Annotated in this window: 55 protein-coding genes and 1 pseudogene (2 of these 56 running past the window's edge); 29 read left to right on the top strand and 27 right to left on the bottom strand. The window is 43.3% G+C overall.

All coding sequences use genetic code 11. From position 1 onward, the window contains the following. Positions 1–1,944, top strand: partial view of a methionine--tRNA ligase gene (gene metG, locus ACAM39_RS03720; protein ID WP_369628258.1) — the 3' portion only. It extends 168 nt beyond the left edge of the window; the window shows 1,944 of its 2,112 coding nt (coding positions 169–2,112); its start codon lies beyond the left edge, outside the window; it ends in the stop codon at positions 1,942–1,944. Positions 1,945–2,102: 158 nt separating this feature from the next. On the opposite strand, the gene ACAM39_RS03715 is transcribed toward metG, so the two are convergent. Further along, the gene (locus ACAM39_RS03715) at positions 2,103–2,264 is read right to left on the bottom strand and encodes a hypothetical protein (protein ID WP_156652031.1); all 162 of its coding nucleotides are present in this window, start codon (positions 2,262–2,264) and stop codon (positions 2,103–2,105) included. A gap of 435 nt (positions 2,265–2,699) precedes the next feature. On the opposite strand from ACAM39_RS03715, the pseudogene ACAM39_RS03710 reads away from it, so the two are divergent. Beyond that, positions 2,700–2,834: pseudogene (locus tag ACAM39_RS03710) on the top strand (ABC transporter substrate-binding protein); the annotation flags it as partial. A 98-nt stretch (positions 2,835–2,932) separates the two neighbouring features. On the opposite strand, the gene ACAM39_RS03705 reads toward ACAM39_RS03710, so the two are convergent. After that, on the bottom strand, positions 2,933–3,394 hold the full coding sequence (locus ACAM39_RS03705) for a hypothetical protein (protein ID WP_369628257.1): 462 nt from the start codon (positions 3,392–3,394) through the stop codon (positions 2,933–2,935). Positions 3,395–3,945: 551 nt separating this feature from the next. On the opposite strand from ACAM39_RS03705, the gene ACAM39_RS03700 reads away from it, so the two are divergent. From ACAM39_RS03700 to ACAM39_RS03685, 4 genes are all read left to right on the top strand, one after another. After that, the gene (locus ACAM39_RS03700; RefSeq protein ID WP_472828269.1) at positions 3,946–4,938 is read left to right on the top strand and encodes an ABC transporter substrate-binding protein; all 993 of its coding nucleotides are present in this window, start codon (positions 3,946–3,948) and stop codon (positions 4,936–4,938) included. A 180-nt stretch (positions 4,939–5,118) separates the two neighbouring features. Continuing rightward, on the top strand, positions 5,119–6,024 hold the full coding sequence (locus ACAM39_RS03695) for an ABC transporter permease (RefSeq protein WP_278932373.1): 906 nt from the start codon (positions 5,119–5,121) through the stop codon (positions 6,022–6,024). Positions 6,025–6,096: 72 nt separating this feature from the next. Beyond that, on the top strand, positions 6,097–6,891 hold the full coding sequence (locus ACAM39_RS03690; RefSeq protein WP_036593505.1) for an ABC transporter ATP-binding protein: 795 nt from the start codon (positions 6,097–6,099) through the stop codon (positions 6,889–6,891). A gap of 214 nt (positions 6,892–7,105) precedes the next feature. Next, positions 7,106–7,438: a hypothetical protein gene (locus ACAM39_RS03685; RefSeq protein WP_096488671.1), complete on the top strand. Its 333-nt coding sequence runs from the start codon at positions 7,106–7,108 to the stop codon at positions 7,436–7,438. Between the two features lie 77 nt (positions 7,439–7,515). Here ACAM39_RS03685 and radA read toward each other — a convergent pair whose 3' ends face one another. The 12 genes from radA to ACAM39_RS03625 form a co-directional block, all read right to left on the bottom strand. Then, on the bottom strand, positions 7,516–8,913 hold the full coding sequence (gene radA, locus ACAM39_RS03680; RefSeq protein WP_050324120.1) for a DNA repair protein RadA: 1,398 nt from the start codon (positions 8,911–8,913) through the stop codon (positions 7,516–7,518). 186 nt (positions 8,914–9,099) lie between these two features. Further along, complete coding sequence (locus tag ACAM39_RS03675; protein ID WP_369628255.1) at positions 9,100–9,534, bottom strand: PACE efflux transporter; 435 nt, start codon at positions 9,532–9,534, stop codon at positions 9,100–9,102. A 24-nt stretch (positions 9,535–9,558) separates the two neighbouring features. Further along, complete coding sequence (gene lptB / locus ACAM39_RS03670) at positions 9,559–10,302, bottom strand: LPS export ABC transporter ATP-binding protein (RefSeq protein WP_369628254.1); 744 nt, start codon at positions 10,300–10,302, stop codon at positions 9,559–9,561. A gap of 57 nt (positions 10,303–10,359) precedes the next feature. Further along, a complete protein-coding gene (gene lptA, locus ACAM39_RS03665) occupies positions 10,360–10,869 on the bottom strand; it encodes a lipopolysaccharide transport periplasmic protein LptA (protein WP_369628566.1) in 510 nt (169 codons plus the stop codon). 173 nt (positions 10,870–11,042) lie between these two features. Then, the gene (lptC, locus tag ACAM39_RS03660) at positions 11,043–11,615 is read right to left on the bottom strand and encodes an LPS export ABC transporter periplasmic protein LptC (RefSeq protein WP_369628253.1); all 573 of its coding nucleotides are present in this window, start codon (positions 11,613–11,615) and stop codon (positions 11,043–11,045) included. Positions 11,616–11,785: 170 nt separating this feature from the next. Continuing rightward, positions 11,786–12,310, bottom strand: a complete 525-nt coding sequence (locus ACAM39_RS03655) for a KdsC family phosphatase (RefSeq protein ID WP_369628252.1) — start codon at positions 12,308–12,310, stop codon at positions 11,786–11,788. Between the two features lie 42 nt (positions 12,311–12,352). Then, a complete protein-coding gene (locus ACAM39_RS03650; RefSeq protein ID WP_369628251.1) occupies positions 12,353–13,321 on the bottom strand; it encodes a KpsF/GutQ family sugar-phosphate isomerase in 969 nt (322 codons plus the stop codon). A 364-nt stretch (positions 13,322–13,685) separates the two neighbouring features. Beyond that, positions 13,686–14,231: an RNA chaperone Hfq gene (gene hfq, locus ACAM39_RS03645; RefSeq protein ID WP_219333040.1), complete on the bottom strand. Its 546-nt coding sequence runs from the start codon at positions 14,229–14,231 to the stop codon at positions 13,686–13,688. Positions 14,232–14,389: 158 nt separating this feature from the next. Beyond that, the gene (gene miaA, locus ACAM39_RS03640) at positions 14,390–15,442 is read right to left on the bottom strand and encodes a tRNA (adenosine(37)-N6)-dimethylallyltransferase MiaA (protein ID WP_369628250.1); all 1,053 of its coding nucleotides are present in this window, start codon (positions 15,440–15,442) and stop codon (positions 14,390–14,392) included. A 3-nt stretch (positions 15,443–15,445) separates the two neighbouring features. Beyond that, positions 15,446–17,020, bottom strand: coding sequence for a DNA mismatch repair endonuclease MutL (gene mutL / locus ACAM39_RS03635; protein ID WP_369628249.1), 1,575 nt, complete (start codon positions 17,018–17,020; stop codon positions 15,446–15,448). Further along, positions 17,013–17,450: a tRNA (adenosine(37)-N6)-threonylcarbamoyltransferase complex ATPase subunit type 1 TsaE gene (gene tsaE / locus ACAM39_RS03630; protein WP_219333037.1), complete on the bottom strand. Its 438-nt coding sequence runs from the start codon at positions 17,448–17,450 to the stop codon at positions 17,013–17,015. The genes mutL and tsaE overlap by 8 nt, the downstream gene beginning before the upstream one ends. 78 nt (positions 17,451–17,528) lie before the next feature. Further along, positions 17,529–18,122, bottom strand: a complete 594-nt coding sequence (locus ACAM39_RS03625) for a 6-pyruvoyl trahydropterin synthase family protein (RefSeq protein WP_369628248.1) — start codon at positions 18,120–18,122, stop codon at positions 17,529–17,531. A gap of 325 nt (positions 18,123–18,447) precedes the next feature. Here ACAM39_RS03625 and ACAM39_RS03620 point away from each other — a divergent pair, with 325 nt between their 5' ends. From ACAM39_RS03620 to ACAM39_RS03610, 3 genes are all read left to right on the top strand, one after another. Next, positions 18,448–19,083 (top strand): response regulator, encoded by a 636-nt coding sequence (locus tag ACAM39_RS03620; protein WP_036603711.1) that lies wholly within the window; start codon positions 18,448–18,450, stop codon positions 19,081–19,083. Between the two features lie 3 nt (positions 19,084–19,086). Next, positions 19,087–20,730, top strand: coding sequence for a sensor histidine kinase (locus ACAM39_RS03615; protein WP_369628247.1), 1,644 nt, complete (start codon positions 19,087–19,089; stop codon positions 20,728–20,730). A 204-nt stretch (positions 20,731–20,934) separates the two neighbouring features. Further along, positions 20,935–22,101 carry an acyl-CoA desaturase gene (locus tag ACAM39_RS03610; protein WP_368891362.1) on the top strand — a complete coding sequence of 389 codons (1,167 nt, stop codon included), beginning with the start codon at positions 20,935–20,937 and terminating at the stop codon, positions 22,099–22,101. Between the two features lie 91 nt (positions 22,102–22,192). Here the strand turns inward: ACAM39_RS03610 and ACAM39_RS03605 are convergent, their stop codons facing one another. The 9 genes from ACAM39_RS03605 to ACAM39_RS03565 all read right to left on the bottom strand — a co-directional run bounded on the left by ACAM39_RS03605 (position 22,193) and on the right by ACAM39_RS03565 (position 30,168). Continuing rightward, the gene (locus ACAM39_RS03605; RefSeq protein ID WP_369628246.1) at positions 22,193–22,942 is read right to left on the bottom strand and encodes a histidine phosphatase family protein; all 750 of its coding nucleotides are present in this window, start codon (positions 22,940–22,942) and stop codon (positions 22,193–22,195) included. 113 nt (positions 22,943–23,055) lie between these two features. Further along, complete coding sequence (locus ACAM39_RS03600; protein WP_369628245.1) at positions 23,056–23,847, bottom strand: metallophosphoesterase; 792 nt, start codon at positions 23,845–23,847, stop codon at positions 23,056–23,058. Between the two features lie 17 nt (positions 23,848–23,864). Continuing rightward, complete coding sequence (gene pyrF / locus ACAM39_RS03595) at positions 23,865–24,602, bottom strand: orotidine-5'-phosphate decarboxylase (protein ID WP_472828226.1); 738 nt, start codon at positions 24,600–24,602, stop codon at positions 23,865–23,867. A 41-nt stretch (positions 24,603–24,643) separates the two neighbouring features. Continuing rightward, positions 24,644–25,003 (bottom strand): lipopolysaccharide assembly protein LapA domain-containing protein, encoded by a 360-nt coding sequence (locus ACAM39_RS03590; protein WP_036603687.1) that lies wholly within the window; start codon positions 25,001–25,003, stop codon positions 24,644–24,646. A gap of 162 nt (positions 25,004–25,165) precedes the next feature. Beyond that, a complete protein-coding gene (locus ACAM39_RS03585) occupies positions 25,166–25,462 on the bottom strand; it encodes an integration host factor subunit beta (RefSeq protein ID WP_036603685.1) in 297 nt (98 codons plus the stop codon). A gap of 269 nt (positions 25,463–25,731) precedes the next feature. Beyond that, positions 25,732–27,402: a 30S ribosomal protein S1 gene (gene rpsA, locus ACAM39_RS03580; protein WP_369628564.1), complete on the bottom strand. Its 1,671-nt coding sequence runs from the start codon at positions 27,400–27,402 to the stop codon at positions 25,732–25,734. Positions 27,403–27,524: 122 nt separating this feature from the next. Continuing rightward, on the bottom strand, positions 27,525–28,274 hold the full coding sequence (cmk, locus tag ACAM39_RS03575; protein WP_369628244.1) for a (d)CMP kinase: 750 nt from the start codon (positions 28,272–28,274) through the stop codon (positions 27,525–27,527). Positions 28,275–28,563: 289 nt separating this feature from the next. Beyond that, on the bottom strand, positions 28,564–28,911 hold the full coding sequence (locus ACAM39_RS03570) for a PilZ domain-containing protein (RefSeq protein ID WP_007116499.1): 348 nt from the start codon (positions 28,909–28,911) through the stop codon (positions 28,564–28,566). A 93-nt stretch (positions 28,912–29,004) separates the two neighbouring features. After that, the gene (locus ACAM39_RS03565) at positions 29,005–30,168 is read right to left on the bottom strand and encodes a DNA-directed DNA polymerase (protein ID WP_369628243.1); all 1,164 of its coding nucleotides are present in this window, start codon (positions 30,166–30,168) and stop codon (positions 29,005–29,007) included. A gap of 299 nt (positions 30,169–30,467) precedes the next feature. Between ACAM39_RS03565 and ACAM39_RS03560 the strand changes: the two genes are divergently transcribed. The 4 genes from ACAM39_RS03560 to ACAM39_RS03545 all read left to right on the top strand — a co-directional run bounded on the left by ACAM39_RS03560 (position 30,468) and on the right by ACAM39_RS03545 (position 36,502). Then, on the top strand, positions 30,468–32,855 hold the full coding sequence (locus ACAM39_RS03560) for a site-specific recombinase (protein ID WP_369628242.1): 2,388 nt from the start codon (positions 30,468–30,470) through the stop codon (positions 32,853–32,855). 52 nt (positions 32,856–32,907) lie between these two features. Then, positions 32,908–33,684: a Nif3-like dinuclear metal center hexameric protein gene (locus ACAM39_RS03555; RefSeq protein WP_472828225.1), complete on the top strand. Its 777-nt coding sequence runs from the start codon at positions 32,908–32,910 to the stop codon at positions 33,682–33,684. 697 nt (positions 33,685–34,381) lie between these two features. Then, entirely contained in the window at positions 34,382–35,848 is a 1,467-nt protein-coding gene (locus tag ACAM39_RS03550) for a transglycosylase SLT domain-containing protein (protein ID WP_369628241.1), read from the top strand. 132 nt (positions 35,849–35,980) lie between these two features. Beyond that, positions 35,981–36,502, top strand: coding sequence for a thioesterase family protein (locus ACAM39_RS03545; RefSeq protein ID WP_369628240.1), 522 nt, complete (start codon positions 35,981–35,983; stop codon positions 36,500–36,502). A gap of 7 nt (positions 36,503–36,509) precedes the next feature. On the opposite strand, the gene ACAM39_RS03540 is transcribed toward ACAM39_RS03545, so the two are convergent. Both ACAM39_RS03540 and rsmA read right to left on the bottom strand, forming a co-directional pair. Continuing rightward, a complete protein-coding gene (locus tag ACAM39_RS03540) occupies positions 36,510–37,340 on the bottom strand; it encodes a symmetrical bis(5'-nucleosyl)-tetraphosphatase (protein ID WP_203171636.1) in 831 nt (276 codons plus the stop codon). 49 nt (positions 37,341–37,389) lie between these two features. After that, positions 37,390–38,259 carry a 16S rRNA (adenine(1518)-N(6)/adenine(1519)-N(6))-dimethyltransferase RsmA gene (gene rsmA, locus ACAM39_RS03535; protein ID WP_369628239.1) on the bottom strand — a complete coding sequence of 290 codons (870 nt, stop codon included), beginning with the start codon at positions 38,257–38,259 and terminating at the stop codon, positions 37,390–37,392. Between the two features lie 341 nt (positions 38,260–38,600). Between rsmA and ychF the strand changes: the two genes are divergently transcribed. The 16 genes from ychF to ACAM39_RS03455 all read left to right on the top strand — a co-directional run bounded on the left by ychF (position 38,601) and on the right by ACAM39_RS03455 (position 55,127). Then, positions 38,601–39,692, top strand: coding sequence for a redox-regulated ATPase YchF (gene ychF / locus ACAM39_RS03530; protein WP_159769376.1), 1,092 nt, complete (start codon positions 38,601–38,603; stop codon positions 39,690–39,692). A 206-nt stretch (positions 39,693–39,898) separates the two neighbouring features. After that, entirely contained in the window at positions 39,899–40,327 is a 429-nt protein-coding gene (gene rplM, locus ACAM39_RS03525; RefSeq protein ID WP_036601896.1) for a 50S ribosomal protein L13, read from the top strand. Between the two features lie 10 nt (positions 40,328–40,337). Further along, positions 40,338–40,724, top strand: coding sequence for a 30S ribosomal protein S9 (rpsI, locus tag ACAM39_RS03520; RefSeq protein WP_036601893.1), 387 nt, complete (start codon positions 40,338–40,340; stop codon positions 40,722–40,724). Between the two features lie 250 nt (positions 40,725–40,974). Continuing rightward, the gene (gene petA, locus ACAM39_RS03515) at positions 40,975–41,559 is read left to right on the top strand and encodes a ubiquinol-cytochrome c reductase iron-sulfur subunit (RefSeq protein ID WP_065263382.1); all 585 of its coding nucleotides are present in this window, start codon (positions 40,975–40,977) and stop codon (positions 41,557–41,559) included. Between the two features lie 19 nt (positions 41,560–41,578). After that, entirely contained in the window at positions 41,579–42,796 is a 1,218-nt protein-coding gene (locus tag ACAM39_RS03510) for a cytochrome b (RefSeq protein ID WP_175405749.1), read from the top strand. Continuing rightward, positions 42,796–43,509: a cytochrome c1 gene (locus tag ACAM39_RS03505; RefSeq protein WP_369628238.1), complete on the top strand. Its 714-nt coding sequence runs from the start codon at positions 42,796–42,798 to the stop codon at positions 43,507–43,509. The genes ACAM39_RS03510 and ACAM39_RS03505 overlap by 1 nt, the downstream gene beginning before the upstream one ends. Before the next feature lie 171 nt (positions 43,510–43,680). Then, on the top strand, positions 43,681–44,292 hold the full coding sequence (locus ACAM39_RS03500) for a glutathione S-transferase N-terminal domain-containing protein (protein WP_159374404.1): 612 nt from the start codon (positions 43,681–43,683) through the stop codon (positions 44,290–44,292). Positions 44,293–44,317: 25 nt separating this feature from the next. Further along, positions 44,318–44,752 (top strand): ClpXP protease specificity-enhancing factor, encoded by a 435-nt coding sequence (locus tag ACAM39_RS03495; RefSeq protein ID WP_315264002.1) that lies wholly within the window; start codon positions 44,318–44,320, stop codon positions 44,750–44,752. A gap of 81 nt (positions 44,753–44,833) precedes the next feature. Then, positions 44,834–45,100 (top strand): DNA-directed RNA polymerase subunit omega, encoded by a 267-nt coding sequence (rpoZ, locus tag ACAM39_RS03490; RefSeq protein WP_036601878.1) that lies wholly within the window; start codon positions 44,834–44,836, stop codon positions 45,098–45,100. Positions 45,101–45,456: 356 nt separating this feature from the next. After that, positions 45,457–47,622, top strand: a complete 2,166-nt coding sequence (locus tag ACAM39_RS03485) for an HD domain-containing protein (protein ID WP_369628562.1) — start codon at positions 45,457–45,459, stop codon at positions 47,620–47,622. Between the two features lie 27 nt (positions 47,623–47,649). Then, positions 47,650–48,030: a Rid family detoxifying hydrolase gene (locus tag ACAM39_RS03480; RefSeq protein WP_219298882.1), complete on the top strand. Its 381-nt coding sequence runs from the start codon at positions 47,650–47,652 to the stop codon at positions 48,028–48,030. A gap of 151 nt (positions 48,031–48,181) precedes the next feature. Then, the gene (locus ACAM39_RS03475; RefSeq protein ID WP_369628237.1) at positions 48,182–50,422 is read left to right on the top strand and encodes a primosomal protein N'; all 2,241 of its coding nucleotides are present in this window, start codon (positions 48,182–48,184) and stop codon (positions 50,420–50,422) included. A gap of 131 nt (positions 50,423–50,553) precedes the next feature. Then, positions 50,554–51,603, top strand: coding sequence for a cation diffusion facilitator family transporter (locus ACAM39_RS03470; RefSeq protein ID WP_369628236.1), 1,050 nt, complete (start codon positions 50,554–50,556; stop codon positions 51,601–51,603). Between the two features lie 291 nt (positions 51,604–51,894). Beyond that, positions 51,895–52,650 carry a hypothetical protein gene (locus ACAM39_RS03465; protein WP_369628235.1) on the top strand — a complete coding sequence of 252 codons (756 nt, stop codon included), beginning with the start codon at positions 51,895–51,897 and terminating at the stop codon, positions 52,648–52,650. An 18-nt stretch (positions 52,651–52,668) separates the two neighbouring features. Then, the gene (locus ACAM39_RS03460; RefSeq protein WP_369628234.1) at positions 52,669–54,537 is read left to right on the top strand and encodes a monovalent cation:proton antiporter-2 (CPA2) family protein; all 1,869 of its coding nucleotides are present in this window, start codon (positions 52,669–52,671) and stop codon (positions 54,535–54,537) included. A 62-nt stretch (positions 54,538–54,599) separates the two neighbouring features. Then, positions 54,600–55,127, top strand: a complete 528-nt coding sequence (locus tag ACAM39_RS03455; protein WP_128681296.1) for an O-acetyl-ADP-ribose deacetylase — start codon at positions 54,600–54,602, stop codon at positions 55,125–55,127. 300 nt (positions 55,128–55,427) lie between these two features. On the opposite strand, the gene ACAM39_RS03450 is transcribed toward ACAM39_RS03455, so the two are convergent. Beyond that, a complete protein-coding gene (locus ACAM39_RS03450; protein WP_076774460.1) occupies positions 55,428–55,712 on the bottom strand; it encodes a YbdD/YjiX family protein in 285 nt (94 codons plus the stop codon). 84 nt (positions 55,713–55,796) lie between these two features. Beyond that, positions 55,797–57,671, bottom strand: the 3' portion of a protein-coding gene (locus ACAM39_RS03445) for a carbon starvation CstA family protein (protein ID WP_472828267.1). 216 nt of this gene lie beyond the right edge of the window; only the last 1,875 of its 2,091 coding nucleotides appear in the window; its start codon lies beyond the right edge, outside the window; the stop codon is at positions 55,797–55,799.

Below are 57,671 nucleotides of genomic sequence, written 5' to 3'. Positions count from 1 at the left end.
CTTAAAGCAGAAGCCAACGGTGTCACGCCTGAAGAGCAAATTGCCGATGTCAAAGCCTCCCATGAAAAAGATTTTGCGGGATTTTTGGTTGATTTTGACAATTATTATTCGACCCATAGCCCAGAAAATGAGCATTACTCCCAGCTGATTTATAATCGCTTGTATGAAAACGGCCATATCTCGCACAAAGCAGTCGAACAGCTGTATGACCCAGAAAAAGGCTTGTTTTTGGCAGACCGTTTTGTCAAAGGCGAATGCCCAAAATGCGGCGCAAAAGACCAATACGGCGACAACTGCGAAGTCTGTGGCACCACTTACAATGCTACCGAACTCAAAAATCCTTACTCAACGCTTTCAGGTGCAACGCCTGTTTTAAAATCATCAATCCATTATTTCTTTAACCTGCCAAACTTTAGCGAATTTTTGCAAAATTGGACGCGTAAAGAAGGTCGCCTGCAGACCTCTATCGCCAACAAACTACAAGAGTGGTTTGATGCAGGTCTTGCCAACTGGGATATCAGCCGCGATGCGCCGTATTTTGGCTTTAAAATCCCTAACACCCCAGCCAGTGAACCCGACAAGTACTTTTATGTGTGGCTCGATGCACCCGTCGGTTATATGGCAAGTTTCAAAAACTTGTGTGACCAACAAGGTGCGCATTTAGGCTTAAATTTTGATGAGTATTGGTCAAAAGAAAATCATAACAACACCGAAGTTTATCACTTTATCGGTAAAGATATTGTATATTTCCACGCCCTGTTTTGGCCGGCTATGCTTGAAGGCGCAGGATTTAGAACCCCCACTGCCATCAACGCGCATGGCTTCTTGACCGTCAATGGCGAGAAAATGAGTAAATCTCGCGGCACCTTTATCAAAGCCGATACCTACTTGCAAAACCTTGACCCTGAATACTTGCGTTACTACTTTGCTAGCAAATTATCAGCCAGTGTGGAAGACATCAATCTTGACCTCGAAGACTTCATGCAAAAAGTCAATTCTGACTTGGTTGGTAAGGTCGTCAATATCGCTAGCCGCTGCGCAGGATTTATCCATAAAAATCATGGCAGTAAACTAGCGCTGACAATTAGCGAGCCTGCTTTGGTGCAACAAATCATTGATGCGGGCGAAGATATCGCTGCCGCTTATGAAGCGCGCGAATTTAGCAAAGCCATGCGTCTGATTATGGCGTGCGCAGACAAAGCCAATGAGTACATCGATGACAAAAAACCGTGGGCTCTTAACAAAGTCGAAGGTCAACAAGCTGAAGTACAAGCGGTGTGTACCGTCGCGCTTAATATCTTCCGTCAATTGGTGGTTTATCTTACCCCTGTATTACCATTGATGTGTGAGAAAGCACGAATTTTTCTCAATGTTGACAGCCTAGATTTTGATAGCCGTCATGCGTTATTGGTCGGACATACCATCAACGCCTTTACCCCATTGATGCAGCGGGTTGACAAAGATAAAGTTGCTGCGATGGTGGACGCTTCAAAAGAAGATTTAAACAAGCAGCCTGCTATCGCCAATCAACCAGCAACTGGACAATCTGGCGCGAGCAAAACCAAAGCCGCCGCTAGCGAACAACCCACTGACGATACAGCATTGATTGGTATTGATGACTTCGCCAAAGTCACCATGACAGTAGCAAAAGTGCTAGCCTGCAATAACGTGGAAGGTGCAGATAAATTGCTGCAATTTACCCTAGATGTGGGTGAGACAGATGGGCAGGGCAATGTGAAAACGCGCAATGTGTTTAGCGGTATCGCTAAATTTTATAACCCTGAACAATTGGTGGGCAAAACTGTGGTCTGCGTCACCAACCTTGCGCCACGAAAAATGAAGTTTGGTATTTCTGAAGGTATGATTTTATCGGCTGAAAAAGCCGGTCAATTGACGGTGGTTACTTTAGATGACCATATTCCTGCAGGTGCGACCCTTGCTTAATGGGCTTAACTGGCTTAATTGGGATTGATGGCGATGAGCTGAAACATTTTGACACATTCTTAATCATTTTTTTGGTCACAACAAAAAACCGCTGGTAATCATCAGCGGTTTTTTTATTAAGCTATCCTAAATATCAAAAAATCAATAATGTCACACGATTAGCGTTCGCCTTTACTTACGCTGATGCGGACGGGTATAGATTTTCGATTGGCTCTAACGGGATTAGCTGCCTTATTGTATTGGCAATAATGGGGTGCTTCAGCCGAAGGTAGAATAGCACCAACTACTAATACGCCTGCCATCAAGTTTGATGAGTTCATATAGCCTCCTTGTTGAGTTAGTGTACGATGATTCCATCTATGAATCATTTACCTTTACTAAGCACAGACATGTTTAACTTAATCAACGCTGCAACGAATCGTTTAAAAAAGATAAATAATGCTGCGAGTAGAAGCTCTATTCTAAAAGATATCGAAAGATTTTCATACCATTTTATTATGACAATTTCATGAAATATTCAATAATATTTATACATTATGTTTCAATTACGGACTTTATGTAATTAAGCATACTTATATATCGGTATTCATGACAGGTTTTGTTAATAATCTACTATTTATCAAAGCGTTTATAAAACCTTTTAATCCATAAAAACTTAGCCATAGTCGCAAACTTTTATTTATGTTATAGTAAACTAGTACATTGAAATGATATACTCGACTCACAAAACAAGTTTGATTATTGGGGAATGCTAACCCGAAGTGATGAACCAATTAACTTTATATGTGAGCCCAAAACATGCACAAGCCCAAGGCTTAACACTAAATCCTGAACTATTAAAAGGCGCGATTAACGTTGATACTACACTCGAGCGAAGAATTGATAAATAATCGCTATGGGTAAATAAGAAAAAACCCGCCTAACTAAATAGACGGGTTATCCAAACTGGGCAGTGAAACGATGCCTTATTTAAAGCACATTTAAAAATTTAAAGCACATTTAAAATAACACGTGTCGCTTCAAGCACATCAAGTACGCGGTTGTCAACACGTAGGCGAACTTCACCTGGACGCGGGCGACTGATAACTTTTGCCTGGCGATAAGCATTGTTATTTAACACATAGACATTACGGTCATTATATCGCTTGACGCTGTAATAACGACTATCTAGTTTTTTTGCCCAGCCAGGTGGTACCGCTTTACCACGTGCGACATTTTTTTGCAGTCCTGGGGGCAATTGGCGATACTGCTCATGGGTTAGGTAGCGACCCGTACGACTATCGTAGTATCGATTATCGCCTCTATCGCGATTTGTGTTGTAGCGTTGGTTTTGTTTGCGGTCAGCTTTATAGTGTTTTTGTTGCTGTTTCTGATGCTGTGTCCAAGTTCTAGCTTGTTTGTCTTGACCTTTACCATGACCAGGATCTGCAAAAACAGCGGATGAAGCCATGAACGAGCCCACTAAAAGTAAGCTAGTTAATAACGTCGATTTTTTCATTGTTATACACCTTTATCTGTACCTTTATATGTACGTTGGATAAGTAATTTTGTATGAAGCTATATTATGAAATTAAAATGTAACTTAATATGACAATGCTGTGGTAATTTTCTTTCTACTCAAAAACAATGCGCTATGACTTATTAGTTAGCTGATAACTTAGCGAATTATTATTAAAAAATGATACATTAGCGAAATGAGGCAGATTGTTATGTCATAGGAATTTATCAGATAATGCCTTTTTAACCAGTTACCCAAAGCTTTCATTATGGCTACTATATATAACGCTATGCGACTGCAAAATTAGCTGATAAAATGTAAATAATGTTTAACAATGCTGTATGATATTGTTATTGAAGTGTAAGTTTTTCTTTTTTAAGATTTACCTTTTTAATTGTTACCCTATGGATGGATTTTTGGAGTGATATATGTTGAACGCTACATTTGGTGTTTCTCGTTTGACCAAAGCAATGATGCTAGGTGGAATTTGTATGGCAAGCCTGATGGGCTGCAGCCAATCTAACAATAAAACAGCTGATGCCAGTAGCGCAAGCACAGCAGGTGCAACGACAGCGGCGTCAGGCGACACCAAGTCTGTTGCTATCACGGCAATCGTTGAGCACCCAGCATTAGATGCCGTTCGTCAAGGTGTGATTGAAGAGCTTGGCAACGAAGGCTTTAAAGAAGGTCAAAACCTAAAAGTAAATTTCCAATCAGCCCAAGGCAATACGGCGACTGCCGGTCAGATTGCCAAACAATTTGCCGCGGATAAACCCGATGCCATCGTTGCCATTGCTACCCCATCGGCGCAATCCGTCATTGCAGCGACCAACTCAATTCCTGTCATTTTCTCTGCAGTTACCGACCCGGTCGAAGCGAAACTGATAAAATCTTGGGAAGCCTCTGGCACCAACGTGACAGGCGCATCAGACATGTTACCACTTGAGCCACAGATTGAGCTGATGAAAAAAGTCGTACCAAATCTCAAATCCGTCGGCTATGTATACAGCCCAGGGGAAGTCAACTCAACTGTGGTACTCAAAGCGCTTGAAACAAAATTTAAACCTATGGGTATTAGCATCGTTGCAGCACCTGCACAGCGCACTACCGATATTCCCCAAGCGACTCGCGGTCTACAAGGTAAAGTTCAGCTCATCTATACCTCACTTGACAACAACGTGGTATCCGCTTATGAGTCGCTTTACCAAGCCGCTAAAGAAATCAAAGTCCCTCTAGTGGCGTCTGATACTGACTCCGTTGCCCGTGGTGCAGTCGCGGCGATGGGTATCAACTACAAAGATTTGGGCATCGAAACAGGTAAAATCGTTGGACGCGTCCTAAAAGGCGAAAAACCAGGTACCATCAAGCCTATCACTATGAATAAGCTTGATTTATACCTTAGCCCAAAACATGCGCAAGAAGTCGGTATTACGCTGCCACAAGAGTTAATTAGCCAGGCAGCCCAAGTAGAGCCTGCGCCAAAAGCTAAACAATAAATCTTTTGTCAGTTTTAGCTGTTTTAATGTGATTGTAAATTTAATTTCCCAGTGGCAACTAAAGTTTCAAAGCGCGTATTTGTACTTTAGTCGCATTACGCTTAATGCCACTTGGTTTACCTTAACACCTGACTGCTTGTTAAATTAACAAGCGGTCTTTACTTTTTTGTGTGAACAGTTATGTCGTTACTTGCTTTATTTGGTGCCCTAGAAAGTGGTCTAATCTATGCGTTAGTGGCTTTGGGCGTATACATTTCATTTCGGGTGTTAGATTTTCCAGATTTGACCGCGGATGGTAGTTTTCCCTTAGGTGGTGCTGTCGCAGGCGTGGCAATCATCGCGGATGTCAACCCTTGGCTGGCTTGTATCTTTGGTATGCTTGCTGGTGGTGTTGCAGGTTTGGTAACGGCTTGGCTACATGTCAAACTTGGTATTTTACAGCTGCTCTCAAGTATTTTAGTGATGGTCGCGCTGTATGCCGTCAATTTGCGTATTATGCAAGCGCCAAACTTGCCATTGCTCGGTGAGCCAACGATATTTGGCGAACTGGTGACTGATAGTAACGGCTATTGGATGCGCTGTGTGGTCATTGGTGGTGTGGTGATTGCTGCCAAGTTTTTCTTGGATTGGTTCTTTAGCACTGAGGTGGGCTTGGCGATGCGGGCAACTGGCTCCAACCTTAGAATGTCACAAGCACAAGGCATTGCTACCTCTCGAAGTATCTTGCTTGGTATGGCGATTTCTAACGGGCTGATTGCGCTTGCGGGTGCGATTTTTGTGCAAACCCAAGGCGGTGCCGATATTTCTATTGGTGTTGGTACCATTGTGATTGGTCTTGCTGCCGTTATCATTGGTGAAACCATCATTCCTGCCAAAAAAATGCTGTGGATTACCCTATCTGCTATTGTCGGGGCGATTCTTTATAAATTCTTTATCCAAATTGCGTTGTCAAATGATACCTTACGTGCGATTGGTTTTGGTCCTCAAGATGTTAACTTAGTCACCGCACTACTGGTGGTGATTGCTTTAATCCTACCAAAAATCAAATCAAAAATTTTGAGCAATCGCCATAAGCATGCTGCTTAACTTGGTATCAAATAGTTGATTTTAACTTTGGCACTTAACAACTTATAAAGTAAAGTAAAAGGACAATGCCTTATGATGAACGCAGACAACCTACGATTGACCTTCAATCCTGGTACGCCTATTGAAAACCCTGCCTTACGTGGTATCAGCCTGCGTATTGAAGCGGGTGAATTTGTCACGGTCATTGGTACCAACGGCGCAGGTAAGTCGACGTTTCTAAATGCTGTCGCTGGCACGATTCGGGTCGATAGCGGCAAAATTACCCTAAACAATATTGACGTCACCAAAAAATCTGCCCACCAGCGGGCACACTGGGTAGCGCGCGTTTTTCAAGACCCAATGGCAGGTACTTGTGAAGCCTTGACCATTGAAGAAAACATGGCGCTTGCTTACAAGCGCGGCGAATCACGTTTTTTAAAAGGCGCATTGAATCACAAAAACCGTGAAATTTTCCGTGAAAAACTGGCGATTTTAAAATTAGGGTTAGAGAATCGACTCACTGACCGGATGGGTTTGTTATCAGGCGGGCAACGCCAAGCGGTTAGCCTATTAATGGCGTCCCTACAGCCGTCAAAAATTTTACTACTCGATGAACACACGGCTGCCCTTGACCCAAAAACCGCCGCTTTCGTCTTGGAACTGACCGATAAAATCGTCCAAGAAAACAATCTCACCACCATGATGGTTACTCACTCCATGCAACAAGCGCTCAATCACGGCACACGCACCGTCATGCTACACCAAGGGCAAGTGGTACTAGACGTATCAGGCGATGAACGCAAAGGCATGACTGTTCATGATTTACTCAATATGTTTGAACGCACCCGCGGCGAAGTGGTAGAAGATGACAGCTTAATTTTGAGCTAATTTAACTGGGCCCAATCAAATGCGATGGGTTAAATAGAATAAGTTAAATAAACGCTAGAGTTTAACAAGATGAAGATGGATAACATAAGTTATCCATTTTTTTACACACAGTGATAAATTAATTCTTCATAATAACACTGGATAAGCAAGCAGTGACAATACTGCTATTTTCCCTAAATTTTAATTATAAAAAACAATATCCTTTGAGGTCACTATGTTTGATTTAAAATCACTTGTTACGAAAGCTGTCGAAGACAAAACGTTAAATGTCAATGAATACATCTTTATGCCAGAGCGCGTGGATATGATGGTAAAAGATGGACGATTAAGCTGTGTACTAAACACCAATGGTAAAGTTGATTTTATTTACCATAAAAATGGTATCACCGAAGTGCGTTCAGGTTTACGTAAAAGTCCGTTTACTTCGTTTCGCAATGAGCTTCACTATGGGGTGTATGATGATGTGGTGGATGAAGTGATTGAAGCGGTTGAAAAAATCATTGGCAGTCAATCCAAATACTTTAATTTTGCCGCAGATGCAGAATAAACAAGTGAATCATAAAAAAGCTGAAATGTTACTTTTCAGCTTTTTTTATGTCTTTTATTTATAGATGATTCCTTTATTTATAGATGATTAAAGGCGCTATCAATCGCATCGTCTAATCGCTCAACCGCGATGATTTTGAGACCTTGATATTGCTCTAATTGCGTTTTGGGGGCATTGGCTTTGGGTACAATCGCATGGGTAAAGCCATGTTTCACCGCTTCTTTTAGACGCTCTTGACCATTGGGAACAGGTCTGATTTCACCCGACAAGCCCACTTCACCAAATACCGCTAGGGTATAAGGTAAAGGCTTTTCCTTGATACTAGATGCACAGGCCAATAAAACTGCCAAATCTGAGCCTGTTTCAAGCACCTTGACCCCGCCTACCACATTGACATACACATCTTGCCCATTGGTTTGGATACCGCCATGACGGTGCATGACTGCCAACAACATGGCTAAGCGCTGATAATCTAAACCTAGTGCCATGCGCCTAGGTTGTCCTTGCGATTCATCGACCAACGCTTGTACTTCAACCAGTAGCGGTCTGGTACCTTCACGGCTAACCATGACCACTGAGCCTGCAATCGGTTTATCATAACGACTTAAAAATATCGCCGATGGATTTGCCACTTCTTTGAGCCCTGCATCCGTCATGGCAAAAATGCCCAGCTCGTTGACAGCACCAAAACGATTTTTCACCGCACGAATCATTCGAAAACGGCTGTCCGACTGTCCTTCAAAATACAGTACCGCATCTACCATATGTTCTAGCACGCGAGGGCCTGCCAGTGCCCCTTCTTTGGTCACATGCCCGACCAAAAATAACGCTGTACCCGTTTGCTTGGCATAGCGCGTCAGAATCGCCGCTGATTCACGGATTTGACTGACACCGCCTGGCGCGGATTGGATGGCTTCGGTAAACAAAGTCTGAATTGAGTCAATGATGGCGACGGCTGGTTGCTCTTGGGTTAGGGCTTGGCAGATCATTTCAACATTGGTTTCTGCCAATACTTTTAAGTTATTATTGGGTAACCCCAAACGACTAGCCCGCATTGCCACCTGTGACAACGATTCTTCACCGGTAATGTACAGCGCACTGCCGGCTAGACTTTGATTTTCCGCCATGTGAATCGCCGTCTGTAGCAAGATAGTGGATTTGCCAATACCGGGATCACCCCCAATCAGCACCACAGAACCTGCTACTAAGCCGCCGCCTAACACCCGATCAAACTCACCAACACCTGTTGGTAGCCTAGTATCGAGCGACATAGGCACGGCATTAAGTGGCATGACGCTCGATTGCTCGCCCGCGTAGTTGCTGGCTTTTTTGGTGACAGGCTTATGATGTGGCATGCTAACCGTCGGCGCTTCGACAAGGCTATTCCAGGCGCCACATTCGGCACACTGTCCCGACCATTTACCGAAGTTTGCGCCACATTGTTGGCACACGTAGGATGATTTTGATTTTGCCATAGATTCCAATTTGCAATGAAAAATTTAAAAATAAAGAAAAATTAAAGAATAAAGAAAAATTTAAAAATAAAGAAACTTAAAGCGTATTGGTGGTGAGAGGGATAAACTATGCAATGACATTAATGCGATGAAATTAGCGATAGCGAGCTATGTTTGACACACAAGTTTTGCCACGCAAGATTGCTGTTATTTGCGACCATATTTATGGGCGACTAGGTCATAAATCCAGTAAAAAATAAACCCATACACCAAAATAAGTAGGGTCAACGAAATATCGAGCAAAAACGCCTGCCACAGTCCAATATTCATCACCCACATGACCAGTGGTAAAGTAAAGCCCAATAAGCCACCTTCAAAACCCAGTATATGCAGTACCCGTAGCCATAGCGGTCGAGCCCGTTTTTCACCGGTAAAAAATTTATCAAACAATAAGTTATAAATAAATGTCCAAATCATGGCGATGAGCGAAATGCCAATCAGCAGCGCCAATATACTTGAGTTATGCTGCGATTCACTACCCGTAAAGCCAAAAAAGCTGAGTAATTTTACCCAGCCTAATGATAGCAGTATGGCGATTGTCTCAAATAAAATCGCTTGCCAGATGCGTGCTTTGGTGGTCATCACGTTTTGCCTTGAACAATCTTACTAAACCACGAAGTTCTCACCCAAGTAGACCTTACGTACCAACTCATTGTCTAAGATATGCTCTGGCGTGCCTGCCGCAATAATTTGTCCTTCACTGACAATATAAGCATGTTCACAGATAGCCAAAGTCTCACGCACGTTGTGATCGGTAATCAACACGCCGATGCCGCGCTGCTTAAGCTTAATAATCACCTCTTTGATATCGCCCACCGAAATCGGGTCGACTCCCGCAAAAGGCTCGTCAAGCAAAATAAACTTGGGATTTGAGGCAAGGCTGCGGGCAATCTCACAGCGTCTGCGCTCACCACCAGACACGCTCATTCCTAATGAGTGGCGCACATGACCCAAATTAAATTCCCCAATCAGCTGCTCAAGTTGCTGCTGCTGCCCCGCTTTATCCAAATCTTTGCGAGTCTGCAAAATCGATAAAATATTTTCTTCAACGGTTAATTTGCGAAAAATTGATGCTTCTTGCGGCAAGTAGCCAATGCCTGCTGCGGCGCGCTCGTGCATGGACAATGCCGACAAATCCCGATTGCCGAGCTGTATTTGCCCTTTGTCCATATTGACCAGACCGACGACCATATAAAAGCTGGTAGTCTTGCCCGCCCCATTTGGACCGAGTAACCCAACCACTTGTCCTTGTTCTACGGAAAAAGACACATCTTTAACCACCCAACGCTTGCCATAGCGTTTGGCAAGGTGCTGCATGATTAGAGTCTGGTTGGCTTGCGGTTGCGACATAATAAATCCTAAAACTAAACAATAGCAATGAGCAGAGCGAAAGCAAATTAAACAATACTAGCGATTACGAACGCCCACACGGTTGCTCGCTTGTGGCGGAAATACCAGCTCAACTCGTTGGTTATTCCCTGCTTTTGCCTCAATATCACCCACTTTTAGACTGTAATGGATGACATTGCCCGAAAAACTACCGCCATTTTGGGTCAAGCGCGCATTACCTGTGAGGGTGACAAGCCCTGTTTTGACATTGTAGTCAATTCGATTCGCCTGACCTTTTGCCAAGCCCTTCTCTGGTGTCACAATTTGTTGGATAGTGGCAGGACGCCCTGTTGCGACTGCGCTTTCGATGGCGCGGGTTGGCGTCAAATTGACGGTTAAATTATCCGCCGTCATTTTGAGCGTGCCTTGGGTAATGGTGACGTTGCCTGTATAGCTTGTCACCCCAGAGCGCTCACTGTACGTCGCTTTATCTGCCAACAACCGAATCGGCTCATTGGCGTCTGATGGCAAGGCGTTTGCCACGTTCGATGCGGTAAGCATGCCAGCAACTAACACACCGCCAGCCATTATTAATTGTCGAGTCTTCACCACAATCATGTTAAACCTTTTATATAAAAATTTTAAAATCAACAATATAGATTAAATTAGCACCGAAGTTAAAGATTTTTGATACTCACTTGAATCCCATTAACATCGCCACTGATTTGCTGTGTTAACAGTATCTGCTGTAATAGGATTAGCTACTGTGCAGGTTGAATCATCACACTCACTTGTCCAAAACCGTAATCACCCGTTGCCAAGTCACCACTAAATTGTTTGGCATCAAACCGATTATTCCCATGGATAAAGGTAAGCGGTTCATTAGTCATTACTGTGCTATTGACCAAATCACCCACAAAGTTTTTACCTATCATTTTAACGGGCAAATTCGACATACTACTATTTTGGGTGAGCAGCGGAACGCTGGTTAAGGTCACGTTACCTATCAGTTTGGCAATCTGCTTATTTTCATCCAATTGCGCTTGGTCTGCCACCAAGGTTACTTCACGCTCGTTTTTTGGACGGATAACAATCTGCGGCTTGGACATCACAGCGGTATTGGCATTTTGGTAATGGGTCACTTGCGCCGCTGTTAACTGATAGCCGACACTACCTGTTTCGGTCGTTTGTAATGCTTTAATTTGCTCTGCTTGGTAATCAATATCGGTCGGCTTGAGTGACACTTGGGTCAAGCGAGCATCGTTTTGCGCATAAAAATAGGCCGATACGATAATAAATAATAAGCCTAAAATAAATAGCGTTTTTGTTGACACGATTGCCACCTAACATTGCCAAAAAATTTGATAAAAACGGACGTTACCACACTAAACCGCATACGCCAAATCACTTAAAACAACTTGCTTAAACCTTAAAATAAATCACTTAAAATAAATCACTTAGAACAAATCCCTTAGCATAAATCCCTTAAACCAAGTTATATGATCTAAATCACATAACTGGCCAAAATATCATCGTAATGACCCGTTGATTTTAATATCAAATCACATAACTCACGAACTGCCCCTTCTCCGCCTGAGCGCGTGGTAACCATATCGACCTGTTTGATGACTTCGCCATTGGCATTTGCCACAGCTACAGCAAATCCGACGGATTGTAAGGCTTTGATATCTGGCCAATCATCACCGATATAAGCACACTCTGCTAGCGAGATACCAATATTAGCTAACAATTCATTAAGCGCTGTCAATTTGTCTTCACGCCCTTGCACTAGATGGGTAATTTTTAATTCTTTGGCGCGATGCGTGACAATGTCACTAGTGCGACCGGTTATAATGGCGGTTTGAATCCCTGCTTGGTGAATACGCTGAATACCAAAGCCATCTTGAACATTAAAGCCTTTGGTTTCAACCGTGTTGGCATCATAGATAATTTTTCCATCGGACAACACACCATCCACATCCATGACCAATAGTTTAACGTTTTTTGCTTTAGTGAGCAGACTTTGCATGACCTTATCCTTATTACTTTAAGAGTAGTTATTTTAAGCCTATTAATTTACACCCGCATGCAGTAGCTCATGCAAGGTCAAAATACCCGCTAAAGTCTTATCATCATTAATGATTAATAGCTGATTTATCTTTTGTTCGTTCATTAATGTGAGCGCATCAGACGCACGCATATCAGGATTGACGGACTTTGGATTGGTTGACATCACCTGACTAATCGGCGTATCAAGCCCCAATTGGCGCGCTAAGCTACGACGCAAGTCGCCATCGGTGAATACACCCACGACTTGATTGCTTTCATTGGTAATCACCGTCATCCCCAGTCTGCCACCTGTCATGCTAAATAAGGCTTCGTTAAGCGTTGAATACTCATTAATAGTTGGCAGGTTATTTACATGCATCAAGTCTTTTACTTGGGTTAATAATTTGCGACCCAATGCCCCAGCAGGGTGTGATAAAGCAAAATCTTCTGAAGTAAAATGCTTACTATGCACCAACGCCACCGCTAACGCATCTCCTAGTGCCAAGGTAGCGGTGGTACTTGATGTCGGTGCTAACCCAAGGGGACAAGCTTCTTCAGACGCCCCTAAAGTCAAAGCCACATCGGCAGATCTTGGCAAAATACCGCGTTTGTCACGGCTGATACTAATCAGCGGAATGCCCAGTTTTTTTACCACAGGCAGTAACGTGCGGATTTCATCTGACTCACCTGAGTTTGAGATGCCAATTAACACATCGCCTTTGACCAACATGCCTAAGTCGCCATGACCTGCTTCACCAGGATGCATAAAAAAAGACGGCGTTCCCGTTGAGGCAAAAGTCGCTGCAATTTTGCGACCAATAAGCCCTGACTTACCCATGCCTGTCACCACCACACGCCCCTGACAGTTTTCGATCAAATGGCAAGCGGTCACAAATCGTTCATCTAGCTGTTCAATCAGCAAATCTAAAGCATGTTGTTCTGTTGTGATAGCGTCTTTGGCATGCTTTAAATAATCAACCGATGCATCCAAGATAATTCCTCACTAATTTTTCAAAATGGCTGTTGGTGCGCTTTTTTCGGGCACTCATCTTTATGCGCTTATTGCTATACGCTTATTCGGGCATTTCATAGTTAGCATAAACAATATTTAAAGCTAAAAAATTAAAATTTTTTAAAGTCTGATTATCATAGCGTAATTTCAGCCAATATTCACGGGATAAGTCCGAAAATACATATTTTGACAACATTTCATCGAGTTTATATTAACAATCTAGGCATTGCTAAATCAGTTCCAAATAAAGTATAAGAGACAAGCTATAAAGCCAAAGCCAGCTATAAAAAATGGCGAACACTGATAGGGTTCGCCACGTAATATCATGTTTGGAATTTAAAAATTAATACTTGTCTTCACCATTGCCGTTTGCATCATCGTCAAAGTTGGCATCGTCTTTGGTAGGCTCAAAATTCATAGTGTCATAGCCGCTATCAAAACCACGGTCAGCAAAACCACTACGATCATACGGTGCTTGCGCAAACCCTGTACGCTCCTGCGGGTAGCCACGTTGGTCATTGTCATAACCGCCGCCATCAAAACCGCGATCGCCAAAGCCACCCCGATTAGCAAACCCTGTGCGATTGGCGCCGTAGCCTGATTGTTCAAAACCGCCTGCTTGACCAAATCCCATTTGGCTAGATTGACCGTAGCCACTTGCCCCTGGCATTGGCGTGGCTGAACGTGGATTGCGGGCTGGTACTACCGTTGAAATAGCGTGTTTATACACCATTTGACTGACAGTGTTTTTGAGTAACACCACATATTGATCGAAAGATTCGATTTGACCTTGAAGCTTGATACCATTGACTAAAAAAATAGACACTGGAATACGGTCTTTTCGCAAAGAATTTAAGAAAGGGTCTTGTAGTGTTTGACCTTTTGACATAGGTTTCTCCCAGAAATAAACAGAAAGTTAGTTAAATTATTATATTTTTAGACGACTTTTTAATTATACCTTCAATGACAGCTTATTAGCTTAACACGGATGGTCAGAGCTATACTAGACAAGCGCACAGATATTCTTACCCAAGCATAGCACTGCTTTTAACTTATTTTTGTTAGCAGCGTTCTTGCTTCATCAATAGTTGTTAAGGGTGTTATATCAAACCGCTCAACCAATTGTTGTGTACTTACCAGCTTACGCATCCATGTATATTGGCGTTTTGCTAACTGTCTTGTAGCATATAATGCCTCATTTTGCATAGTTTGTCTATAATCTTCAATTGGGGAGCTGTGCGTGTTTAGTAAAGAACGCGCCACATTAACATGGAAATTTTCTTCATTATTATCATATGTAAACAATGTTGTATTTTGTATTTTTTCTAAAAAATCCCAAGCTTGCCGATAGCCAACGCAGCGCATAGATGGCAGATCAGCCGTGAGGTGATATTGTTGTCGCAGGGCAATCACTTCTTGTAAAAAGCCTTGCTGCCACATGATATCTAACCGAAGTGCGATACGCTTGTGTAACCAATCACGATCTGGCATCACGGCTAAAATTTGCCAATGCTGATTTGGATTGTCGGCTAACGCCCTAGCGGGCTGATTCTGCCAAGCGCTTAATGGCTTACCTGTTTGCAGATAGATTTCCACCGCTCTGCCAATTCTTTGGGTGTCTGTGGTTTTGAGTTGCTTACCCAGGATGGGATCTACCTGGGTTAAATAAGCATGCAGCTGTTCAATCCCCTGCTCGGCAATCAGTTGGCTGACTTGTTGGCGAGTCTCTGGCAAAGTTGCTGGGATATCATTGATACCTTGAATCAGTGCCATATAGTACATCATCGTTCCACCCACCAGCACAGGGGTTTTATTTTTCTGATGAGCAAGATTGATATGATAGTTCACATCGTTGACAAACTGGGCAACGCTGTAACTTTGCTCAGGACTGATGATGTCAACGAGGGCATGTGGATAGTGTGCCAATTCTTCACGTGTCGGTTTGGCAGTACCGATATTCATATCCCGATAAATCAAGGCAGAATCTACCGAAATAAGATGGTATTTGCCAGTTTCGTAGAGTTCGTACGCCAACGCTGTTTTACCGCTGGCAGTAGGTGCTATAAGGCAAATCACGTCTTGTTTATCGGCTGTTATCATAGCTTATTCTGGGGACTCTAGAGATGACTGGAAATTAGGTGAATGCGACAGCAGCCATTGTAGCATGTCAGTTTCACTGACTTGTATGGCATTATCGGCAATTTGGGTAAAATCAGCTTGATTCAAATAAGATTGCACACACGCTTTATCATCACTGTCTATATGATGGTATTGTAAGTCAATCAGATAAAAATATCGGTGCCAAAAAATTAAAGCAAAAGTTTGATGCTTGTTTTCAAATAAGGTCACTAGCTGTATCGAGTCGCTATCCGTTAACCTATCAACAGCACCCTTTCTTGCCACCTGATACATCGACTGATTTTCGGCAACATGGGATAGCTCATGGGTGGTGTTGGGTTTCTCACCCGTCTTTATCTCACCGGTCTTTATATAGTGAATGGGCGTAGCTTCACCCTCAGGTAAATTTTGAAATTTATCGACTTTACTGTCATCAGTATTTGTCATGCAAGCTTGCCGTTGCAGGTTTTTTAATGCCGTCATTTTAGGCGGCAATTGCGCTAGCATATGCTGAGACAACCAAGCTAATATATTAGTCAATGGTTGGATTTTGACTTGTTGTTTACTTGGGTGAATATTGACATTTATCCACTCGGCAGGCAGCTCAAAAGACAACGCATAGCCCATTTGTAGCAAATTATCGATACCAATCCCCAGCTTGCGACCCACTTTTTGTATGGCTTGGCTAATTGCCAAATCACTGACCAAACGATGATTGATATAAATAAGTTTTGGCAGATTATTTTTATGGGCGATAAAAAACCAGCCGGTGACTTGGGCACTTAAATCCTCTGTCTGTGCTTGTAAACCTTGCAGCGATAAATAAAATGGCTGTGCAATGTCAGCCAATGGCAAATTTAACGCTTGTTCAAGTCGTGCCAAACTAAACGCCGGCAAAAAAGGCAATGCAGCATCCTCTAAATTTTGGTGAGACGCTTTGGCTGACTGCGTTAAGCTAAAACGCAATTTGTCTTGATGATATAATTCAATCTGCACATCGGCAAAACTAATCGCTAATCGCTGCACGACTTGTTCAATATGGGCAAATTCTGTGGCGATACTTTTTAGGTGCGAGCGTCTGCCTGGCACATTGAAATACAAATCGCGAACGCTGACACACGTGCCGCGATGTTTTACGATAGGACGAATAGTAGCTTGGCTTACCTCGCTACCGCTCACGCTCAGCTGTTGCCCTATCCCGCTGTCATTGTGACTACTGGTTAATGTCAGATGCGATATCGCTGCAATGCTCGCTAGTGCCTCGCCGCGAAAGCCTAAACTATGAATACCAACCAACTCGCTGACATTAGCAAGTTTACTGGTGGCATGGCGAGTGACGGCAAGCATCATGTCATCAGGATGAATCCCCATGCCGTTGTCACTAATTTGAATCAACCCAAGCCCGCCTTGTTCGATATCGATTCGAATATGAGTAGCGTTGGCATCGATCGCATTTTCAATCAGTTCTTTGACCACAGAAGCAGGGCGCGTCACTACCTCGCCAGCGGCGATTTGATTGATAAGCAGTGGGGATAATTTGTGAATACGGTTGTCAGGCAAAACTAATCGTCACTTCTCGTTGTTCATCATCAAGGCGTTTGATATCAAGGGTGGCATTGGGCGGCGTCAAATAGCCTGCTGCACGACTCGCCCATTCAATAATCACCAAACTATTTGGTTCATCTTGATATTCATAAAAACCGATAAATTCCAATTCTTCAGGATCATTGAGGCGGTATAAATCGGCATGGTAAACCGGCTTAATTGTACCATCGTCCTGCGTAATACGATAAGGCTCAACCAGGGTAAAAGTCGGACTTTTTACCGCGCCTGTATGCCCCATTGCTTGAAGCCAATAGCGGGTAAGCGTGGTCTTGCCCGCACCCAAATCACCCGACAGCCAAACGCTACCGGTTAAATTCATCTCGGCAAGCTCTTTAGCGAAGGCTTGGGTGTCGGTTTCGGATTTTAAAAGGATAGTTTTATTCATGTCGATTAATTTCCCAGCTTGCCCCATGTCTGTCCTGACTCAAAAATCGTTACAACAACCCCATCAGATACCAACAGCTTAGTCAACTTGTAAAACCACTGTCGGATTGACAATTTTTTCGCCTTTTTTTAATTTGTCATACATGTTTGGGTCATGCCATTCGGCTTTTACTTGCTCGCTAAATTCAAAATCACCCAGCGTCAACGCGCCCATTTGGACATTATCGACATCGTCTTCAAAGCACTGTGCATAACCTGTTGCTGTTTCGTGGGCGATGACGGAATACACTTTGACATCGGTTTCGCCGTTTTGCATTTGGGTCTGTTTTAAGATTTCTCTTGCCCAAAAAAACACCACGCGGCTAAACTGCTCTGCCGATGGCGAAACAGGCAAACTAATCCAGCGCGCGCTAAATTTTTTGCAGGCGTCAATATAGTCAGGGTCATCTTTATCCCAAAAACAAATAGCATGGTCAAAACTATCAATGATGTCTTTAATCGATGATTTTAACAGCCCAAAATCATACACCATTTGCCCGTGATCGAGGCGGTGCGCTTCTAAAATCAGCTCGATTTGGTAACTATGCCCATGAATCGAGTACTTGCAGCGATCGGAGCTACAATTGCGCACGATATGGGCATTTTCAAATTTAAACAGCTTTCTAATTCTCATAATGGGATTCGCATTTTTTTAGCAGTACTAAGGGTTTGAATGCTGACTATTATAAAGCTATTGGACAAGTTAAGCGAATTTTCGTCATATGCGCAAATTTGCCTGCCTAAATTTACCCATAACATAAATAAAAAATCTCGTCACATTTAAGACAGTAACTCACGTCTTAAATCGCTAACTGTGCTAATATAAAAACTTGGGGATAGACAGTTATTGTTGAACAATGAGTTTTTTTAGCTGACTCTTTTTTATATAAAGTTTTGTTGATACAAAACTTTGTTGGCATAAAGATAAGCAAAGATAAGCGCGGTGGAGATAAAAAATGATGATTAGAGTATTGGTGGTTGACGATCATGATTTAGTCCGAATGGGCATCGTACGGATGCTGTCAGATAGCCCTGACATCGATGTGATTGGTGAGGCTGCCGATGGTGAAACCGCGATTATCAAAACCAAACAATTAAAACCTGATGTGGTGTTACTTGATGTCAATATGCCTACCATTGGCGGCTTAGAAGTCACCAAGCGCTTGCTACAAACCGATAAAAATACCAAGATTTTGGCGGTCAGCTCTTTGGTTCAGCAGCCCTACCCATCCATGCTCATCAAAGCAGGGGTGAGTGGCTATATCACCAAAGGAACACCGCTTGATGAGATGATTAAAGGCATCAAAAAAGTCCACCAAGGCGGGCGTTATTTTAGCGCCGATGTTGCCGAGCAGCTTGCTGATATTTTATTCACTGACAATTCAGAGTCGCCATTTGATGCGCTAAGTGAGCGAGAAATGCAGGTGGCGATGATGGTGGTCAATTGCAAAAGTCCACAGCAAATCGCCGATCAGTTGTTTGTAAGTGTCAAAACAGTCAATACCTACCGCTATCGTATTTTTGAAAAGCTTAATATCGACAGTGATGTCAAACTTACCCATTTGGCTATGCGCCACGGTTTAATTCAACCCTAAACCATGATTACCAATCCTGCGTTTTCATCGCTATTTGACAAGCCAAACACCCACGATAAAACCAAAAAAATCGGTAACGTCTACAATGGTTACCGCATTATTATTGCTATCTTTTTTTCCTTTAGTTTTATGTTGGCACTAAAAAATGCCCAGCATGACTATTGGGTATTGATTAATCTTTTTCCCACTTTTTTTTATTTTTTCTTTAGTATTGCTTTATTTATTTTGTATTATTTTTATCCCAAAAATCCGCTGTTGATGGTCGGGCTAACCGTTGATGCGCTGGTACTCACTACTTTGTTGTATTTCAGCGGTGGTAATGATTTACAAGTAATTTTGCTGTTTTTGGTGCAAGTTGCCGCAGCTTTTATGTTGGTGCGCTCCAACCAAGCTATATTGCTGACTATTTTTGCCATCACACTTGTTATTTATCAGCAGTTTTATCAAACCCTAAAAAGCGATGTGAATTACGCGCTAGTCAACAACGTGGCTTCGATGGCAATTAGCTTTATCGGGGTGGCTTATTTAAGTTATACGTTATCCAAACGGCTTAAACAAATTGAGCAGCTCTCTGAGCGCCAAGTCAATGAAGTCAACGCGCTAAATGCCATCAACAATAAAATTGTGCAAATCATTGACCAAGGCGTGGTGGTAGTATCCCACGATTTAGAAATTTTTATCGCCAATGATACCGCAATCGAGCAACTACATCTGCCAAAGACACTTGATAATTTTAGTTTGCCAGATATTTCCCCCATATTAGCCGCAAGACTTGCACCCATCATCCAAGAGCCTGAAGCAACTTTAATGCTACGTCTTGATGCACCGACTGCTAGTACACCTTTAGCCGTTGGCATTGAGCCTAATAACCAAAGTTTTAATGATTTACGACTTCGTGTCACCCAATTAAGACAGCAATATGCCATTATTTTTATTGAAGATTTACGCCATGAGTTTAGCCGTGCACAGCAGCTAAAACTTGCGTCACTAGGGCAGTTATCCGCCAGTATTGCCCATGAGATTCGTAACCCGCTAGCAACCATTAGCCAAGCCAGTCAATTATTAATGGAGGAAGTTAATGAGGCTGACAGCAGCTTATCGGGTGACAATATCCTGCTATATGAGATGATTTATCACCAAACCATTCGGGTCAATAAAATCATCGAAGATGTGCTGAAATTATCTCGTCAGCAGCGCCCTAATTTTGTTTATATCGAACCCAAAACTTGGCTAAACGATTTTATACAACAAAACTTTAGCGGGCATGATATTTTTCTGCACTGCCGTACGGATAAAGGCTTTATGTTTGATAACCATCAGCTAGCACAGATTTTGGTCAACCTCATCAATAACGGGCTGCGTTTTAGTAGCAAAACCCGGCCTCATGCTTTTGTCACCCTTCAAGTGTATGAATTTGGCAAATCTATTCATATCGATGTGATAGATACCGGTCACGGCGTTACCAAAGAAAATATTGAGTATTTATTTAATCCGTTTTTTACCACTGATAATCAGGGCACAGGTCTGGGACTTTATTTATCACAGGCCTTTTGTCAGGCTAATTATGCCAATCTAGAATATGTGCCAAGTGAGGGGCAAACTTGCTTTCGGATTATTTGTCAAACCAAAACGTTACCGTCCGTCTAAAATATCTTTGTAGCTAAAATTTTTAATTGAATTTTTTGGCTAAAGCATTCATATTACAGTAAGTTTATCGATATCAATTTAACAAAATTGTCGGGAATTTGAGTGTATATGTGTTCACTTTTTTCCATTTTTTCAGTACAATATAGCGTAAATGATTAAAAAAATACATGTCGTATTTTGATCATCCTCAGGACATTTATCTCTATGGCACAACCTCAATCTTTTGAAAACGCGCCCATTAATTGGATCCCTGCGTTTGTCTTAATTAGCACGCCTTTGGCGGCTTTATTGATTGTACCTTATTACTTGTGGACACATAGCGTCAGTTGGCAAGTTTGGGCAATTTTCGCATTCTTTATGGCTTGGAATGGGTTAAGTATCACTGTCGGTTATCACCGTTTATGGTCACATCGTACTTACCAAGCGCATCCAATTGTCAAATGGTTTTTTCTGATTGGCGGCACCTTAGCTGTTCAGGGTTCAGTATTTGATTGGTGTGCAGGTCACCGTTTGCATCACCGCCACGTCGATGATATCTATCAAGACCCCTACTCTGCCAAGCGTGGCTTTTGGTTCTCACATATCGGGTGGATGCTCAAAAACTACCCAAGCGGGCACTATGACTACAAAAACATCCCAGATTTAAAAGCTGATCCTGTGTTAGTCGCGCAAGATAAATATTATGCCCTGTGGATTTTATTAGCCAATATTGGGTTGCCAGCGCTGTTTGGTTGGATGGTGGGTGATGTTGCGGGTACCTTAGTACTCGCAGGGCTACTGCGCTTGGTGTTAAGCCATCATTTTACTTTCTTTATCAACTCGCTTTGCCATATGTTTGGTACCCGTCCTTATACCGATACCAATACCGCGCGTGATAATCCGATTCTGGCGATTTTCACTTGGGGCGAAGGCTATCATAACTACCACCACTTTTTCCAATACGACTACCGCAATGGGGTAAAATGGTGGCAATATGACCCTAGCAAATGGATTATTTATGGCTTGTCAAAAATCGGTTTGACTTGGGATTTAAAACGTGTCCCAGACGTTACCATTCAGCATGCGCAAACAGAAATGGCATTCAAACGTGCTGAGAAAAAAGTTGCGACTTTTTCAGGAAATTTAACCAGCGATTTCCAAGCGATAAAAGATCGTTTAAATAGCGAACAACAAGCCTTTAAACAAACGATTGCAGAATGGCAAGCGTTAAAAACGCAAGCCATTGAGATGAAAAAAAATGAGTTTGCCCAGCGTATTCATGAAGTCGATGATAAGCTAAAAGACCAGTTTAGTGGCATTGAAGATAAACTTCGCAATCATGCTCAGCAAATTGAAAATTTGGTTAATCATTTAAAAGGTAAACATGTTTGATTAAAAGCTAATCATGTTTGCTAGTTAACTGGGTCAAAAATAAAGGTAGGATAAAGTCCTACCTTTATTTTATGGTTTTTTTGGGTATCGATTAGTCTTTTAGCGGATAAGAGGGTGAAAATGGGTCTAACAATTCAATCAATCGGCGTTCATAGCACTGCCCGCGCCAAATAAAATGTACTTTTGCCTCACTAAAGGGTTTATCATCAAACCACAAAAACACCCCTTCCATCATTTTTGGCCAATCATCCCAGCTAATTTCACCTACGCCCATCATCACCGCTAAAAACGCTGACAACAGCGTATCATGACTAACCGCCAGTAATAAATGTCCGTGCTTTGGCTGATGCTGAAATAAAAGCGCTAATAAATCTAAACCGCCTTTATGTGGCGCTTTAATCCCTGGCATGTCGCCCGCCAAAAAACGATTGATAAAATTGAGCGCACCAATTTGTTTGAATACCTTACTCACTTCTTCATGGTCCACGACCAAACTACCTGGCTCTACCAACAGCGATTGGTGCGACACATTTCTAGAGATGCCGGCCCCTGCTTGCATTAAAATTGCGGTATCAATACAACGTTGTATCGGGCTACTGATGCTATCTACATCCATTGAGTAATTTAAGTTGGCAGCCAACCAACGCCCCCAAGACTCCGCCAACACTCTACCTTTTGGTGTCAGTGGCAATGCATAACTGGCAAAGCCATTTTTATCTGACATCTCGCGCAATGAATGGCGGGTAAATAGTATTAGTCGCTCATGTTTTGGCAGTAACTTGACCGAGTCAATCATACTGAGCGGTAAATGAGCAGGCATGGTGTTGATTGAATTAGACATTTAACTACGCATTCCTTATATCTTTTTATCTTTGCACCATAAATTGATACTATAAATTGATGAGGTCAAAAATTTAAGCGATTAAATGGGATGTTTCTATGAAAACGCGCCAATCATACCATGACTTCAATGACTTTATGCCAGTCAAAAATTATCCCGGTACTACTGATTTCATTAGGGTAGGCTCTGGGATTGACAATAACACGTGTATGACCTTGCTGATAATCAAACGCTTCATGGGTATGTCCATGCAGCCAAATATCAGGTGCAAAATCGCTCTGTAACCATTCGCTCAAATCAACGACAAATCCCGCATTACTGGGAAAATTGGCATATTTTGGCGCGATAGATAATGGGCTGATGCTATGATGTGTCATGACCACAGTGGGCATACCATCTTTTTCGCTTTGTTTTAAGGCGTTTTGCAACCATGCCCGCTGCCGCTCATGAATAGCTACAGTATCTTGGGGCGTTAACAGTCGGTTATCATAATAAATCTCGCGATAATCGCGCATAAACTGCTGAGCAATCTCCAATGTATTATCTTGTGGTTGATATTGATAATCCGTCCAAAGCGTTGTGCCAATAATTCTGACACCCATAAATTCAAAGCTCGTGCATTGTAAAAAATGCACTTGCGTATCTTGCGTCAATGTCTTTATTTGGGCATCTAAATCGAGAATATTATGACCAAAATACTCATGATTGCCCACAATCACAAAAATTGGTTTTTCAAGTCGCTTTGATTCGCCAATGAGCCATTCGATGCCCAAAAGCCCATTGGATGTGTCGCCCGCTACTAAAATAGCATCGGCGTTTGTGTAAGGGATTTCACCAATCGGCAAATCCCTTCTTGCATAGCTATCAATATGTAAATCACTTAACACTTGAAAACGTACTGGCATACATGACTCGAGATGGATTATTTTAACGTATCCAGGATATAGTGCAGTTTTGCGGTGGGATTCGCTGCTGCCGTGATTGACCGCCCAATCACCAAATAATCAGACCCATTTGCTATGGCATCTTTGGGGGTGCAAATCCGCGTTTGGTCATTACTGGCGTCTTCTGGTAGTCTAATACCTGGCGTGACTAAAAGAAAATCCTTGCCGCATAAACTTTTAAGCATATTGGCTTCTTGTGCAGAGCAAACCACCCCATCAAGTCCAGATTGCTGAGTCAATAATGCTAGTCGCTTGACATGACTTTCTACCGAGTCGGTGATGCCCACCTCAGCCAAGTCTTGCTGTGACATAGAGGTCAGCACCGTCACGGCAATCACTAAGGTTTGATAGTTTTGCGCTGATAAACGCGCTTTCACCGTTTGCATGGCGGTACGCCCCGCACTGGCATGGACATTGACCATCCACACCCCCAAATCAGCCGCCGCTAATACCGCCTGCGCGGTGGTATTGGGAATATCATGAAATTTTAAATCCAAAAACACCTCAAAACCACGCTGATGTAAGGATGTCACTAAACTATTACCATATTTGGTAAACAGCTCTTTGCCAACTTTCACCCGGCACAATGTAGGGTCCAGTTTATCCGCCAAGCTTAATGCCTGACGGTCATCCATGTTATCCAATGCCACAATAATGGGTGGCTTGATGGCGGATTTGATGAGTGATGTTGCTTGCGGTACTGCCACTTGATTCATAACAAACTGACTCGTTTTTTCAATTCGATAGCATGCATTGCTTATCGTACGGGTGGTAAATTAGGGTTGGCTGCGGTAGGTGCAATCGTTGCATTGCTGGTTTGCGCTAAATGCTGTTCATAATTATGCTGTGTTTGCATCAATTTTTCTTGGGTTTGCTTTAACTCTTTAGATAAGCGCTGATTTTCCAGTTTCATCTGTAACACGCGAAATAAAATCAACCCCATCAACAGTCCCGCGATGACCCCTAAAACAATGCTAATAATCAACAGTAACCCCAAACTCATTTGTGGTACTTGGCTAAACAGTAAATTTACTTCGACTTGGTTGTTATTCACCAATACCAGCATCAATGAATAACCAACGACCACGAACAACAAAATCGCTAACAGATAACGCATATTTTTCTCCTTTATTATTTTAATCAATCTACATTTTTGAATGCCACTATTATTACAGATAATTCAAAAAAAAGAGTGGATTTTTTGTCCACTCTTTTTTGATCAATCATATGTTAAACCATATCGCTAGTTCAATAACGTTAAATGACTCAAAAACCGCAACTAACGATGATGATTGACTGCCTCTCGCAATGCTTTGCCAGGTTTAAAATGGGGTATCGCTGTTGCTTTCACGGTAACTTTCTCGCCTGTTTTAGGGTTGCGCGCCACACGTGGCTCACGATGATGCAAACTAAAACTACCAAAACCGCGTACTTCGACACGTCCGTTTTGAGATAAGGTATCGACCATCAAATCAATGATTTGCTTGGTGGCATCCTCAATGGTTTTTTCTGGTATATTCTCACATTCACTTGATAATCTAGTGATCAAATCAGATTTGTTTAACACTTTTTCCATACTACCCCTAACACGCTAAACGTAACTGTCATAGTCTAAATTACAGAATGATGGTTTTAAAAACTTCGTTACAGTTCAATTTCATCAAGCAATCTATCAACAATTTTAATAATGAAAAATTACATTTCATTACTTTTCTTCGCATATTATAACAAAACCGTACTAAAGTCGTCGTCTTTTTTAGACTAAATCTTTCATTTCGCTAACTAAAAGGTAAAAATAAAAAAAGCGACTAAGTTAGTCGCTTTTTTTATCGCTCACAAAACCGATTATTGGTTTTGTTGTTGCTCTTTGATTAAGTCACCAATGGTTTTTGGTTGGTTATCAGCTGCTGCATTTGAACTTAATGCTTTGATAGCATCACGTTGCTCTGCTTCATCTTTTGCACGAACTGATAGGTTGATACCGCGAGTTTTGCGATCCACGCTGACAATTTTCGCTTCAACTTCATCACCGACGTTAAGTACAGTGGTCGCATCGTCTACTTTGTCTTGTTGGATTTCTGAAGCACGTAAATAGCCTTCTACGTCGTCAGCCAATTTTACTTTAGCGCCTTTGGCATCAACGTCAGTCACCACCCCTTTCACTACCGCACCACGATCATTTGATACTAGGTATTCGTTGAATGGGTCGCTGTTAAGTTGTTTGATACCTAAGCTGATACGGTTAGCTTCTGCATCTACAGACAAGATGACCGCTTCAACGGTGTCACCTTTATTGTAGTTACGAATCGCTTCTTCACCGCTTTCAGTCCAAGAAAGGTCTGATAAGTGAACTAGACCATCAATACCACCTTCTAGACCGATAAAGATACCGAAGTCAGTGATTGATTTGATAGTACCAGATACTTTGTCACCTTTTTGGTAGTTCTTATCAAACTCTTCCCATGGGTTTGGCATGGTTTGTTTGATACCTAGGCTGATACGACGACGGTCTTCATCGATATCAAGGATTTGAACCATGATCTCGTCACCGATTTGTACCACTTTTGAAGGATGGATGTTTTTGTTGGTATGATCCATTTCAGAAACGTGTACCAAGCCTTCGATACCATCAGCGATTTCAGCAAAACAACCATAATCAGTCAGGTTAGTTACACGTGCTTTAACGTTAGTACCTTTTGGATAGTTGTTAAGAACGTCTTGCCATGGGTCAGTGCCTAGTTGTTTTAGACCTAAGCTGACACGGTTACGTTCACGGTCAAATTTTAATACTTTAACTTTTAATTCTTGACCCACTTCAACTACTTCTGATGGGTGCTTGATACGGCGCCATGCCATATCTGTGATGTGTAATAGACCATCGATACCACCTAGGTCTACGAATGCACCGTAATCAGTCAAGTTTTTCACCACGCCGACCACTTCTTGACCTTCTTCAAGGTTAGATAGTAGTGCTTCGCGCTCTGCTGAGTTTTCAGATTCCATCACAGCGCGGCGGCTAACAACGACGTTGTTGCGTTTTTGATCCAGTTTGATGACTTTAAATTCTAACTCTTTGCCTTCTAAGTGCGCAGTGTCGCGTACTGGGCGAGTGTCCACCAAGGAACCTGGTAAGAATGCGCGTACTGAACCGATATCAACCGTGAAACCACCTTTAACTTTACCAGAGATAAGACCGGTTACGATCTCATTGTTCTCATAAATTTTTTCAAGTACGTTCCAAGTTTCAGCACGTTTTGCTTTTTCACGTGACAATTGGGTTTGACCCATGCCATTGTCAACCGTATCTACAACGACTTGAACTTGGTCGCCAACTGCTACTTCAAGCTCGCCTTGTTCATTCAAAAATTCTGAACGCGCAACGATACCTTCTGATTTTAGACCCGTATCTACGGTAATCCAGTCGCTATCAATCGCAACTACGGTACCTGAGATAACTGCACCGCGCTCTACGTCAAGTACTTGGCTTGCTTCAAACAGTTCAGCAAATGATTCCATCATAAAATTTACCTTTGTATAGCCGTAGCCTGTCCAGCACAGTACGGTTCAAATTAAGATTTTTTATAAACATAAGGCTGGTTTTAGTGCCTATAAAAAATCGATAAAACTTTTAAAAACAGTTAATTAATTGTCAAACCACGTTCAAGGCATAGTTGCCAAACTTGGTTAAACACTTGCTCAGCATCGATGGCTGAGCTATCAATCACTATCGCATCATCAGCAGGCTTAGCCGGTGAGGCACTGCGTGTACTATCACGCTCATCACGGGCAATAATTTGTGCCAAAATTTCGTCGAAATCTGCCTGTTTGCCAGCGTTGGTTAACTGACTGACACGGCGCTCGGCTCGTGCCTCAGAGGATGCGACCAGATAAACTTTCAGCGGCGCATCGGGAAAAATCACTGTTCCCATATCACGCCCGTCTGCAATCAAACCCTTTTTTGGGTTGCCTTGCGACGTCGCCATATTTTTTTGTAAATCCAATAGCGCTTGACGCACATTCGGGAATACCGCGACTTTTGACGCAAAGTTACCCACTTCTTCGGTGCGAATCACTTCGCTCACATCGTTGGCATTCACGAGCACTGTCACATGCTCTGAACCCGCTTTTGCGGCTGCAAACTCAATTTTCAACGATTGGGTTAAATCAGTTAGCGCAGCTTCATCAATGTTGCCGGTTAACAAACCCGCTTGGTGGGCTGCAAGCCCCACAATCCGATACAGCGCTCCTGAATCCAAAATTTGATAATCCAGCAGCTTTGCCAGTCTTGCCGTCAATGTACCTTTACCTGCGCCACTTGAGCCATCAACGGTGATGACGGGCAGGCTTGCGGTTAGATCAAAAGACGGTTGCGTTAACGATTGTGACATGCCATTCTTAGGAACAAAGCAAAAATAGTCGTATATTTTACGCCTGAAAGCTATTTTATACAAGTAATTTGACACAAGGATTGACTAAATTGCGTATCATTTTTTGCCAATGAAAAAATGCACAAAAAAGGCGCAGAAAATGAGAAATGCACCGATAAGCGGAGTGATGATTAACCATTGCGCGATAGAAGAAAAAAAGCTGGCGACTTACAGGATTAAGCATAAGCTCACCTTTAACAATCGCTGGCTTTTAACAATCACCTGCTAAAACTGCCAGAATTTCCAAAATTTATAGCGTAAAGGTGGGTTTATCTGAGCTGATATGACCTGCTAGAAGGCGGTCGACTTCGTTTTTGATGCGTAACCCTGCTTCATCTTTGCCAAGCTGTAACGCATAGCCTGCGGGGCGCTGTGCTTGTGCGCGGTGGTTGACCCACACCACTTTACCATGCAGCGGCATTCTCTCACTCGAATTTGGCAAAGTGATTGCCACAAAGGTTTGACTGCCTAGTTGTTGCTGCTGGTTTGTAGGAATAAATAACGCACCGTTTTCAATAAAAGGCAGATAGCTAGCATACAATTTTTCGATCGTATCATAGTTAATGGTGGTGATACCGCCACGAGATGGCATTGCCATAATCACTGTTCCTTTTACTAACGCATGGGGTTACCAACGCATGGTGAATGATAAATAATATAGATAATTGGGTAATATAGATAATTGAATAGATTAGCAATCAAGCATGGTGCTAAAAATTTTATCATAGCATAACTTATCTTGGATATGTTGCTGTCTATCTTGCCAGATTTGATCGATAACCCGTTGTAACTGGCTAATTTGCTTTAATGTCGGTGGTGGCTGCAGCTTGCCAAAATCCAAGTCATTGACTGACGCTGAGATACCGACGGCAAATTGCCCCAATGGCACTAACAAGGCTTGCGACAAGTACAAAAAATCCGTCAGTGTCAGCATTTTTTGCCAATAATTGCTGGCCTGCACAGGCGTACGTTGTCCACTACGAACCGCTTGAAAGCTGTTTATCCAAGTTTGGCGGTGTTGATACCATTCGCTGTTTAACATTTGCAGTGCCAAAAAGGGCGCATAACCAGACAATTCACTCACTTGTTGTAGCGTCGCAGTATCGGCATTTGGCATTAACTGCTGCATCGCTTGCATTGATTGATCGGGGGTGATATGGCTGACTGAAAATGACTGTAGCCGCGAGCGAATCGTTGGCAGTAGCTGCGAAGGACTATCGCTAATTAACAGCATCAACACATTCTCGGCAGGCTCTTCTAAGGTTTTAAGAAGCGCGTTACTGGCTGCTAGGGTCATCGCATCCGCTTGGTGAATAACCACGATTCTTAATCCGCCACTCGATTGCGTGACAAAGGGCTGTAATTCACGAATTTCGTCAATTTTGATGCTATAACCTGACTGATGGGTTGGGGCTTGCGCCACGAGGGTATTATTTGCTTTAGATTTAGGCGACGCGTCACGCGCCACGGTGGGTGTGGGAATTTGATAAAGATCGGGGTGGGTGTTGGCAATCAGCCACTGGCAGCTTTGGCATTGCCCACAGGCAGTTGTGGCACCTTGTACATTGTCCCGTTGATTCTCACACAATGCCCATGCGACAAACCGGTAGACAAAGGCGCGTTTCCCCGTCCCTGCATTACCTGCAAACAGCATTGCGTGCGGCAAGGCGTCTAGATGAGTGGTCAAATACTGCCAAGTTGGCTGTTGCCACGGCAGTAAATCCATAAACAGCCACTGCTGTATCACCTGTTGGTTGACGGGATCTGGATAGTAATACTGGGTTACTTCATTGGGTGTTGATTCGGTATTGGGTTGTTTGGTGCTTTTTGATTGAGAAATTATAGTCGATGCCATAGAAAAAAATCAGTCAACAGAGTAACCATAGTATAATCGCTACGGCTAGATAATCAATTAGGATAATCAGTCAGGTTGTTTTCTCGAATACATAAATGCGTTAACACGTAGCGTTATTTTATCCCTTACAGTCTTTAAACCTTGGCCCATAAGATTTTTGTTGCAAATAAATGATGGATTTTTTTTGATGAGTCGATTAAATTTTCATCTTAAGATATCTATTTTCGTATTTTTTCTTATAGTTGTGATTTACCCTATTTAAAAAAACGATTCAATTTTCTGTTTACTTCGAGGTTAGTTTGACGAATTTATCGCAACCTAATAATCAAGATGCTTTACTCAATACCCAACATCGTTATGATGCGGCGGATATGGCAGACCAATTAAAGGTGATGCCAACCTTAGAAGCGCGTTTAACTACTATTTTAAACGAAATCAATGCGCTGCGTGATTTTCCGCAAGTTACCTTATTTAAACAACTACTAGATACCCTGCGCAACCGTGCAGATGATGCTACAACCGCCAATGAGCAGATGGCATTATTTATTCGGCTACTACGCGGCAATCGTGTATGGGCAGAAGGGTTTTGTGTGTTTATGCTTACCTTGATTAATCGTTATCGTCAGGTGTCGCTATACACGGATTTGGGTATCTTGTCAGATGCTGGCTTTACTTCACAATTTTTTGATTTGGTGGGTGAAAAGCTATTACCCTCCGTACCCGATGACCGCGATTTGATTGGCTTATTTAACGCGTTTTTTGCCACACCAAAAACCCGCTACTGGGTGCGCTTAATCAATGAGCGTTGGTGGATTGAACTGATACTCATCCTTAAAGTACCCGCGGGCAAAGAAGCGTTAGTGCAAGCGCTTGAAGCCAATGTGCTCAAAGCCATTACTATTTTAACGGCGCGTATCAACGGCATCGGGCTCAATGCCGATTTAATAAAGGCATTTCCCAATCCGATTGACAATCAAGATACTTTTATTGCACTGAACCGCGAAGTCGCTGAATTTGTCAGTCAATACCAGCTCAGCATGCAGCCAGGGGATGAGCAAGCGATGCCCCAGCCTGAGGTGGATAGCAGTCAAATTTTAGTGTTGACCGACCAAGCGCGCACCATGATGCAAAACATCCGTCGCCGTATTCATCGAACGGGTATTACTGTGCGTACCACCAATATGTTGGTGCGCCTTGAGCAAAGCCTGCAGCGTCTTGAATTGTTGGTGTCACTGCTATCGGACAACGATCATATCAAGAAAAAAACCATCATAGAGCTCATTAACACGTTGTATGAAGATTCATACCACCGCAGTAGTTTTAGATATTTATTTGGCATCAATACCGCGCTGTTGTCGCGCCGTGTCACTGAGACGGCCAGTAAGGTCGGTGAGCATTATATCAGTACCGATAAAGCGGGCTATCGCCGTATGTATAAAAAAGCGGCATTGGGTGGTCTACTCATCGGCTTTATGGCGACCCTTAAAATCCTAGGGAAATCCCTACCCTTGGCACCGTTTGGTGTGGCTTTTTTAAACAGTATGATTTATGGTCTTGGCTTTGTGGCAATTCATATTATTGGCGGCACAGTGGCGACCAAACAGCCTGCCATGACAGCTGCCGCGATTGCTTCGACCATCTCAGAGGTAAAAGGGCGCAAAGCGGCGCAATTTACCAAGCTGACCGAATTGGTCGTTGATATCATGCGCACCCAATTTATTGCCATTATGGGTAATATTTCAATTGCCATGCCGATTGCGCTACTGATTTCATCCATGTGGCTGTATGGACTGGGTCGTCCGTTAACATCGGAAGCTAGCGCAGAGCATTTACTGCATGATCTTAACCCGTTTACCTCGCTTGCTATCTTTCATGCCGCGATTGCTGGGGTGTATCTGTATATTTCAGGATTGATTGCAGGCTATTACGATAATCTTGCAGTACACAACAAAATTGGTGAGCGTATCCGCAACCATCCTACCCTCAAACGGATGATGACACCTGTCACGTTATTGCGCTTTAGCGATTTTATCGAGCGCAATCTGGGTGCGATTATGAGTAACTTTCTATTCGGTTGCTTTTTGGGTAGTACGGCGACCATCGGTTATATTTTTGGCTTACCGATCGATATTCGCCATATTGCCTTTGCGTCTGCCAACTTTATTCACGGAATTTTTAACATTTATGCCAACACGGGCGAGTTTCCAGAAATCGGTATTATTTTGGTCAGTCTATTTGGGGTGATGGTCATCGGTATGATTAACTTGTTGGTGAGTTTTTCACTCGCCTTAATGACCGCCCTACGCGCTCGTAATGTGAAAGTCTTTGAGTGGAAATTCTTATTTGAATTGGTCGCCTCGCATTTGATGACCCAACCCTCTGACTTTTTTATCCCGCGTAAACAGCCGATGAACTATGCGCTCATCGATAGCGACGGTAATATTATCTATGATGACAAACCGATTGCAAACGATGGTAAAAATAATAAAGGACATAAAACTGCCCTGACATCACAGCCAGAAGAACATCCGCATGCTACTGCGCCCCATATCGACAATATCAGTCATACGGAAAAATTGACTGATGAAGAAGTTGCAGAGAAAAAACAGGCAATTAAAGAAAAAGTGGTGCAAAAGGCGGTCGACAATATCACCCCAAATGACACGGCAAGCAAACTACCTAAATAATTGATGAAACACTGAACACGATAGAAATATGATGACTTTTTCGGAAACTACAATGAACCAACCTGCGACCTCAATGAGTCCGACTCAATTGGCTCATCGATTAAATGAGCTATTAAAAATTAATGAATTCCAAGATTATTGCCCCAATGGTTTGCAAGTGGATGGTGGACAGCCGATACAGCACATCCTCACCGGTGTCACAGCCTCTGAGGCATTGATTGAACAAGCGATTGCGCACAACGCCCAAGCGATTTTGGTGCATCATGGCTATTTTTGGAAAGGTGAACCTGCGCCGTTAATTGGCATGAAAGGCAAGCGTATTCGTTTGTTGATGCAACACGGTATTTCCTTACTGGCTTATCATTTACCGTTAGATGCCCATCCCCAATTGGGCAATAACGCCCAATTAGCGTTAGCACTGGGCTGGACTGATTTGTCGCCGCTATACCCTAATGAAAAACATCCGATTGGTAATATCGTGAATTTAGCAGCGCCATTGTCGATTGCAGCGCTCACCAACAAACTATCGACTGCGTTAAGCCGTCCGCCCCTACATCTATCTGGGGGTAATCAAACAATTTCGCGCATCGGTCTGTGTACGGGTGGCGCACAAGATATGATTGAGCAAGCAGCCCAAATGGGTTGTCAAGCCTATATCTCGGGTGAAGTATCAGAGCGAACCACTCACATAGCCCGTGAGCTGGGTATTGATTATTTTGCCTGTGGACATCATGCCACTGAGCGAGGTGGCGTGCTTGCATTGGGGAATTATGTCAAAGAAAATCTTGCCTTAACCGTTGATTTTGTCGATATCGATAATCCCGTGTAAAATCGGGCAGTTTATTGAGTAATTATTACCCGTTAATTGCATTTTAGCGGGTTTTTTACGCTTTTTATCATAAATTTGCCTTTCGTTACGTTCAAAAACATGACGGGTAACTTTAATTTCACTACAATACCCCCATTGTTTCATATAACTAACTGTAATGCCATGCAGTAAATATTGTTATTGTTTATTTATTTTATGCGTGCCATACGTTACCCTACGTTAAATTCTTTAGGTAAGTGCTTGGGCTTATTAAATACTTTTTAGTTCGCCGGTATTTACAAAAATTTTAACCCTTTTTCGGGTTGTACTTGATTATTATTTATTTCGATAGTTTTCTACGATGGATAGGGAATTATCACCGTCCTAGGTATAAGGGGAGCCAACCTGTTTGGCTCTTTTTTTAGCGTTAAGTTAATAACGACCTATTTTGGATGGAAGCTTTTTTGGTGAGAGTTAGGATAGAGTTAGATAGTTAGAAGCCATGTACTTATGTGGCTTGGCTGACTGGTGCTTAGTAAATTAGTACTTAGTTAACTGGTACTTGGTTTGACTGGTGCTTAGTTTAACGGTTGCTTAGTTTAACGGATACTAGGTTTAACTATCGATTCGGTTCTTAGTTTCATAAAATGTTTTCATTTGGCATAGTTGTTTTTTATTAATTTAACGTATCTAACGTATGTGCACCGTGGAGTGACACATGCCGCTAAACTCATCATTTGAGTATTGTGATGATTTGGCTTTGACCTATCCTGCGTCGATTTCGATGTCGGTCAAAGCATTTTTAAGCCCTTTAACTTTATACCCGTTTCAACACCCTTTATTACGCTTTAGTAAATACGCGACCCAATTTAAACGCTTGCAATTCTTCCCGATTCAATTCAAGCCTTGTTTGGGTGGGGTGATGTCGCCAAAAATTGCCCAGTCTTGTGTGCCAGCGGTGTATAGCCATGTGCAAGATTTGGCGCAACTGGCTAATCCGTCCGCTCGGCTCATTAATCGCTTTATCAAGCCGCTAAAATGGTTGGGCGCCAGTAAAAAGCTGGCAGCTGTGATGGGGATTGGTTTGCCCTTAGCTTATGTTGCCACCCAGATGGGTGTTACTGACAAAGTCGTTAATGGCAATGCTATCAATACCCTTGCCTCACCTACTAGCATGGTTGCAGCACCAAAAATGGCGACTTTTGATAGTATCCTATCTCAAAAGCAGCTGCGTATTGCCACCGTCAATGGTAATACCACTTATTTTGCTCAAGATGGTTTTGAGCACGGCTTTGGCTATGATGTCATGCGCCATTATGCCAAGCGATTGGATGTTACCCTGAGCACACAAGTGTTTGCCAGTGATGCGGACGCGATGGCGGCTGTCAAAACGGGTAAAGCCGATATCGCCTTGACCAATGGGTCAGATTATCAAAATGCGACTGCGTTATCATCGCTGAGTCTAAGCTGTGACAAAGATTATTTATCAAAGCAGGGGCTCAACGAACATGTTGCCATACAGCTAAACCCCAATGATGCCAAACTCAACAATGATGTAAAAAACTTCCTGTGTGGCGGTCAATCGCTCACCCGTAACCAACATTTAGCGGCGTTTTATAGTCAAACAGCATTGGCAGAGCCGTTTAATCAACAACACTTTGCCGATACCATGACACGCGTGTTGCCCATTTATGAACCATCTTTTAAGCAGACCGCAAACAAATACCGTCTTGATTGGGAACTGCTTGTGGCAATGGGGTACCAAGAATCGCATCTGGATGCAGAAGCCACTTCGCCAACGGGTGTGCGCGGTATCATGATGCTGACCAATGCCACTGCCGATGCGATGGGCGTTGATAATCGGACTGACCCGACCCAGAGCATCCAAGGCGGCGCTAAGTATCTCAGTCAGCTGCAACATGAATTTGCCCAAGTGCCAGCATCGGAGCGAGTATGGTTTACCCTAGCGGCATACAATATGGGTCCACAAGCGATTAAAGATATCCAGCAGATTTTGCAAAAGCGCGGTATTGATAGCAACAATTGGGCAGCCGTGTATCAGTATTTAAAAGTCAATAGTCAAAGCAATAGCCGTTACGTGCAGTGCTTAGATTACGTCACCCATATCCGCAGTTATTTGGAAGCGTTAAAATTGGACAAAGTCAATCATCGTCAATTGACTTGATGCGTGTGGGTATAAAAAACTACACATTTTCAAAAAAGAATGGTTTAACGCCATTCTTTTTCTTATGCTATCACTTCGTCGTTTTTAAAAATTACTGACTTACTGTTAACATTATTAACCTAAGGATAGCACGTGACCAAGCTCCAGAATCAGCCCCACACTCAATCAAGCACTCAGCCTGTTTATACCACCCAATACCGTATTTATTTGGAAGATACCGATGCAGGCGGGATTGTGTATCACGCCAATCATTTAAAGCTGTTTGAGCGTTGTCGTCGCGATTGGTTACGTGAATTGGGGATGACCAGTTATTTTTATCAAGCGCATTCAGCCGAGGCTGTGAGTCACGACGTTACTCACCATAGCGATAGTGGCAAACCAGATATCCAATTTGTAGTCAGCCAAGCCAACATCCGTTATGTGCGTCCGATTCTGCTTGATAGCGAAGTCACCGTTGTGATTGAGACAGCAGACTGCAAATCTGCGTCATTACAGCTTGAGCAGCGAATTTATGATACCCACCAGCAGCTTTTAAGCCAAACCGAGATAAGTATTGTATGCGTGGCTACCCATAAAGATGAAAAAGGGCAAACCCAAGTTCGCCCTACCCGTTTGCCCAAAGCATTTGTACAGCTGCTGCAGCTCGCTCGGTAACTTTTGGTTATTTTGCTTTACAAGTTTGACAGGTAACTTGCTCATCTTCTAGGCGGTATGCCATCATACTACCGCCCCACACACACCCGGCATCCGTGGCTCTGGCATTTGCCAAATCCACTTTGGCTTTTAACGCTGCCCAGTGACCAAATAAGATTTTGCGTTCGCGCGGCACTTGCCATTCAAACCACGGACGAAACCCCTCTGGCATTTTATCATCCAGACTGGATTTAAAGCTAAACTCTAGCGTCCCGTCCATTTGACACAGGCGCATACGGGTAAAATAATTGCAAATCGCTCGCATACGCGCGTAGCCTGTCAGCATATTTGACCAAGGAACAGCGGTATCGCTATACAGGTTTGGCAGCAGTCTATCGAGTTGCCATAAGCTACTTTGTAGCTGAGTTTGCAATTCTGACGCATGCATGGCTGCTTGGGTAATACTCCAGTTTGGTGGGATGCCTGCATGCACCATCACAGTTTTATCATTAGGATAGACAAGCAGCGGCTGGCGACGAAGCCAATTGAGTAATTCATCACAATCTGGGGCGTCAAAAATCGCTTGGGTTCTATCCTTTTTCTTAATCTTTATGACACCACGCCATACCGCGATTAAGTTAATATCATGATTGCCCAACACCATTTCGGCAGCACCGGCTTGGCAAAGACGTTTTACCAGACGCAGCGCGCTCAGCGAGTCTTCACCGCGTGCAACGATATCGCCGACAAACCATAATTTATCTTGCTTTTCATCAAAACCAATCTGCTTGAGCAGTGCCTGCAAATCGGCATAACAGCCTTGAATATCGCCAATGACAAATTGATGTCGAAAACCCATAACACCTCATAACATCTTTAAAGTAAAATTTTAAACAGCTATAAAAAAATTAACCATTTGCCGCCATGCCGTTTGCCGCGATGCCATTAGACAAGGTCACAAAATCTTGTACTGATAACGTCTCAGGACGCGCCAGTGGATTAAGTCCCCACGCCACAAGCTGGTGTTCTGTGACCGCAGGCAAAATCGGCGACTTTTTAAAAATCGCCCGCAGTGTTTTACGGCGATGATTAAATGCCTCACGCACCACAAGGGCAAACAGCTTTTCATCGTCAGCCACAATCGGTTTTTGTTGATAAGGTCTGAGTCGAAATACCGCACTCGTCACTTTGGGTGGGGGGTTAAATGCCCCATTTGGCACCGTCAGTAAATAATCAGTTTCACAATAATACTGCATCATGATGGATAAACGACCATATTCTCGGCTATCCACCGCTGCGGTGATGCGATCCACCACTTCCTTTTGTAGCATAAAATGCATGTCTTCAATGACATCGGCAAAACTTAGTAAATGAAACAATAACGGCGTAGAAATATTGTATGGCAAGTTACCCACAATGCGCATTTTTTTGTCAGGCGCAGCATTAGGGTTATCGCCAATGATTTGCTGGAATAGCGCACGGTAATCCACTTCCATAGCATTGGCTTTGACAATGGTTAAGCCCTCATTGCTATTGGCACCAATACGAATGCGCAAGCTGTCTGCCAAATCGGTATCAAGCTCGACAACGGTCAAGCGATTGACTTCCTTGAGTAGCGGCTCAGTAATCGCGCCCATGCCTGGACCAATTTCAACCATCAAATCATCGCGACCTGCATGAATACTGTCAATAATTCTCCCAATAATCACCTGATCATGTAAGAAATTTTGCCCAAAACGTTTTCTAGGCTGATGCGATAAAAAAGCAGAGACCGTCACTCAACACATTCCTATAAAAATGAAATAATTATCAATGTTGTGCAGTCTACGATAACATTCACCGTAATCAGACACAAATCACTATCAAACTGCTCATTATAGCATAGCTTGACCTTCAATCATGACAATTTCATGACAACTCGAGACGCTCGCAATAGCATGACAACAATCTGCCCAATCGCTTAATTTGAATTTTTTTAGTTTATATCATGCTACAAATTTTTGATGGGTTAAATTTTTGATGGGTCTATTTTTTGATGCGTCAATCGCCTGTCGAATTCTGATGACTAAGTTGTTATAATGCAACCAATTTAACTAATCCTTTATTTAGTGAGCATTGTATGGGCTTTAATTGTGGTATCGTCGGACTGCCAAATGTTGGTAAATCAACCCTGTTTAACGCATTGACCAAAGCTGGGATTGCGGCAGAAAACTTCCCGTTTTGTACCAAAGATCCCAATACTGGGATTGTGCCTGTACCCGACCCACGTCTCAAACAACTTGCCGATATCGTCAAACCTGAGCGCGTTGTGCCCACCTCAATGGAGTTTGTGGATATCGCAGGTCTTGTGGCAGGCGCATCCAAAGGCGAAGGCATGGGTAATCAGTTCTTAGCCAATATCCGTGAAACAGATGCGATTGCCCATGTGGTGCGCTGTTTTGATGATGACAATGTGATTCACGTCGATGGACGCGTCAACCCATTATCCGATATCGAAACCATCAACACCGAACTTGCCCTAGCTGACCTTGAAGCCGTGAGCCGTGCGATTATCAATGTCGGTAAAAAAGCCAAAGGCGGTGATAAAGACGCCAAAGCTATGCTCGATGTGTTTAACAAAATTGAGCCATTTTTAGCCGATGGTAAGCCTGCGCGCATGGCAAATCTGGATGAGGATGAGAAAAAAATCATCCGCAGCTATGGTTTAATCACCCTAAAACCGACCATGTATATTGCCAACGTGGCGGAAGATGGCTTTGACAACAATCCTTATCTTGACCAAGTACGGGAATTTGCGGCAAAAGATGATGCGTTGGTCGTCGCACTGTGCAACCAAATCGAATCTGAAATCGCCCAGCTGGATGACGATGAAAAACAAGAGTTTTTAGAAAGTATGGGTATGACTGAAGCAGGGCTTGACCGTGTGATTCGCGCAGGTTACGAGCTGCTTAATATGCAAACGTATTTTACTGCAGGGGTCAAAGAAGTGCGCGCTTGGACGGTCAAAGTCGGTGCGACTGCCCCTGAAGCGGCAGGCGTGATTCATACTGACTTTGAGCGTGGCTTTATCCGCGCCGAAGTGATTGCGTTTGATGATTTTATTGAATACAACGGTGAAAAAGGCGCGGCAGCGGCAGGTAAATCTCGCCTCGAAGGTAAAACCTACATCGTGCAAGATGGCGACGTGATGCACTTTAGATTTAATGTCTAAATTGTGTACTCATAGGCTAATTGACATAATATGATTGATATAAATAGGCAATTTTAGTTGCCTATTTTTGCAAGTTTATTTTCTAAAAACGCTTGACTTGTATTGCAAGTCACTATCTTAATCCTTATAATATGCGTTCGTAATTTTGAGAGCCCTCGTTTCCCAGACACTCACTCTCAACTATTAACTCAAAAAGGTTTTTAAACATGAAAACTATCAGTGCTAAACCACATGAAGTGACACACGATTGGTACATCGTCGACGCTGAAGGTAAAACATTAGGTCGCTTGGCGAGCGAAATCGCATCACGCTTACGTGGCAAGCATAAGCCTTCTTACACCCCTCACGTTGACACAGGCGATTATATCGTTGTGATTAATGCTGAGAAAGTTGCTGTGACTGGTAAAAAAGCGCAAGACAAAAAATACTACCGTCACACCGGTTATCCAGGTGGTATCAAAGAGACTAACTTTACCAAACTTATCGCACACAAACCCGCTGACGTACTTAACAAAGCCGTTAAAGGTATGTTGCCAAAAGGTCCATTGGGCTATGCGATGATTAAAAAGTTAAAAGTTTACTCAGGTACTGAGCATCCTCATACGGCTCAACAACCTCAAGTATTAGATATCTAAGGAGTAACACATGGAACGCAATTACGGTACAGGTCGTCGTAAAACTTCAACAGCTCGTGTGTTCTTATCTGCGGGTACAGGTAACATCGTCGTCAACGGTAAACCACTTGATCAATACTTTGGTCGTGAAACATCAGTAATGGTTGTTCGTCAACCTTTAGAATTACTAGATGCTGCTAGCAAATATGATATCTATGTGACTGTAAAAGGTGGCGGTATCAATGGTCAAGCAGGCGCGATTCGCCACGGTATCACCCGTGCATTGATTGAGTCAGATGACACTTTAAAACCAGCGCTTAAAGAAGCGGGCTTTGTGACTCGTGACGCGCGTGAAGTTGAACGTAAAAAATTGGGCTTACGTAAAGCACGTAAACGTCCCCAATTCTCAAAACGTTAATATTTTTCGTGGTCGAAATTCTCGTATCGACCGCGTTTTTTGGCGTTTACAAAAAAGACTCTTGTTTACCGCAAGGGTCTTTTTTATTTACCTTAGGTAATTTATTTTATTGCAAAAATAGCATAAAATAGCAAAATTAGCGTAATTTAGGCACAGCTAAGGTGGCAATTCTGTAACAACTGATTTACAATAGCCACAAACCCAGTGTGGGGATATGATTACCCACTTCATTAATCTGGAGGAGTTCTTAATGAGCCATGCCGAAGGCGTCGACGTTAAGCGTCGAAGAGTTTTAATCGCATCTACTGCCGCTATGGGCGCAGTCGGTGTCGCTGCTATTGCTACGCCGTTTGTGCGTTCATGGTACCCAAGTGCAAAAGCAGAAGCTGCGGGCGCACCTGTTAGCCAAGACCTAAGCAAACTCGAAGCAGGACAAATGATTGTTGTCAAATATCGTGGTAAACCGATTTTTCTTGTCAAACGTACCAAAGAGATGATGGATAATTTATCAAAAGTAGAATCATCACTTGCCGATCCAAAATCAGAAGCTTCATTACAACCTGACTACTGCAAAAATAATACCCGCTCAAAAGACAATAGTGAAGTTCTAGTGTGTGAAGGGGTTTGTACTCATCTAGGCTGTGCGCCAAATTATCGACCAGAAGTTGGTGCCGCTGATTTGGGTGGCAGCAGTTGGGTTGGCGGATTTTTATGCCCCTGTCACGGCTCAAAGTATGACTTAGCTGGACGTGTTTATAGTGGTCAACCTGCGCCTCGTAATTTGCCAATTCCTGAATATAGCATCAGCGGTACTATCTTAACGGTGGGGGCATAATATGAGTGCAAAGAAATTTATGCATTGGGTGGATGCGCGCTTTCCAGCGACAGAAACTTATGAATACCATATGTCAAAGTATTACGCACCAAAGAATTTCAACTTTTGGTACTTCTTTGGCGTATTATCGATGGTGGTATTGGTCAATCAGTTAGTGACGGGTATTTGGCTCACCATGATGTTCAACCCAAGTGCAGAAGGCGCATTTGCTTCTGTAGAATACATTATGCGTGATGTACAAGGTGGTTGGTTAATTCGTTATATGCACTCAACTGGTGCTTCGGCATTCTTCGTGGTCGTGTATCTGCATATGTTCCGTGGCTTGTTATATGGTTCATACCAAAAACCCCGTGAACTGGTTTGGCTCATCGGTATGGGTATCTATCTGTGCTTAATGGCAGAAGGTTTCTTCGGTTACTTATTACCTTGGGGTAATATGTCTTTCTGGGGTGCGCAGGTTATTTTGAACTTACCAGCCGCGATTCCATTTATTGGTGATGCATTGGGAGAATGGGTAAAAGGTGACTATATCATCTCTGGTATTACCCTAAACCGCTTCTTCGCGTTACACGTTGTTGCGATTCCTTTGATTTTAGTGGGTCTGGTATTTGTTCACTTGGTAGCATTACACCATGTTGGTTCTAATAACCCAGATGGTATTGATATCAAAAAACTTAAAGATAAAAATGGTGTACCCCTTGATGGCGTGGCTTTCCACCCCTACTACACTGTGCATGATATGATTGGTATCGTGGTATTCTTTATCATTTTCTTTACCGTGGTATTCTTCTTCCCAGAAGGCGGCGGTTTCTTCCTTGAGCCACCAAACTTTGAAGCAGCAAACCCACTTAAGACACCTGCTCACATTGCCCCTGTTTGGTACTATACGCCTTTTTATGCAATGTTACGTGCAACTCCGTCTATGTTTGGTTCAGCCCTGCCGGGTGTTATTGTGATGGCAGCATCAATTGCTATTTTATTTGTATTGCCTTGGTTAGACAAATCGCCTGTGCGTTCAATGCGTTATAAAGGTATTTTGTCAAAAATTGCGCTTGCTATCTTTGTTGTTAGTTTCTTGATCTTAGGTTACTTAGGGGTAATTCCATCAAGTGATACCGCAACGATTGTGGCACGTATTTGTACTATTTTGTATTTCTTGTTTTTCTTGCTAATGCCAATCTATACATCGATTGAAACTTGCAAACAGCCACCTGAACGTGTAACTGGAGGTCACTAATGAAAGCGGTTAAAAAATTAGTTGCTGGATTGGGTTTGACAGTTGCATTGGGTCTCGGTGCTACCTCAGCTCAGGCTAGTGCAGAAGGCTGTGGCACTTACAAAACAGTTGATGGTAAAGACGCGCATTTGGCGTGTGAAACCGCTCCTGTAGATTTGACCAATAAAGCGTCTATTCAACGTGGTGCCTCATTATTCATGAGTTACTGTGCAGGCTGTCACTCAGCACAGTATGTTCGCTACTCAAAAATGTACAAAGACTTGGACATTCCAAAAGAGTTGGTGGAAAAATACTTGATGCTGACCACTGACCAAGTCGGTGACCATATCAATGCAGGCGTAGACCCAGAGCTTCAAAAGGCTTGGTTTGGTGCACAGCCACCTGACTTGTCACTTGAAACCCGTCTACGTGGTAATGATTGGGTTTATACTTACTTGTTAGCCTTCTATGAAGATCCAAGTCGTCCTTGGGGTGCCAACAACATCGTACTGCCGAATGTTGCCATGCCGTTTGTTCTTCATGATATGCAAATGAACACCTCAAAAGAAGAATATCGTCGTAATATTGGTGATATCGTCAACTTTATGGCGTGGATGGCAGAGCCGCAAGCGCACCAACGTAAAGTATATGGTTTTTGGGTCATCTTATTCTTACTTGCGTTACTAATTCCAGTGTACTTACTCAATAAAGAATTTTGGAAAGACGTTAAATAAGGGTTGATATAAAAATTAAATAATGGTTGATATAAAAAAAGGTAGCTTAGGCTGCCTTTTTTTATGCGCATCTATTGCTTGGTTGCTACGATAACTTTCACAGTTATTGCTAATTCAGTCATTTTAAGCTAGGCTTATCCTTTACGCTGATACAGCTTATTATTTTTAACTATGTTGACCCCTACTTCGAATACCCCGTTGATTTATGCCGATGATGGCTATCTAAGTCACCAATTAAGACTGGTTTTACTTGAGAAAAAAATAGAATTTAGCGAGACGAACATTCGTGATGATGAGGATTTTGCCGAAGATTTACCTGATATCAACCCTTACAACACGCTACCGGTATTTATTCATCGTGAATTGATTTTATATAACAATCGTATTATTTTTGAATACCTTGAAGAGCGCTATCATCAGAACAAACTGCTACCTGAAAATCCGATTGAAAAGGCACAATACCGTCAATTATGGTGGCGCATTGAGAAAGACTGGATTAAATTGGCAGATACGCTATTAACCCATAAAGATACATTAGATGTCAATCAAGCAAATATTGCCAGAAAGCAACTGACTGAATCACTGGTTACCATAGCGCCGCTGTTTGCCCATAAAGCTTTTTTTCTTTCAGATACCATGGGTGTATGTGATTGCATTTTATCATCGATTTTATATCGCTTAAAACCCATGGGTATTGAATTGCCGCTGCACCTGTGCCGTCCGTTGTATCAATATATGGAGCGGATGTTTAATCGCCCAACGTTTAAAACTAGTTTAAAATAGTAATCATTAAAATAAGAGAATCACCATGGAAAACGACTTTCAACTAACCCCGACTCGCCCTTATATGGTACGCGCTATTTTTGAATGGCTTGAAGACAATAACTTAACCCCACATATCATGGTCGATGCCACACAGCCCAATGTCACGGTGCCTATCGAATATGTGCAAGATGGTCGTATCGTCCTCAATATCGCCAGCCGGGCTACAGGTAATTTGGTCATTAATAATGATTTTATTAATTTTCATGCGCGATTTGGCGGTGTTTCGCAAGAATTATGGGTACCGATGCAAGCGGTGATGGGGATTTATGCCAGAGAAAATTCACAAGGCATGTTCTTTGACCCAACGGAATACGATAATGCGCCACAATCTGAAATCAACGCCAGTCAACCAGCCCAATCCACCGATACACAACGCCCAAAACGTCAAAACAAAGCAGGGTTAAAAATCTTGGATTAGTGGATTGTCACTGGCAATATGGGTTTAATTTTGTTAAAATAATCAATTACTTTTTTAGTTTTGAATAGGATAACCATCGTCATGGCACGTGTCACTGTAGAAGATTGTCTAGAAAATATCCACAACCGTTTTGATTTAATTCTTGTTGCCAGTAAACGTGCGCGCCAAATCGCACGCGGTGTATCAGAACCTATGGTTGAGCGTGAAAATGATAAACCAACCGTACTTGCCCTACGCGAAATCGCTGAAGGCCTTGTGACTAAAGAGATTTTAAACCAACCTGAGCGCGAATTGCCTAACAAATTTCACCATGTTGATTTGAGCATTTCAAGTGGTCATGGATTCTAAGGCTAGCTTAAGCCACTGTTAATAGTTAGCGACTATTATTTTATAAAGAGTCACCTTTTTCGGGTGACTTTTTAATTGAATGAATCTTGGAATTATATGTAACTTAGCTTGACAATTCGCAGTAATTTTGCGAATAATTAAGATATCTTTATAATACGTTTTTGCTAACTTTAGCTGGTTTGATACCAGCTATTTTTATCCAACCGTTTTTTATGATAGAGTTAACTGCTGACCAGGACAATATGAATTTTTTAGCAGGTTAAACCTATCGATCGTACGTTGAGGGCGCATTTTTGAATATATCAACTTTACCAAAATTAAGCCATCCTGATGTGGATATTGCACAGTTTGACCTAATGCGTGTATTGGATTATTTGGATGATGACGAACAGCAAATTGTTCTCAAAGCCTGTGCCTTTGGCGACCAAGCCCATATCAAAGATAAACGCAAATCTGGCGAGCCTTATATCACCCACCCTATGGCGGTAGCGGAGATTTTGGGTAGTTTTCGCATGGATGTCGATACCATCGTGGCGGCGATTTTGCATGATACCGTTGAAGATACGCCTACCACTGAAGAAGATTTGACCCGAGAATTTGGCAAGCCAGTTGCCCAAATCGTCAATGGTGTCACCAAATTAAAATCCTCCAATGAAAAACATATCAATAAAGCCGCGACTTTTTATCGCATTATTACTGCAACGCTAGAAGATCCGCGCGTGTTGATTGTCAAATTGGCGGACCGCCTGCACAATATGACTACCATCGAAGCGGTGCCCGAAAAAAAACAACAGGCAACCGCACAAGAAACATTGGATTTTTATGTACCGTTTGCTCGTACGCTTGGGCTTAATGATTTAGCCGACTATATCGAGATTTTATGTTATCGTAGCCTAAATGCGCCCATGTATAACAAGTTATCCGATAAGCTTATGCAGCATGGCTTGGGGCGCACCTTTCAACAAGAAGCTATTCATAATTATTTAAATATTGTTTTGAGCCGACTGGGCGTTAAAGGTTATGTCAAAGATGTCGATAACCGTGTGACTTTGTTTCGCCAGTTTTTTAAAAACCGCGGCGAAATCACCGATTTGCTGTGGCATTATGAATTTATGTTGGTCATGGATAAAGTGGAAGAATGCGACCAAATCGCCAAGTATTTTATCAATAAATACCAAATTGCGCCTGAGTGTATCGAAGACAATATTCGCCATCCACGTGCGGGGGGCAACCAATCGTTTACCATTACCTATAAAAACGACCATGACACCATCAAAGTGGTCATTCTGACTAAAACTATGCTCAAGACTACCCGTTTAGGGATTTTGATGGGTGAAGCAGCATCGCCACTTAGCCAGTCGGTGATTCAGGCCTCTCTACGCAATCTGCAAAACTTGATTGCCGACAATGAAAGCGATATCGAAGAGCAGCCATCCGATGCGGTGACGGTGGTCGATAAACTGATTGATTATCTTCACGAACGTAAAATTATTTGCTATACCCCAAACGGTGACGCCTATGAGTTGCCGCGCGGCTCCACAGCGCTTGACTTTGCCTATACTATCAGTACCCATATCGGTAACCGTGCAACGGGCGCTGAAATCAATGGCGTCGAAGCCAAACTGGGTACGATTTTGAAAACTGGCAATAGGGTCAAAATTCATACTGACCCCAATGCGATTCCAAAAGCGGAGTGGCTGGGCTTTGTGGCAACCAATAAAGCGCGGCGTGCGTTGTTTGAATGGTTAAAAGGCTTAAATCCAGAGCAAAAAGAGCACGAAGGTAAAACCGCCTTTGAGCGCGCGCTTAAAACGCAAAATCTTTCACTCGCTGATGTGAGTGATGAACAATGGCAATTGCTACTTGATTGGCGTGGCTTACAGGATAAAAGCGCGTTCTTTACGGAGTTTACCACAGGTAAATTGCTACCGCAGATTGCCGTTTCGCGCTTATTGACCCAAGAGCAGCTTGCCAAAAACCAAGCCAGCGCCCATGCCGCCAACCAACCGCAAAGCTTGATTGCGGATGCCGCCAATATGGAGATGAATTTTTCCAGCTGTTGTCATCCTGTGTATGGCGACCCGATTGTCGGGCATATTTCAAAAAATGGCTTGGTGGTGCATCGACATAAATGTTTTTCAATTGATGAAATTCGCCGTGTCAATGAATACCAAGTGATTCCGCTACATTGGCGAGTGTCTAACAGTGAGGATGAAGTATCGAAGCGTATTTATTTTGATGCTGCGTTAAAAATTAATCAAAACTTAACCGATGAGCAAATCAGTGATTTAATCTTTATTGTGCGCGATACTCAGGCGGGTTTTGAGTATATTGAACAGCGTAATGGCCATACCTTGCTGTTTGTGGTGGTGCAAAGCCGTGCCCAGATTGCAAGCTTAATTCAGCGCCTCCGTACCTTCTTGGGCTACCCCAATATTGTAAGACTGTATCAATGGAATGACGAAGTGCTACTTTCTCAGAGCCAAAACACGTCTGCGCCAAGAAATAAAGATATTTTATAAACCCATCATACTGTAATAGGAAATAATATGAGCCGTGACATCATTCATACTGACAATGCCCCTGCTGCGGTCGGCACTTATTCACAAGCTGTGAAGGTTGATAAGACTGTTTATATTTCAGGTCAAATCGGACTCGACCCAAACACCATGACCCTAGCCGATGGCTTCGTTAATCAGGCCAACCAAGTCATGTCAAACATCGATGCTATCTGCCAAGCCGCAGGCGGTTCGCTTGCCAATGTGGTGAAATTTAATGTTTCGCTCACCGATTTGGCAGATTTTACGGCCTTAAATGAGATTTTTGCGGCGCGTTTGTCTGCCCCTTACCCTGCCCGTGCCGCGGTGCAAGTGGCTGCCTTGCCAAAAGGTGCGGTGATCGAAATTGAAGCGATTTTGGTTTTAGATTGATTTTGGTTTTAGATGAATGTTAACCGGATCAAATGGAAGGTGAGTTACAAGACTTGCCTTTTTTTATGTCAAATTTTTGCCCATCTGACCACAGTTTAACGTATAGAATTGGGCTATAATTCAACCCTACAACAATTTTTAAAGGTGTGTTTTGCTAATCCAAGTTGCCTTACCTGTCCCCATTGATTCGGTGTTCGATTATCGCGTTGTGGGCGATGCGTTGCCCGCGATTGGCTGCCGCGTCCGAGTACCGTTCGGTACACGCAAATTGGTCGGCATTGTGGTGGCGCATATTGAGCACAGTCAGCTTACGCAAAATGCGATTAAACCTGTATTGGACATACTTGATGAAGTGCCGATTGTCGATGAGGCATTGTTAAAACTCGCTTATTGGCTGTCTGCTTATTACTGCTATCCGCTTGGCGATGTGTTCGCTGTCATGCTGCCGACTTTGATTCGCCAAGGGATGACGCTCGACTATCGACAATTATGCTGGCAACAATTACGTGATGCCACTGACGATGATTTTTCTGCCAGTGCAAAAAAACAACGCCAACAATTTACTTTATGTGAATTGGTCATCAACTCGCATGGCAATTCACATCGCAATTCGCATGGCAATGCCACAAAACTTGTAACTGAGTTTGCGCTGATAGACCATGGTGTCGAACCCGCTTATTTAAAAAAATTTGAGCAAAAAGGTCTGTTTGCGCCTGTTTATCAAATGCCATCTTTACCCAAGCTTGCTAAGCTTGCCACCACGCCGCTCACTTTAAATTTGCAGCAACAACAAGCGGTGCAAAAAATTACCCACGCCTGCCAGCAGCCACACTATGAAGGTTTTTTGCTCAATGGCATTACGGGAAGTGGCAAGACCGAAGTGTATTTGCAGGTGATGCAAACGGTACTGGCGCAAGGCAAACAAGTACTTATCTTAGTGCCAGAAATTGGGCTTACCCCACAGACCCGGCAGCGATTTGCCGAACGATTTGACGCCCAAGTATTGATGCTACATTCAGGGCTTAATGACACCATACGGCTTGATGGCTGGCAACAATGCCGACTGGGCTATGCGCAAATCATTATCGGTACGCGTTCGTCAGTGTTATATCCATTTGCCAATTTAGGGCTAATTATTGTCGATGAATCGCATGACCAATCTTACAAACAGCAAGACTCACTGCGCTATCACGCCAGTGATGTGGCGCTCTATCGGGGGTTTCAGCTTAATTGCCCGGTGATTTTGGGCACCGCGACGCCATCACTTGAAAGCCTATATCTGGTACAACAAGGTAAACTCACCGAGCTTACTTTGACCCAGCGTGCAGGCGATGCCAAACCTGCCATCATGCAGCTGATTGATGCGCGCCAACAAGCATGGCAAAACGGTTTGGCGCAAAGCTTAATTCAAGCCATTCGGCAAACGTTAGATAAAGATGAGCAAGTATTGGTATTTTTAAACCGTCGTGGCTACGCGCCCATCTTATTGTGTGATGCTTGCGGTTGGCAAGCAGACTGCCCGCGCTGTGATGCGCATTTGACAGTGCATTTTCAGCCAGTGGCAATGCTAAAATGCCACCACTGCGATTGGCAACAGGCCATCCCGACACATTGCCCCAGCTGTGGTAGTAGCAATCTTGACCCTGTGGGCATGGGTACGGCGCGGATGGTTGAAGGGTTAACTGAGCTTTTCCCCGATGTGCCTGTGATTCAGATTGACCGCGATACCACGCGTAAAAAAAACAGTTGGGAGCAAGTGTATCAGCGTATTGCTGACAATCCCAAAGCCATTTTGGTGGGCACGCAAATGGTGGCAAAAGGGCATCATTTCCCCAATGTGACATTAGTAGCAATTCCCAATGCTGACCGCGGTTTTTTATCGTCAGATTTTCGCTCGCCTGAGCATACCGCCCAGCTGATTATACAAGTGGCCGGTCGTGCAGGTCGTGCCGATAAAGCAGGTTTGGTACTGATACAAACCCTGCAACCTGAGAATCTCGCGTTACTGACTTTGGTACGTGAAGGATATCTGAGTTTTGCCCAGCAATTATTGGTCGAGCGGCGCATGTTGGGATTGCCGCCATTGACTTACGCTTGTTTGGTACGGGTGGAAAGCAAATCGCTAGAAAACAATCAGCAAATTTTGCATCAAGCGATTGCGCTATTGCCATCACGCCATCACATGACAGCCTTGGGTATTGCCATTAATGGCCCGGTAGATGCGCCGATGGCAAAGAAAAACAGTCGCTATCATTCGCATTTATTAATTTTGACCAAAACACGCCACGTTCGCCAGCAGCTATTATCGGACTGGTGGCGACAGACGATTGCGTTGCCATCGGCAAAGTATGCCAGACTGTCGATTGACATTGATCCGATGAGTTGGTCTTAACCTGACTTGCAAAACCATTGCTTTTGCTAAAGCGCTTATTTTAGTGTGATGTTTAAATGGGCTTTTTTCAATTCGCTGATTGGGCTACAATTTAGCTAATTTTTGCCATTGATTAGGGTAAGTAAATAACAATGACCCCAAAACCGCTTCAAGATTCAAAGCAGCCTACTGATGCGCACCCTAATGAGTATAGTCATGGCAACAATCACCACCATGATGACGCTGGCCACAGTCACAGTAGTCATAGTAGTCATAACCACAGTCACAGCCATACGGATAATCAGCGTATCATCACCATAGCGTTTGCCATCATTGCAAGCTATATGGTTGTTGAAGTCATCGGCGGTTATATTACCGGCAGTTTGGCGTTGTTATCAGATGCAGGTCATATGTTTAGTGACGCGGTGTCACTTGCCATGACTTTGTTTGCGTTTATCATTGGTAAGAAATCTGCTACCTCTCATAAAACTTTTGGTTATCGCCGTTTTGAGATTTTGATTGCGCTCATCAATGGTCTGACGCTACTGATTATCAGTGCAGGTATTATTTATGAAGCGGTGCTGCGTTTTCAGCAGCCGCCACAAATCGCCACTACGGGTATGCTAGTTATCAGTACTATTGGGCTTATCGTCAATTTAGTGGTCGCCAAACTGATGCACGGTGGTGATACTGATAATCTCAATATGAAAAGCGCTTATTTACATGTATTAAGTGACTTGCTAGGCTCGGTGGCTGCGATTATTGCTGCTATTGTGATTATGCTGTTTGGCTGGGTGTGGGCAGATGCGGCGGTAAGTATTTTGGTGGCGCTACTGATTGTTCGCAGTGGTTATGCTGTCGTCAAAAATGCCGCCCATATCTTGATGGAAGGCGCGCCCAATCATATTGACCAAAGCGTTATTATCAAAACCCTCTCTGCCCACCCAAATGTGTTATCGATTCATGATTTACACATCTGGACGATTACCAGCGGCTTACATAGTTTATCTTGTCATATCATTGTCCCAAGCTCGCTTACCCTACAGCAAACTGACGCGCTATTATCAGACTTACAGCATGAGTTACAGCATTTAGGCATTGGGCACAGCACCATTCAATTTGAAAGTGATTTGCATGCGCACTCCGCGCAGTTTAATTGTGATATTGCCAATACACCCCCTGTCCATGCGCACGCACACTAACCGACTTTTTGACCCGAAGTGCAAAAAATCGATGTTGCTGCTGAGCGTTTTTAGTTTTTGTTTTGTGGGGTTTGCTGTTTGCTTGCTTAACTTTTCTTACGATTAATTGTGTGATAGTGTCCATTACTTAGGCTAAATATGTTAGGATGAATCAGCACCATGCTGTGGCAAGCGTTGCTTGCTAAACGTTTGCTAAACGTTTGCCAAACAATTAGACATCTGTATTTAATATCTATTTAAGTTTCTATTAAATCTATATAAAAATCATTAGCTTACTGGAGGTAAACGCGTATGACACACCGTTCTGCACCTTTCGTGGCACCCAACTTGCATCTCACCCAATCTGATGGCTCAGACAACTCAGATAATGGCAATCCCTCAGCATTGCTGGTTGATGAAAAGGCGCATAAAAAACAGGTCAAGTTATTGCTCTCCACCTTGCAAGCCGATATTGCCCAGTTTCGGGACAATTTTTTTCCGCCGCCCTATCTCACCCAAATTCAAGATTTGCCTATTTATGCAGGCAATTTGGCAGAGGTGCAAAGCTATGAGCAAACCTGGCAAGCTCTGATTGACCGCGCCAAAGGGTTTTATCCTTCGGCAGGACTGCCGCCTGATTATCTGCCATTACCCGCAAGCCTTGAGATACCGCAGTTTATTTATCATGTGCAAAAACTACATTTGACCCGTACCAAAGCCAAGGAATCCAAAAATTTTGGCTCGGTGGGTGCACTGGTTGAAAAATGCGGTTCGTATGAGGATGCCCAGTTGATGGCGATGGAAAATGCCTTAGCCAAAGGCGAAGACGTGCGGCTGGTGGCGCATCGTGAATTTATTGATTTACGCGCTTATGTGTTTTGTCGCAATCCCAAAGGTGAATTGCTAGAGCCTGAACGGGTTCGTTTTTATCGCACAGGTTTGGTGATTCAAACATTAGTAGACTTTAAAGTGGTGGACAGTCGGCAAACTCCCCGTAAAAAACGCAATGATGCCTATAAAAATGCGATTGCCGATAACGGGATTTGGAAAATTTTTGTCAAAAATTAAAAATAATTGAGGTTTTGTATGTTTGTGCTTGCTGCCAGTGCTGATAGTTCTATGATGCTTGACGCAACTATCTTTTTGGGTGCGACAGTGATTTTGATACCGCTTGCAAAGCGTTTTGGTATCGCCACGGTATTGGGTTATTTGTTTACAGGCTTATTGCTCGGTCCGAGTTTTTTAAAAGTTGCAGGTAACCCCGATGACTTGCTGCATTTTTCTGAATTTGGGGTCGTGCTGCTATTATTTATTATTGGTTTAGAGCTACAACCCTCTCGGCTTTGGGCACTTAGGCAACAGATTTTTGTGTTAGGCGGGCTGCAGGTGATTGTCACGGGCGTGGTGCTGATGCTACTATCGTGGTATTTTTTAGATATTCGGCTATCACATAGCTTTGTCATCGGTTTTGGCTTGGCGCTGTCATCAACGGCGTTTGTGTTGCAGTTATTGGGTGAAAAAAAGCAGCTTGCCACCACGCATGGTCAGCAAGCCTTTACTATTTTATTGTTTCAAGATATCGCAGTTATTCCTTTACTAGCCGCATTGCCATTTTTGTCGGGCGCGCAAGAGCAAAATTACGATTGGATTTATTTTGCCAAAGTCATCAGTATTTTTGCTGGCATGATATTTGTCAGTCGGTTTGTGGTACGTCCTTTCTTTAAGTTTGTGGCCTCTAGTAACGCCACCGAGCTGCTCACCGCCACGGCGTTGTTTATCGTACTGGGTGTGTCGCTATTGATGAATTATATAGGCTTGTCAATGGCACTTGGGGCGTTTTTAACCGGGGTGCTACTGGCTGACTCCGAATACCGCCACGAGTTGGAGGCGAGTATTGAGCCATTTAAGGGTTTGCTGCTTGGGCTGTTTTTTATGTCAGTCGGTATGCTCACCAACGTCAAATTAATTGTCGCCAAGCCCTTACTCATCATTGGCTTGGCAGTATTGCTGATGCTCATTAAGTTTGTGGTGCTGACAATCATTGCGCGGCTCATGGGCAACAAAAACGAAAGCAGTATCCGTCTTGGGGTGACGCTAGCACAAGGTGGGGAATTTGCCTTTGTACTGTTTAGCGTGGCGACCGCCCAGCATCTGTTAACCCGTGAACAACAAAATATTCTAAACCTTGTGGTGACTGTCTCAATGGCAATGACGCCACTGGCATTTTTATTACTGGAAAAAATTGGCAATCCGATATTTGCCAAAGCTAAGCCCAGTAAAGAATACGACAAAATACCCAACCATGAGCACGCAGTGGTGATTGCAGGCTTTGGACGTGTCGGGCAAATCATCGGTCGTGTGCTACGCATGCACAATATTGAATTTACCGCGATTGAAAAATCTGCCAACCAAGTCGATTTCGTCCGCAAATTTGGTAACCAAGTATACTATGGCAATCCCAAAAACCCAGAAATTCTGCGAGCGGCAGGGCTTGAAAACGCCAAAGTTTTTATCATCGCGATTGGCGATATTGAACTATCTGAGACGGTCGCCGATTATGCCGTACGCAATTATCCGCATCTGACCATCTTGGCACGTGCCAAAAACCGTGAGCATTATTATCGTTTGCGCGATGCGGGGGTCAAATATATTTGGCGAGAGACTTACCTATCTTCGCTGGATATGTCACGCGAAACCTTGGAAGTATTGGGCATGGAGCCAAAAACCGCACGAAAAACCGTGCAAATGTTCCGCGATTATGATGACGCGTTGATTGAACGGCAGCGCGCCATCTATGAAGATGAGGCCGAGCTGATTGCTTCGGCACAATCAGCGATTCAAGAACTCGAAAGCTTATTTGATAGCGATATGACCACCGCGAAACATGAACTCCATAAAGAAAAAGAGCGGTTTGAAAAATTAGCCGAGGAATCCTACTCGCAAACAAAAAAATAACCCAAACAAACCATCAATAGAAACGAACATTTAAAATGTTAAAAATCATAAGGAGTACAAGCATGCAAATCCGTGTCGTACAACAAGATATTACGACCCTAGCTGTTGATGCGATTGTCAACGCTGCCAACAATTCATTGCTCGGTGGTGGCGGGGTTGATGGCGCTATTCACCGTAAAGCAGGCACGTCACTACTTGCGGCTTGTCGAGTGATTCATGATGAGCAAGGCGGTTGTCCTACTGGCAAAGCCGTAATTACCCCTGCAGGGAATTTGCCCGCCAAATATGTGATTCACACCGTCGGACCTGTTTGGCATGGCGGACAGGCAAATGAGTCAGCGCTACTAGCAAGCTGTTACACCGAATCGCTGAAACTTGCTGAGCAAAACGGCGTTAAAACCATCGCTTTTCCCAATATTTCAACGGGTGTGTATCGTTTTCCAAAACAACAAGCCGCACAAATTGCGGTAAACACCGTAAAAGATTTCGTCAAACAAAACGAAAATCATGAATTTGAAGACATTATCTTTGTCTGTTTTGATGCAGAAAATTATCAGCTTTATCTAAATTTAGTCCAACCCGAAAATTAAAATATGCAAATTTTACATGATGGCGAAGCCTTAACTATCTCAGAGCAGTATCTGAATGCAATGTCCAAATCCATAGGCGACTGCCAACTTGCAATCATGAAAAATAAAACAATAAACCGCCTAAAGGGTGCATGATATCAGAGCCTACACACACTGCGACCAGACCTGCCAAAGGCGATTGTGTATAAATTTTGGGTCATTTTTGCCAACAATCATTGCCAATATTTACAAAAATTAACAATTCAATTTTTGATAAAAAAAACAGCCTAATTTTAGACTGTTTTTTACCGCTTTATAGCGTTAGCAAGGGCATCGCTTCATGCCACCGCCATTACTCGGGTAGCGCGCATCGACGCAGTAGCGAAAAAAGGTCTTTTCATCCATCGGCTCTAGGTCAGGATGCTGCTCCTGCATATGGCTGACGTAGGTCGCATAATCAGGGACACCGACCATCAAACGAAAGCTTTGTTGCATTCGTTTGACTAGCGTGATTAGGCGGGTAATATTTTTTGGGCTAAAAATTACCTCCTTTTGCGCCTTTAAGGTCATTTTAATCAAGTTGGCGATTAACGCATTATTACTCATGTGACGCTCCTTCTATCTGCCTAGCATAGTTTTGGTGAAACCCAAGCGATTGCACAATATAGGTGCAATCGCTGTTATTTTTCACTAATGCGGTGCAGAAATATTCAAGGGTTTTGGATCTTCATAAATCGCCTCACCTTCAACCACGGTAGGTTTATCACTTGCCAAGGCTTTTGTTAATGCGCGAATGGTACCCACTATCATCACAATCAACACAATCATAAAGAAGCCACAAAGCACGGCATCCACATAGTTTGAGAATACGATGGTTTGCATCTCATCCAAGGTTTTGGCAGGTTTTAACACTTCACCTTTGGCAATCGCGGCGCTGTATTTTTGTGCTTGTGCTAAGAAACCAATCGCTGGATTTGCATGGAAGATTTTTTGCCAACCTGCCGTCAGACAGGTAATCAATAAGAAAACCGTGGGTGCCACAGTGACCCAAGCATACTTTTGTTTTTTCATTTTAAATAAAACTGCGGTACCTAGGGTTAATGCCATCGCTGCCAAAATTTGGTTACCGATGCCAAACAGCGGCCACAATGAGTTAATACCCCCAAGCGGATCGATGACGCCTTGGTAGACAAAGAAGCCCCAAGCGGCTACTGCAATCAAGGTCGCAAGCAAATGCACGCCGAGATTGGTTGAGCCACGTACCGATGGCACCACGATGCCAATGGTATCTTGTACCATAAAACGACAAGCACGTGTCCCTGCATCGACTGCAGTCAAAATAAACAAGGCTTCAAATAAAATCGCAAAGTGATACCAAAACCCCATCATCGCTGTACTACCGAAGATAGACGATAGGATATGCGCCATCCCAATTGCAAAGGTCGGTGCACCGCCTGTCCGTGAGATAATAGAGCTTTCGCCCACTTGCTGCGCTAGTGTCGTAAGCGCATCGGGGGTAATCACAAACCCCAATTTTTGGATAGCGGCTGCCGCTGTCTCTGGGGTTGTACCTAAAAGCGCTGCTGGCGCATTAATCGCAAAATACATACCAGGGTCAAGAATGGTGGCACAGATCATTGCCATGATACCAACCATCGACTCCATGAGCATACCACCATAACCAATGGCTCGAGTATCTACTTCATTGTCCACAAGTTTTGGGGTCGTACCACTCGATACCAACGCGTGAAAACCAGAGATAGCACCACAAGCAATGGTAATAAACAAGAACGGAAATAACCCACCTTTAAATACGGGGCCTGTACCATCGATAAATTTGGTAACCGCAGGCATTTTTAGCTCTGGCATGGTAAAGACAATCGCCAGTGCCAAACCTACAATCACCCCTATTTTTAAAAAAGTTGATAAATAATCGCGCGGCGCAAGCAGCAGCCACACAGGCAATACCGAGGCTACCACACCATAAATCATCAATGCCCAAGTCAACTGGGTACCTGTCAAGGTAAACAATTCAGCCATCGCAGGGTCTTTGGCAATATCGCCACCAAATACAATCGCCGCCATCATTAATACAAAGCCGATGATAGACACTTCCATGATTTTACCTGGGCGTAGATAGCGCATATAGACGCCCATTAGCAGCGCGATAGGAATCGTTGCCGCGATGGTAAATAGCCCCCAAGGACTGTGCGCTAGCGCCTTCACCACTACCAGTGCCAGTACGGCAAGAATGATGACCATCACACCGAGTGCACCGAGCATCACCGTAATACCCGTAAACGTACCCAGCTCGTCTTTTGCCATTTCACCCAGTGATTTGCCATCACGGCGAGTGGACAAAAATAGTACAGTAAAATCTTGTACCGCACCTGCGAATACTACACCAATGATGAGCCATAGCGTACCTGGCAAATAACCCATTTGTGCTGCTAAGATAGGGCCGACTAATGGACCTGCCCCAGCAATCGCAGCAAAGTGGTGACCAAATAAGACGTATTTATTGGTAGGAACATAATCTAAGCCATCTTTTAGGCGGTGAGCCGG

The organism is Moraxella sp. K02, assembly GCF_041154755.1.
Classification (GTDB): Bacteria; Pseudomonadota; Gammaproteobacteria; order Pseudomonadales; family Moraxellaceae; genus Faucicola.
This window is presented reverse-complemented; position numbering and strand designations above follow the sequence as displayed.

Bases quoted from the DNA above. Each gene is read 5' to 3' on its own strand.
- ACAM39_RS03455 (WP_128681296.1), top strand. From the start codon at position 54,600: ATGCAAATCCGTGTCGTACAACAAGATATTACGACCCTAGCTGTTGAT.
- petA (WP_065263382.1), top strand. From the start codon at position 40,975: ATGAGCCATGCCGAAGGCGTCGACGTTAAGCGTCGAAGAGTTTTAATC.
- ACAM39_RS03470 (WP_369628236.1), top strand. From the start codon at position 50,554: ATGACCCCAAAACCGCTTCAAGATTCAAAGCAGCCTACTGATGCGCAC.
- ACAM39_RS03700 (WP_472828269.1), top strand. From the start codon at position 3,946: ATGGGCTGCAGCCAATCTAACAATAAAACAGCTGATGCCAGTAGCGCA.
- pyrF (WP_472828226.1), bottom strand. From the start codon at position 24,602: ATGAATCAAGTGGCAGTACCGCAAGCAACATCACTCATCAAATCCGCC.
- ACAM39_RS03585 (WP_036603685.1), bottom strand. From the start codon at position 25,462: ATGGAAAAAGTGTTAAACAAATCTGATTTGATCACTAGATTATCAAGT.
- ACAM39_RS03615 (WP_369628247.1), top strand. From the start codon at position 19,087: ATGATTACCAATCCTGCGTTTTCATCGCTATTTGACAAGCCAAACACC.
- ACAM39_RS03460 (WP_369628234.1), top strand. From the start codon at position 52,669: ATGTTTGTGCTTGCTGCCAGTGCTGATAGTTCTATGATGCTTGACGCA.
- ACAM39_RS03625 (WP_369628248.1), bottom strand. From the start codon at position 18,122: ATGAGAATTAGAAAGCTGTTTAAATTTGAAAATGCCCATATCGTGCGC.
- ACAM39_RS03450 (WP_076774460.1), bottom strand. From the start codon at position 55,712: ATGAGTAATAATGCGTTAATCGCCAACTTGATTAAAATGACCTTAAAG.
- lptB (WP_369628254.1), bottom strand. From the start codon at position 10,302: ATGTCGCAACCGCAAGCCAACCAGACTCTAATCATGCAGCACCTTGCC.
- hfq (WP_219333040.1), bottom strand. From the start codon at position 14,231: ATGTCAAAAGGTCAAACACTACAAGACCCTTTCTTAAATTCTTTGCGA.
- rplM (WP_036601896.1), top strand. From the start codon at position 39,899: ATGAAAACTATCAGTGCTAAACCACATGAAGTGACACACGATTGGTAC.
- ACAM39_RS03590 (WP_036603687.1), bottom strand. From the start codon at position 25,003: ATGCGTTATCTGTTAGCGATTTTGTTGTTCGTGGTCGTTGGTTATTCA.
- ACAM39_RS03690 (WP_036593505.1), top strand. From the start codon at position 6,097: ATGATGAACGCAGACAACCTACGATTGACCTTCAATCCTGGTACGCCT.
- ACAM39_RS03715 (WP_156652031.1), bottom strand. From the start codon at position 2,264: ATGAACTCATCAAACTTGATGGCAGGCGTATTAGTAGTTGGTGCTATT.
- radA (WP_050324120.1), bottom strand. From the start codon at position 8,913: ATGGCAAAATCAAAATCATCCTACGTGTGCCAACAATGTGGCGCAAAC.
- ACAM39_RS03540 (WP_203171636.1), bottom strand. From the start codon at position 37,340: ATGGGTTTTCGACATCAATTTGTCATTGGCGATATTCAAGGCTGTTAT.
- ychF (WP_159769376.1), top strand. From the start codon at position 38,601: ATGGGCTTTAATTGTGGTATCGTCGGACTGCCAAATGTTGGTAAATCA.
- ACAM39_RS03505 (WP_369628238.1), top strand. From the start codon at position 42,796: ATGAAAGCGGTTAAAAAATTAGTTGCTGGATTGGGTTTGACAGTTGCA.
- ACAM39_RS03600 (WP_369628245.1), bottom strand. From the start codon at position 23,847: ATGCCAGTACGTTTTCAAGTGTTAAGTGATTTACATATTGATAGCTAT.
- ACAM39_RS03610 (WP_368891362.1), top strand. From the start codon at position 20,935: ATGGCACAACCTCAATCTTTTGAAAACGCGCCCATTAATTGGATCCCT.
- rpoZ (WP_036601878.1), top strand. From the start codon at position 44,834: ATGGCACGTGTCACTGTAGAAGATTGTCTAGAAAATATCCACAACCGT.
- ACAM39_RS03550 (WP_369628241.1), top strand. From the start codon at position 34,382: ATGCCGCTAAACTCATCATTTGAGTATTGTGATGATTTGGCTTTGACC.
- ACAM39_RS03675 (WP_369628255.1), bottom strand. From the start codon at position 9,534: ATGACCACCAAAGCACGCATCTGGCAAGCGATTTTATTTGAGACAATC.
- lptA (WP_369628566.1), bottom strand. From the start codon at position 10,869: ATGGCTGGCGGTGTGTTAGTTGCTGGCATGCTTACCGCATCGAACGTG.
- ACAM39_RS03565 (WP_369628243.1), bottom strand. From the start codon at position 30,168: ATGGCATCGACTATAATTTCTCAATCAAAAAGCACCAAACAACCCAAT.
- ACAM39_RS03465 (WP_369628235.1), top strand. From the start codon at position 51,895: ATGACACACCGTTCTGCACCTTTCGTGGCACCCAACTTGCATCTCACC.
- ACAM39_RS03705 (WP_369628257.1), bottom strand. From the start codon at position 3,394: ATGGCTTCATCCGCTGTTTTTGCAGATCCTGGTCATGGTAAAGGTCAA.
- tsaE (WP_219333037.1), bottom strand. From the start codon at position 17,450: ATGAATAAAACTATCCTTTTAAAATCCGAAACCGACACCCAAGCCTTC.
- ACAM39_RS03480 (WP_219298882.1), top strand. From the start codon at position 47,650: ATGAGCCGTGACATCATTCATACTGACAATGCCCCTGCTGCGGTCGGC.
- ACAM39_RS03695 (WP_278932373.1), top strand. From the start codon at position 5,119: ATGTCGTTACTTGCTTTATTTGGTGCCCTAGAAAGTGGTCTAATCTAT.
- miaA (WP_369628250.1), bottom strand. From the start codon at position 15,442: ATGATAACAGCCGATAAACAAGACGTGATTTGCCTTATAGCACCTACT.
- ACAM39_RS03500 (WP_159374404.1), top strand. From the start codon at position 43,681: ATGTTGACCCCTACTTCGAATACCCCGTTGATTTATGCCGATGATGGC.
- ACAM39_RS03605 (WP_369628246.1), bottom strand. From the start codon at position 22,942: ATGTCTAATTCAATCAACACCATGCCTGCTCATTTACCGCTCAGTATG.
- ACAM39_RS03570 (WP_007116499.1), bottom strand. From the start codon at position 28,911: ATGGCAATGCCATCTCGTGGCGGTATCACCACCATTAACTATGATACG.
- cmk (WP_369628244.1), bottom strand. From the start codon at position 28,274: ATGTCACAATCGTTAACGCAACCGTCTTTTGATCTAACCGCAAGCCTG.
- ACAM39_RS03685 (WP_096488671.1), top strand. From the start codon at position 7,106: ATGTTTGATTTAAAATCACTTGTTACGAAAGCTGTCGAAGACAAAACG.
- ACAM39_RS03620 (WP_036603711.1), top strand. From the start codon at position 18,448: ATGATTAGAGTATTGGTGGTTGACGATCATGATTTAGTCCGAATGGGC.
- ACAM39_RS03510 (WP_175405749.1), top strand. From the start codon at position 41,579: ATGCATTGGGTGGATGCGCGCTTTCCAGCGACAGAAACTTATGAATAC.
- ACAM39_RS03495 (WP_315264002.1), top strand. From the start codon at position 44,318: ATGGAAAACGACTTTCAACTAACCCCGACTCGCCCTTATATGGTACGC.
- rpsA (WP_369628564.1), bottom strand. From the start codon at position 27,402: ATGGAATCATTTGCTGAACTGTTTGAAGCAAGCCAAGTACTTGACGTA.
- ACAM39_RS03485 (WP_369628562.1), top strand. From the start codon at position 45,457: ATGCGTGTATTGGATTATTTGGATGATGACGAACAGCAAATTGTTCTC.
- ACAM39_RS03555 (WP_472828225.1), top strand. From the start codon at position 32,908: ATGAACCAACCTGCGACCTCAATGAGTCCGACTCAATTGGCTCATCGA.
- rpsI (WP_036601893.1), top strand. From the start codon at position 40,338: ATGGAACGCAATTACGGTACAGGTCGTCGTAAAACTTCAACAGCTCGT.
- ACAM39_RS03655 (WP_369628252.1), bottom strand. From the start codon at position 12,310: ATGCAAAGTCTGCTCACTAAAGCAAAAAACGTTAAACTATTGGTCATG.